This window comes from Flavobacterium sp. FG68 (genome assembly GCF_057808895.1).
Map to the genome: position 1 here is coordinate 173014 of NZ_JBMDIY010000002.1, position 57519 is coordinate 230532.

Genomic DNA, 57519 nt, shown 5'->3' on the forward strand with positions numbered 1-57519 from the left:
GTGGGCGGTTCATATCAGAAATAATAAAGTTGTTGGACTTCGTTCGAAACTGAATTTCAGCGAACTCAAAAAGGATAAAAACTTTGTTCAGATAAATTCCATTTTTTTTAAAGCCAGACAATCAAATTATAAAAATGGTGTTTATTATGAAGAAAACGATCTCCTTAAAATAGAATCCATTTCTGCCGATGATTTAAAAGAAATGGGAGAAGATTTAAGCGAAAATTCGGCGAAAGCCCCAAAAGAAATTATATTTTACGATTTAGACGAATTCAATTTAAAAAGTTATGAAAAGAATATTTTTGAGCAAGTTGTTTCTTGTTTCTAGTGCCACAATACTTTCGGTTTACGGAATACTATATGCCTGCGGCGGAGGTGACGATTGGGATTTTTTTGGATACAATTCTAATTTCACGCCCGAAACTTTTGCAGATAAATCATATTCACCCTTGTTTTTGGCCGGAGATATTTTTTATGGAGTTGGTTTTGATACCAAACACAATTCGCGTTTCAATGAAAATATAAAATCAGATTGGGGAACTTATCTAAAAGGTGTTGTTGATACTACAACGGTAAATTATTTTTTAATTGGAGATGATAAGCCAAGATATTATTCTGATGAAAAAAACACCATTAAAAACAAAGAAGAAATTACAGACCTTCATGTCTTCTATAAAAACAAAAAGCAAAATGCTTCCTCTGTAAAATGGGGCAAAAAGATGCCGTTGAAAGATGCAAAGGTGAAAAGCTTTGTAGAGTTTTTGTATCTGGCTCAAAAAATTGAAACGGTTTCAATTGGAGAAGATTATTGGAGTTACGATCCTGTTGTGGCAAAGACTTTTAATGATTTGCAAATGATTCAGTCTATCGAAAATGTTTACAACACGACTGCCGATCCATTTTTGAAAAACAGATATTGGTTTCTAACGATGAAAGCCCGTTTTTACAGTAACAGCAAACAAAAAGCAATTGACTTTTTTAATAAAACCGAAAGTTCTGTTCCTAAAAATGTATTGTATTATCGTGCACTTTCGTACGTTGCCGGAATCAATTATCAGCAGAAAAAATATGCAGTTTCTAATTATTTGTATGCACAGGTTTTTGACAAATGCCCGGAATTAAGAATTGTAACGGCGTATAGTTTTCATCCAAAAAATGAAGCGGACTGGACAAAATCGCTGGCAATGGCAAAAAATAATAAAGAGAAAGCGGCGCTTTGGGCCATTCACGGATTTTATAAAGATGAAAAACAAGCGATTGAAAAGATTTATGATTTAGATCCAAAAAGTGAACATTTAAATTATCTGGCAACGAGATTGGTAAACAAACAAGAACAGGCGCTTAATAATTCATTTCAGCAAAAAGCAGAAGAAAATCAGCCGGTGAAAAACCAGACAGTTGCCGAAAATAAAACCGAAAATCAATCTAAAATAGATAAAAGTGCTTTTGATTTAATTGCCAAAATTTCGGCAGCAGATAATACGGCAAGGCCTTATTTATGGGATTTATCTTTGGGTTATTTACAGACTTTAAAAGGTGAATATACAAATGCTGATAAAAGTTTTGATAAAGCAGTAAAAACACTTCCTAAAACAGAATTGGCGGGAATGCAGTTGCGTTTATTGCGCTTTGTAAATAATTTGAATAAAATTGATAAACTGACGGATAAAAACGAGAAAACAATTCTGTCAGATTTAAACTGGCTGTATTATGAACTTCCAAAAACATATAAAGAAGGAGAGTTTCGTTATCAAAATGCTTCTTCGTGGAGCAGAAGTTATTTGTCTGCACTTTATAAAGGAAAATCAGATCCGGTAATGTCGGAGATTTTTGGGGAATCTCGTTACAGTTACTGGAATGACGGAAATGCTTTTTATGACAATGAAAAAAATCTGCTGGATATAAAAACATTTTTAGCAAAGCCGAATAAAACCGAAATCGAGAAAATTGGTGCGGGAATTTATAGTTTGAAATTGAAAGATATCAGTAATTTTCAGGCGGTTCAGGCGACTTTTAAAAATAAAATTCCCGAAGCAATTGCTTTTATGAAGGAAACAGATTCTGTTCAATATTATAAATTTTTAGGGAATCCGTTTAACGGAAGTATTAAAGATTGTCACGATTGTGATCATACAGCGTATCAAAAAAAGAAATATACTTTTATTGATTTTCTAAATACGGTAAAAGAAATGCAGGATAAACTGGCTCAAAAAGAAGATGTTTACACGAATAGTTTGTTGCTTGGAAATGCATTTTACAATATTTCGCATTTTGGAAACGGAAGAACTTTTTATGAAATTAGTATTGTAGGTTACGGTTCAAGTCCGTATTCGTTTAGAGATTCGATGAAAAAAATGATCACCAATTGTGATGTTTCTAAAATCTATTATCAAAAAGCACTGCAGGCGGCAACAACAAAAGAGCAAAAAGCAAAATGTGTTTATTTGATTTCGAAATGTGAGCGAAACGAATATTATAATAATAAATACAATAATGTTACAAATTGGTGGAGTATTGAAGACGATAAAATTAATTTTATTGCCTGGAATGGTTTTAAAACTTTAAAAAAGGATTATTCAGACACTCAATATTATAAGGATGTAATTGCTGAATGCGGTTATTTTAATACTTACATTAATCAATAATAGAAAGTCATGGTTAATAAAATAGAACATATCGGAATCGCGGTAAAAAATATGGATGATGCAAATGTATTGTTCGAAAAAATGCTTGGCGTTCCCTCTTATAAAATGGAAGCGGTAGAAAGCGAAGGTGTTTTGACCTCGTTTTTTCAAACAGGAAATAACAAGATTGAGCTTTTAGTGGCGACAAATCCCGAAAGTCCAATTGCAAAGTTTCTGGAAAAGAAAGGAGAAGGAATTCATCACATCGCTTTTGATGTTGATGATATTCATGCCGAAATTTCCCGTTTAAAAAATGAAGGTTTTGTGCTGATAAATGAAGTTCCGAAGAAAGGTGCCGACAATAAATTGGTGGTTTTCCTGCATCCAAAGAACACAAATGGCGTTTTGGTTGAGCTTTGTCAGGAAATTAAATAAAAAATATCACTTTTTGTTTTTAAATAAGGTCTTGAAAATCAATCTTGTTTTGAATACTGGGACTTTGAATTGAAATTAAATGCAAATCATGTCTTAAAATATTTGGAGTGAACGAAAAATAGTAGTAATATTGCATCCTCTAAACCGGTCCTATAGCTCAGCTGGTTAGAGCACCTGACTCATAATCAGGTGGTCCCTGGTTCGAGCCCAGGTGGGACCACTTCTTTAGAAATAGAAAGCCTTTACAGAAATTGTAAAGGCTTTTTTGTTTTCTTACGACAAAGGATTTATATACATCTATTCCAATTCTTTAAAAGAGAAGCTTCTTCAAAATATCGATAATATCTGACAAAAGAATGTTTTAAAGGATATTTTTCTATCTTTGAAAATCAGATTTTTTAATTCGCTCGGGCTTATATTTAGGGCTTTAGAAAAATTAATATTCATTATGGAACAAAAAATACATTAGGGAAGAAACGTAAAACGTTTCAGAGAAATGCTTAATATAAAGCAAGAGGCATTGGCTTATGATTTGGGAGAAGACTGGAACCAAAAGAAAATTTCTCTACTGGAGCAGAAAGATGTAATTGAAGAAAATCTGCTGAAACAAATTTCTGCTGTATTAAAGATTCCTGTTGAAGCCTTTCAGAATTTTGATGAGGAGCAGGCAATTAATATCATTTCAAATATTTTTCACGATGAAGCATTTATCGGTAATTCTGGTGGTACTTATAATGTTAATCCATTACAAGAAATTTTAAAGCTTCACGAAGAAAAAATTAGTCTGTATGAGAGAATGCTAAAAGAGAAAGATGAAATGATGCAAAGGCTTGAAAAGCTAATCAATAAATAATTTAGGAATAAATCTTATTCAAAAAGCCTTTACAGAAATGTAAAGGCTTTTTTGTTTTTAGACTTGTTGGTTTTTAAGAAGTTGGATTGGTTTTTTGTACACCTTTAAAAGAAAAATAAAGTAACTTTATCTTTCAAAGACAATTTTAATCTTCACAAAACAATGGATAATTTAACTCCCGAACAACGGAGAAAAAATATGCAGGCTATAAAAAGCACGGCAACTACGCAGGAAGTCAGGCTTGCCAAAGCGTTGTGGGAATTAGGTTATCGCTATCGAAAGAACAATAAAAAGATATTTGGTAAACCGGATTTGACTTTTGCTAAATATAAAATCGCCATTTTTATTGACAGCGAATTTTTCCATGGCAAAGATTGGGAAACGCAGCAATTGCGAATCAAATCAAATCGTGACTATTGGATTCCTAAAATCGAACGAAATAGGAAACGTGATATTGAAGTCAACGCTTTTTTGATTGCTGAAAAATGGAAAGTGATTCGGTTTTGGAGTAAAGAAGTTCAAAAAGAATTAAATACTTGTGTGGCAAAAATTCAGCAAGAAATTGAATCCTCAAAAATAAAAACAGAAGAAAAAAAGAGTTGAAATTTTATACTTTTTCTTTCTTCTTTACTTTTGCTTCGACTTTTTCAATAACCTTAAAAATTTCTTCAGCCAGTCTTTGAATAACCGGCATGCTAACCGAATTCCCAGCTTGTTTATATAAGCTTGAATTTGAAATTGCAGGCAGTTTATAATCATCAGGAAAGCCCTGAAGTCTAAAACATTCTCTTGGAGTCAGTTTTCTAAAACCAAAATCGGTTGTAATGATCGGAACGTTGTGTCCGCCCGTTCCCATATTGGCAGTTAGAGTAGGGCATAAGCCAGATTTATTTTCTCTAACATATTGTCTTCTAAATTGATAGATGTGATTCTTGTTTACAATCGCTTCCTTCAATTTGTTGTACATATACTTCTCTTCGCCATAATAAAATTTATCAGAAACTTTTTCTGTAATAATTAAATCTTTAATAGACTTCGTTAATTGTTCCTTTTCGGGAAATTTAAACTTGAAACTTTTATTATTTAAGAAGTCTTTATCAAAAGCAATCATGAAAAGTCGTTCTCTGTTATGCGGAGTATTTCCAAAATCTTTGGTATTTAAAATAGAGCTGTCAAAAGTATAATTGCGTTTTTTTATTTCGCTTTTTATAACTTTTAATGTGTTCCCTTTATCGTGCCCTTTTAGATTTTTAACATTTTCAAGAAAAACCACTTTAGGCCTAATTTCATCTATAAAATCCAGAATTTTAAAAAAATGATTTCCTCTTCTGTCATCAAAACCTTTTCGGTGACCGGCAAGTGAAAAAGGCTGACAGGGAAAACCGCCAGTTAAAATGTCTACTTTTTCAATAGTTGTTACATCAAGATCCATGACGTCGCCTTCAATAAGATTATGTTTGAAATTGTTTCTGTAGGTAACGCAGGCTTTTTTGTCAAATTCATTGGCCCATTTCAAATTAAAACCCGCTTTTTCAAAACCTAAACATATACCGCCTACGCCTGCATACAAACTTCCAACTGTATATTTATTTTTCATTTATTAATAGCTGTTTTTGACTCAAAAAGATGTCTTAAGATCTTTTGTTATGAATTTATTGAATGCAAATATATTAATTCAGAAATATTGGATTGTTCTAAGAATTTGAAAAAGAAAGAATTTAATATTTTTTCAGCGTTTTAAACTACAGTTCTTTCTGACTTATTGAAATTAAGCCAATTTTTTTAAAAAAAATATCTGGCTGCGTTTTTTAAGAAATTTTAAAGTCTTGCTTAAACCCTCTTTTGATTTTAAAATTTGAGTTTTTGTACAATAAATATCTGAAATACAGAGTTTAATATATGTTTTGTGACTAAGGAAAATGAAAAAGATAAATAGATTTTTAGATGTTTTTTATCTGAATTTTGTTATTTTTAGAACTAAATCCTTGAGTATTACGTATATTATTTTTACATCACTTTATTGATTTTAAAGTTGTTTTTTTGTAAAAATCGTATACTTTTGCCAAAGAATTTCCGTGTAGATAACATTTTTGTGATGTATCTCTATAAAAATATTTGCCCCTAGTATTATTTATTGAATTTCAGCACGTTTAACCTATGAAGATAAGGAATATATTATTAGCACTTTTTTTAATTGTATCGAGTGTGTCGGTCACTTTAGCTGACAACACGCCGCCACCGCCGCCGCAAGCAGCTAAAACATCAGGGACGTCAGGAACAGCTGATGATGATGATATAACGCCTCCAGGTTTGCCAATTAATGATCATATACCGTATCTAATTGCAGCAGGATTCGTTTTAGGAATGACAATTATATACCGAAACAAAATAAAAAAAGCTTCAATTTAAATCGAAGCTTTTTTTATGCAGTAATTTTTCTTGATTATTTGTTAATCGCGTAGAGTCTTGAAATGTATTTTCCAACAACATCAAACTCTAAATTTATTTTAGTACCTACTTTGAAATCTTTAAAATTGGTATTTTCAAAAGTATAAGGGATTATCGAAACGCTAAATTCGTTTGTTTTAGAATTTACAACAGTTAAACTGACTCCGTTTACGGTAATCGATCCTTTTTCAATTGTAATATTATTTAAGGTTTGATCGTATTCAAAAGTATAATTCCAGCTTCCGTTTGCTTCTTCAATCTTGGTACATGTTCCCGTTTGGTCTACGTGGCCCTGAACAATATGTCCGTCAAGGCGGTCGCCAAGCTTCATTCCTCTTTCTAAATTTACAATATCATTAGCTTTCCAGTCGCCAATATTGGTTTTTAAAATTGTTTCTTCAATAGCAGTAACAGTATAGTGTGAATCTTTTATAGCAACAACCGTAAGGCATATTCCGTTATGCGAAACGCTTTGGTCAATTTTTAATTCGTTAGTGATCGAAGACTCAACAGTAACATGCAGATTGTTTTTGTCTTTTTGTATTTCGTGGATTCTTCCAAGGGTTTCAATAATTCCTGTAAACATTGTAGTTTTATTTTACTAAATTTGCACATCAAAATTAGTAATAAATAAGCTGAGCTCATGAATAAAAAAGCAGAAAATATAATTGTTGGAATTTCAGTTGGAGATTTAAACGGTATTGGAAGCGAAGTTATACTAAAAACATTCGAAGATTCCCGAATGTTAGAATTGTGTACACCTGTTATTTTTGCAAATGCTAAAATCCTTTCTTTCGTTAAAAAAAGTTTTACTTCGACCGTGCAGTTTCATGGTGTTGATAAATTAGATCAGGTAATTCCGGGGAAAGTAAATGTATTGAATCTTTGGAGAGAAGGAGTAGATATTAATTTAGGTACAAACAATGAAAAAATTGGCGAGTACGCAATAAAATCTTTTGTAGCAGCGACTAAAGCTTTAAAAGAAGGTTCTGTTGATGTTTTAGTTACAGCGCCAATTAATAAATATAATATTCAGTCAGAAGATTTTAAATTTCCTGGACACACAGATTATCTGGATCAGGAATTAGAAGGAAATGCATTGATGATGATGGTTCAGGATAATTTAAGAGTTGGTTTGTTGACAGATCATGTGCCGTTAAATGAAGTTTCATCTCATTTAACAGAAGAATTAATTACCAGAAAAATCGAAACAATCAGAAAATCTCTAATTCAGGATTTTAGTATAGTAAAACCAAAAATTGCAGTTTTAGGATTAAATCCGCATAGCGGCGACGGCGGAGTTATTGGAAAAGAAGAAGATTTGATTTTAAAACCAGTTTTGAAGAAAATATTTGACAGCGGTACTATGGTTTTTGGGCCATTTTCTGCCGATGGATTTTTTGGAAGCGGTCAATATGAAAAATATGATGCTATTGTAGCAACGTATCACGATCAGGGATTGATTCCTTTTAAGACGCTTTCATTTGGAAAAGGAGTTAATTATACTGCCGGACTAAATAAGGTTAGAACATCGCCAGATCACGGCACAGCATATGATATTGCTGGAAAAGACATGGCCGATTTTAATTCGTTTAAAGAAGCAGTTTACCTTGCGCTAGATATTTTTCGCTCGCGTAATCAGTATGAGGAGATTAGCGAAAAGCCTCTTAAAATAAAAGAAAAACAGTTATAAACAAAAAAAGGTGAATAAGATTATTAGATTTATAATAATTTTATATCTTTGCACCCCAATTCAGATATGTAGTTTTGTATTTGAATTAAACAAATTGATGTTGAAATGAGCAAATCAAAAGAATTTTTAATTCCTTTTATAGGGTTAAAGCTGGGAAAACACCATTTTGAGTATCAAATAAATAACACGTTCTTTAAGGACTTTGACTATGAAGAGTTTCAAAGTTCAGATATTAAAGTGAATTTGGTTTTCGATAAGAAAAGCAACATGTTAGAGTTAGAATTCAAACACAAAGGGACTGTAAATGTACCTTGTGATTTAACCGGCGAAGACTTTGATTTACCTATTAAGGGGAAAATGAAGTTAATTGTTCGTTTTGGAGATGAGTTCAATAATGATAATGAAGAATTGTTGATTTTGCCACATGGAGAACATGAATTAGATGTGTCACAATACATTTATGAAATGATTGCACTTTCAGTGCCTCAAAAAAGAATTCATCCTGGCGTTAAAGACGGAACATTACAAACCGAAGCTTTAACAAAATTGAATGAATTAAGTGTAAAAGAACAGAAGGAAGAGAGTAATAAAGAAGAAGATATTGACCCGCGTTGGGAAAAATTAAAGAAACTATTAACGGATAAATAATATAGTAAAATGGCACATCCTAAGAGAAAAACCTCGAAAACAAGAAGAGATAAGAGAAGAACACATTATAAAGCTACTGTAGCTCAAATCGCTACATGTCCTATTACAGGTGAGGCACATTTATACCACAGAGCTTACTGGCATGAAGGTAAAATGTACTACAGAGGGCAAGTTGTTATCGATAAATCTGAAGCGGTTGCTTAATACGTTTTTGTAAATTATACTGGAACTCTCACATAGTGAGAGTTTTTTTTGTTGGTTATAATTTTCGTTTTTTAAGAAAATACAGGCAAATTCGCTTCGTTTTTTTTTGTAATTTTCAAGTCTTTTAAAAATTTTTCAAATAATAATATTTGAAAGGAAATAATAGAATATAATGAATACAATCACAGCCGCAATTACCGCTGTTGGAGGCTACGTTCCAGACTTTGTACTTTCTAACAAAGTATTGGAAACAATGGTAGATACCAATGACGAATGGATTACCACTCGTACAGGAATTAAAGAAAGAAGAATTCTTAAAGATGCTGATAAAGGAACGTCGTACCTTGCCATACAAGCAGCAAAGGATTTAATAGCAAAAGCTAATATCGATCCTTTAGAAATTGATATGGTTATAATGGCAACTGCAACACCAGATATGATGGTGGCTTCTACAGGAGTTTATGTTGCAACACACATTGGAGCTACAAACGCATTCGCATACGATTTGCAGGCAGCTTGTTCAAGTTTCTTATACGGAATGTCTACTGCTGCGGCTTATGTACAATCTGGAAGATATAAAAAAGTATTATTAATTGGTGCCGATAAAATGTCGTCAATTGTAGATTATACAGACAGGGCAACTTGTATTATTTTTGGTGATGGAGCTGGAGCAGTATTGTTTGAACCAAATTATGAAGGTTTAGGTTTACAGGATGAATATTTAAGAAGTGATGGTGTAGGACGCGATTTTCTTAAAATTCCTGCCGGAGGTTCTTTGATTCCGCCAAGCGAAGAAACTGTAAAAAACAGACAGCACAATATTATGCAAGATGGAAAAACAGTTTTCAAATTTGCTGTTACTAATATGGCCGATGCAAGCGAATTGATTCTGCAAAGAAATAATTTAACAAATCAGGATGTTGATTGGTTAGTGCCGCATCAGGCTAACAAGCGTATTATTGATGCTACAGCCGGAAGATTAGAATTAGAAGAATCTAAAGTATTAGTTAATATCGAAAGATATGGAAATACTACTTCTGGAACTTTACCATTAGTATTAGCTGACTTTGAAGATAAGCTTAAAAAAGGAGATAATGTTATTTTTGCTGCATTTGGTGGTGGATTCACATGGGGATCTATTTACTTAAAATGGGCTTACGATAAAAAATAAATTAAAACTAAAAACGAATCATTATGGATTTAAAAGAAATTCAAAACCTAATCAAATTTGTAGCAAATTCGGGAGTTGCAGAAGTTAAGTTAGAAATGGATGATGTAAAAATCACTATTAGAACTACTTTAGAAGGAAATGTTACTGAGACTACTTATGTACAGCAATTACCAGCTCAGGCTGCATTGCCGCAAGCTACACCGCAAGTTACAGCTCCAATAGTTGTAAATACTGCTGCTGAAACTCAGGCGCCTGCTGCTGCAGATTCTAAATATGTTACTATAAAATCTCCAATCATTGGAACATTCTATAGAAAACCATCTCCAGATAAACCAGTTTTCACTGAAGTAGGAAGCACTATCGCAAAAGGAGATGTTCTTTGTGTAATTGAAGCAATGAAATTATTCAACGAAATCGAATCAGAAGTTTCAGGTAAAATTGTAAAAATTCTTGTTGACGATATGTCTCCAGTTGAATTTGATCAACCTTTATTCTTAGTAGATCCATCATAAATAAATTTAGATTTTAGATTTTAGATTTTAGAAGGATTCGAAAGAAAATTTTGTTAACCATCTAAAATTATCTAATTATCAAATTGTCTAATTATCTAATTAAAATAAGATGTTTAAAAAAATATTAATTGCGAATAGAGGAGAAATTGCACTTCGTGTAATTCGTACATGTAAAGAAATGGGAATCAAAACTGTAGCAGTTTACTCTACAGCCGATGCAGAAAGTCTACATGTTAAATTTGCTGACGAAGCGGTTTGTATTGGACCTCCTCCAAGTAACTTATCGTATTTAAAAATGTCAAATATTATTGCTGCTGCAGAAATTACAAATGCAGACGCAATACACCCAGGATACGGTTTCCTTTCTGAGAATGCTAAATTCTCAAAAATTTGTCAAGAGCACGGAATCAAATTTATTGGTGCGGCTCCTGAAATGATCGACAGAATGGGAGATAAAGCTTCTGCAAAAGCTACAATGAAAGCTGCAGGAGTTCCTTGTGTGCCAGGTTCAGACGGATTGTTAGAATCTTTTGAACATGCACAAAAAACAGCAGCTGAAATTGGTTACCCAGTTATGATGAAAGCTACTGCTGGTGGTGGTGGAAAAGGAATGCGTGCAATCTGGAAAGAAGATGAGCTTTTAAAAGCTTGGGAAAGCGCACGTCAGGAAGCTGCTGCCGCTTTTGGAAATGACGGAATGTACATGGAGAAACTTATTGAAGAACCGCGTCATATCGAAATTCAGGTTGTTGGAGATTCTTACGGAAAAGCGTGTCACCTTTCTGAAAGAGACTGTTCTGTTCAACGTCGTCACCAAAAACTTACTGAAGAAACACCTTCGCCTTTCATGACAGATGACTTACGTACAAGAATGGGAGAAGCTGCTGTAAAAGCTGCTGAATTCATTAAATACGAAGGAGCTGGAACTGTAGAATTTCTTGTAGACAAACACAGAAACTTCTATTTCATGGAAATGAATACTCGTATTCAGGTTGAGCACCCAATTACTGAACAAGTAATTGATTACGATTTAATTCGTGAGCAAATTATGGTTGCTGCCGGAATTCCAATTTCTGGAAAAAATTACTTACCAGAATTACACGCTATCGAATGTCGTATTAATGCTGAAGATCCTTATAACGATTTTCGTCCTTCACCAGGAAAAATTACTACGCTTCATATGCCAGGAGGACATGGAGTTCGTTTAGATACTCACGTTTACTCAGGATATAGCATTCCGCCAAATTATGATTCAATGATTGCTAAGTTAATTACAACAGCGCAGTCTCGTGAAGAAGCGATCAGCAAAATGCGCAGAGCTCTTGACGAATTTGTAATCGAAGGTGTGAAAACTACAATCCCTTTCCACAGACAATTAATGGACGATCCAAAATATATTGCAGGAGATTATACAACTGCATTTATGGATACTTTCAAAATGAAACCTATTGAGGAATAATAAATAAAAAAGCTGTCGATTTTTCGACAGCTTTTTTATAATCAAATTTCAACCCGACAGTTTTTTTAAACCTGTCGGGTTTGTTTTTTTTATATCCATACATTAAACCGGATTAAAATCCGCCAAACAATAATTCAAGCCGAAGGCTCACTAAAAGTTCCGAAGGAACAAATTATATTGTAGAGCTGGACTTCAGTCCAGTTTAAGCAAAAGGATGTTATTTGTTATTGCATAAGAATATTTGATTGGTAGAAAAAAAATATTAATGTATTTGCATTGTGTTTTTCAAAATGAATAGCCCGGAATAATTTAAAGGCCGTCAATCGATGGCCTTTTATTTTTAGAAATTTCATCTATTAAACCGGACTGAAGTCCGGCCCTACAATATAGTTCGAGCCGAAGGCTCTTCAAAGTTCCGAAGGAACAAATTATTTTGTAGAGCTGGACTTCAGTCCAGTTTAAACAAAAATATAAATGGCAAAGTATACACAAAAAGTGTATACTTTTTACACACTTCTGCCTCAAAGTATACACTTTTACACTATTTCAATTTTTGGCACATTTTAAGCAATTCCTTTATTTATAGGCTTTAAGCAGGTTTTAAGGTTGCTATTTGGTTTTCGGCACAATAGTTTCTTTATCTAAAGTGTAAACAAACTATTAACTATTTAAAATATACACATTATGAAAAATTTATTCTTATCAGCCGCGATCGTTTTAGGAGGTTTAACATCATTTGCTTCAACTTCTCCAATAACGAATTCTATTGTAAAAGTTGTTTCAGTTGCAGACGACTATGTTGAAATTAAATTAGAAGAATTACCAGCTCCAATTACTGAAGCTTTGAAAAAAGCTTATCCTGACGCAGTAATTACTAAAGCTTACAAAAATGAAAAGTCAGAATATAAATTGGATGTAACAGTAGGTGACAAAGTAGGAAATCTTTTTGCTAATGCTGACGGAACCTGGATTAAAAAATAATCCTGTGCACCGTGAAAATCCAAATTAAGAATACGAAAATTAAATTAAGAATATTAAAAAATAATTATCATGAAAAATTTATTTTTATCAGCCGCAATCGTTTTGGGAGGTTTAACATCATTTGCTTCAACTTCGCCAATTACAAATACTATCGTAGAAGCAGTATCGTTTCAAGATGATTATACTGAAGTGAAATTAACAGAAGTACCGGCAGCGGTAACAGATGCACTTAAAAAAGCTTATCCAGACGCAGTACTAAATAAAGCATACAAAAACAGTGCTTCTCAATACAAATTAGAAGTAACAGTTGGAGACAAAGTAGGTTCTCTTTATGCTAACGCCGATGGATCGTGGGTAAAAAAATAAAAAGCTAACCCTAAAAAACTATTATTATGAAAAAGCTAATATTATCGGCAGCGATCCTGTTAGGAGGACTGTCAATGCAAGCAGGAAATACTGTTTTAACCACCACAACAGTAAATACAATAAACTACCAGGATGATTATAAAGAAGTCGACGCTGTACCAGCTGCGATTAAAAAATCACTTGATGAAGCTTATCCAGGTGTAAAACTGGACAAAGCTTATGTGAATTCGAAAAAAGAATACAAAATTGAGGTTACAGTAAGAGGCGAAAAATCAATCGTTTATACTGATGCCGCAGGAACTATTCTTAAAAAATAATAACTCTAAATCTTAAAGCATTATGAAAAAGTTAATCTTATCAGCAGCGATTATTTTAGGAGGTTTGTCTCTTCAGGCAGCGACTCCATCAGAATCAAATTCAGTAGTTAAATCAGTAAACGTTCAGGATGAATATACTGAAGTTGCTCCAGATGCCGTACCGGCAGCTGTAAAATCTACAATTGAAAAATCGTTTGTAGGTTCTAAACTGGAAAAAGCATGGAAAAATGCTAAAGACGAGTACAAACTTGAAATTTCAAAAGAAGGTAAGAAATATACTTTTTTTACTGATGCTTCAGGAAATATCATTAAAAAATAATTAAACACAGAGCAATATGAAAAAGTTAGCCATCTCAGCAGCTATTCTTTTAGGATGCTTATCAATTCCTGCAATAGCAGAGATAACTCCAAATAAAGTAAAAACGACGGTTTCTGTACAAACAGAATACACTGAAATTAGCACAGATGTTGTTCCGGCAGCTGTAAAGACTGCTCTGCAAACCGCTTATCCAAATGCAAAACTGGAAAAAGCGTATGTTAATGATAAAAAAGAATACAAATTAGAAATATCGGTTGGTGACCAAAAGGCTACTGTGTATTCAGATGTCAATGGCAACTGGTTGAAGATATAATTAGGTGAAATTAGATTTATGTTTTTGGTGAAAAAGAGATTGCATTGTGCAATCTCTTTTTTTTTCGCATAATTTTAAGAAATTATAACTTTAATAGTATTATTTTAGCAAAAAAGTCCCTCCAGTCACATGTCAAAGATATTAGTAATAGAAGATGATATTTCATTTTGTAAATTATTAGAGAAATTTCTAGTAAAAAACCAATACGAAGTAAGCGTCGCGTTTTCTGCATCAGAAGCCAGATCGGCCATCAAAAACGAATCTTTCGATTTGATTTTGACAGATCTTCGCTTGCCTGATTCTGACGGAATTGTACTAATGTCAGAAATTAAAAATTCACATCCTGAAATTCCGGTGATCTTAATGACGGGATATTCTGATGTTAATACAGCTGTAAAAGCAATTAAAAACGGTGCGGCCGATTATATTTCGAAACCTTTCAATCCAGATGAAGTTTTATTGGTCATTACAAATGCATTGAAAACTTCTGAAATTGAAGAAGAAAATGAAGCTCCGGTTAAACAAAAAAAATCGGTAAAGAAACCAGTTTCTGCAGAAAATGAATTTGTACGCGGCATTTCTGTTGCATCCAAAAAACTTTTAGATCATATTCAATTGGTAAGCCCAACGGATATGTCGGTTTTAATCATCGGCGAAAGCGGAACAGGAAAAGAAATTATTGCTAAAAGTATCCATCAGGAAAGTAATAGAAAAAACAACAATTTTATTGCAGTCGACTGCGGAGCCATTCCAAAAGAATTGGCAGCAAGCGAATTTTTCGGACATTTAAAAGGATCTTTTACGGGAGCAATCAGCGACAAAATGGGATATTTTGAAGCAGCAAACGGCGGAACTCTTTTTCTGGACGAAATAGGAAATCTATCATACGAAAACCAAATTCAGTTATTGCGTGCACTTCAGGAAAGAAAAATTAAACCTGTTGGAAGCAATAAAGAAATAAACGTTGATATCCGCATAATTACAGCCACAAACGAAGATTTACGTGAGGCAGTAAAAAACGGCGATTTTAGAGAAGATTTATACCATAGAATCAACGAATTCTCTATTCAGTCTCCATCTTTAAAAGACCGAGACGAAGATTTAATGGTTTTTGCCGATTATTTCCTTGAAAAAGCAAATCAACAGTTAAATAAAGATATTATTGGATTTTCTCCGGAAGTAGTTTCTATTTTTCAAAATTACAACTGGCCGGGAAATTTACGGGAATTACAAAACTGTGTAAAACGTGCAACACTTTTAACGCAAGGCGATTTTATTGAAAGTGATGTTTTGCCAATTGAATTTTTTCAATCTCAGAAACAAGCAGGTTTTAGTGGCAGCTTTTCTTTATCAGATAATGAAAAAGAAGCCATAATTCAAGCTTTGAACAGAACACAAAATAATAAATCGGAAGCGGCTAAACTGCTTAAAATTACCAGAAAAACGCTTTATAATAAATTGAAGCACTACAATATCGATTAAACGATTTCTTGTTCTAAAACGGCAAAAAGTTTGTTTGTTTTTACTTTAAGCGCTTCAAAAATATCTTTCGAATCTGCAATTTCAAGATTATTTTGTTCCAGTGTTTTTAATAGAATGCTAATATCTCGCGATTCTATTTGTCTAAACATAGGTGCAATTCGATGTGCTATCGAATTTATTTCAGGAACATTTTTTTCATGAATCGCATTTTCCAGCAAATCTAAATTTTCATTACTGCTTATTATAAAAGCTTTCAATACATCGTTTAAAGCATTTTGGTCATTCCCTAAAAACTCTTTCAAAGTATCTAAAGTATATAATTGAGAAGAAACTGTTTCTTCAATTTCATTTATTGCAGCTTTTGGTAAAGTATCATGATCCAGAATATGCTGAATCGTTTCTAGTAATATTTTAGGTGAATACGGTTTATTTACAACCGTGGTAAAACCGGCTTCATCATAAACGGCAGCGTCTAAATCTGTTCTTCCGGTTAAGGCAATTACGGGCTGATTTTTATAAATACCTTTTTCAGAATTACGAAGACTTTTCAAAAACATAAATCCGTCCATTTCCGGCATTTGAATATCCGTAATCACAAAATCAAAATTAGTATTCTGGATAGCTTCTAATGCTTTTACAGCATTGCTAAAAGATAAAACCTGATGCCCTTCTTGTCTTAAAACGCCGCTCGTTAAATTCAGCAGATTAATATCATCGTCAATTACTACAAAAGTCTGTTTTGTCGTATTTCGTGCAATATTTCTTTTTATTTCTTCAACCGTAATTTCACTTTGATCCAGGATTAAAGGAATTTTTATTTCAAACGTACTTCCTTTCCCAAAAGTACTTTCTAACGAAATTCTTCCCCCCATAAACGAAATTATCTTTTGACAGATAGAAAGTCCTAAACCAGTTCCGCCATATTTTTTTTCGATATTTTCATTCGCCTGAGCAAACTCTTCAAAAACTAATTTTTGATTTCCTTTTTCAATTCCAATTCCGGTATCTTCGATTGTAATAATAAAGAAATTTTCATTTTCACTGACGTACGAACTGATTTTGATATGACCTTCTTCTGTAAATTTATAAGCGTTCCCAATAATATTGGTCAAAATTTGTTTCAAACGAAACGGATCTCCAACAACTCTTGTGTGCAGTTTATCATCTACATTAATAATCAAATCAATGTTTTTTTCTTTGTAAACTGTTTGAATATTTCTGGCTGTATCTTCAATAAGTTCAGGAAGATAAAACGGAACTTTTTCTATCGTAATTTTTCCGGCTTCGATTCTCGAAAAATCTAATAAATCCTGGACAAGCTGCGTAATATATTCAGATGAATTTTTGATGTTTTTAATGAAATACGACTGTTTTGTATTAACATCAGAATTTCCTAAAAGTTCAGAATAACCTACAATCGTACTCAGAGGTGTTTTTAAATCGTGACTTACTGTTGAGATTAACTGTTCGCGGCTTTTTAATAAATTCTTGGTTTTGAAATTCGCAATTTCAAGCTGTTTTTTATACAACTGAGATTTTGAATAATCACTCACAATTAAAACAGAAAAAAACAAAGTCAAAATTAAACCCGCAATAGCCGAAGCCGTTACAATCTCGTTGACTTTTTTAAGTGATTTTTCTTTTAAAGAATTGTTTTTTATCGAATTGATGATAATTTCCCTTTCGATAATTCGAAGTACTTTTCGAAGCTGTTCCGAAATAGCAATTTCATTTTTCAGCAATTTGTTTTCCTCAAAATTCAGCGTTTCTTTTTTCTTTTCTGCTTTCAGTTTTACATTACTAAGCAGTTTTTTAGAATTGGCCAAAATAGAATCAGATGCTTTTTTACTCAACGTATTCGTACTGTCATCCGGAATGTTTTGGTTTAAATAATCCACATATTTCTGCAATACATTTCGCTGATAGTTTCCTAATTCATTTGGGTTTTTCGTAAAATCCTGAAGTTCCAGTTTTCGGAGATTAAACTCCATTTTGGTAATTTCGTCAATAGCATTATTGACCGAAACTTCGTCCTCGGCTTTATTTTTTATCGTTTTTAATTGTCGGATATTTTCTGTTTTTTCAGATAATAAATACGTCACACTATCCAATAAAACTTTCTGATATTCTGTAGTAACAATTTGTTTTAAAGTATCAATTCTCGCTTTTAAAGAATCGGTTTCGACAAGGTAACTTTTAAAATCCGTTTCAGAATTGGTTTGAATTGTTTTTCTCGCTAAACTTTCTGTTTTATAAACATTCGAAAACAATTTACTGACGCGGAGAATTTTAGTTTTTTCCTGAGCAATTTTATCTTCCAGTTTATTGTAAACCACATTTTCAGAATACAGAAACCATCCCACAGTAACCACCAAAGCAAGTAATGCAACATAGCTGAATAAAACCTTAAGTGCTGTATAACTTTTTTTGCTTTCCATAGTGTTTATTTGGCGTTTACGAAGTTTACTAAAATTACAATTCCCCGCAATTTATTTAAAATTTCCATTTAAGAAAAGTAAATGCAAATCAAATATTTACATAATTCAAAGGTTTTAAAAATAAAATAACCGCAGATTATATAAATAATACTGCGGTTAAATTTATTTTAATTTTATGATTTAAAGCGTTTCGTTTAACCATTTAAAGAATTCTCCCTGCCAAACCTGAGCATTTTGTGGTTTTAAAACCCAGTGATTTTCATCTGGGAAATACACAAAACGGCTTTTGATTCCTCTTAACTGCGCTGCCTGGAAAGCTTCTTGTCCTTGTCCAATTGGCACACGGAAATCTTTTCCTCCCTGGAAAATCAAAATTGGTTTGTTCCAGTTTTGAACCAAAGTTGCAGGATTAAAAGTAGTGTAAGCTTTTTGAGCCACAACATTATCTTTTTCCCAGTAAGGCCCGCCAAAATCCCAGTTGTTAAAGAAAACTTCCTCAGTAGTTCCTAACATACTAACCGTATTGAAAACACCATCGTGAGCGATAAAAGTTTTAAAACGGTTTTTGTGAATTCCTGCTAAATAAAATACAGAATATCCTCCGTAACTTGCACCAACACATCCTAAACGGCTTTTGTCAACATAGCTTTCTTTAGCAACATCATCAATTGCAGAAAGATAATCGTCCATAACTTGTCCGCCCCAGTCTTTACTAATTTGCTCGTTCCACTCAACACCATGTCCCGGCATACCGCGACGGTTTGGCGCCACAACTACATAACCTTTTGCCGCCATTAAAGAGAAATTCCAACGGAAAGAATACGATTGTGTCAGCGCACTTTGAGGTCCGCCTTGACAGAATAACAAAGTTGGATATTTTTTAGAAGCATCAAAGTTTGGAGGTAAAATAACCCAAACCAACATTTTTTTACCGTCGGTTGTTGTAACGTAACGTTTTTCTGTTTTGCTTAATGCTAAAGTTTTGTACGTTTCAGTATTGATGTTTGATAATTGTTTCCAAGTGTTTTTCTTCAAATTAAAAGAAAAAATCTCACCAGCATGATTCATGTCTGTTCTCGTAACGATGATATCATCTCCAGAAAAACCAACTAAATCATTTACGTCAAAATCACCGTTTGTTAACTGACGAACTTGAATCGCGATTTTAGTTAAACCAGGAAAATTAACAGAGAAAAGTTGTTTTGTTCCGTCAATTGGCGCAACAAAAAATACCGTTTTTCCATCTTTACTCCAGATAAAATTATCTACAGTTCCATCCCAATTTGCTGTTAAGTTTGTTTTGATTCCTTTAAACTCAACAATAATATCATTTTTGTCCGACTCGTAACCGTCACGTTTCATTTGCAGCCAAGATAAATTTCCTGTTGGAGAAAATTGCGGCGCCGTGTCGTAACCTAAATTATCTTCGGTTTTATTGGTTGTTTTTTGAGTCTCTAAATTGTACTCATAAATATTGGTGTTTGTAGAAACTGCATAAGCCGTTCCTGCTTTTTTCTTGCACACATAAAAAATACTTTTGCTGTCTGGCGACCAGATATAATCTTCATCACCGCCAAAAGGCTTTTGCGGAGAATCAAAAGTTTCACCTTTCAGGATGTCGATTCCTTTTGCACCGTCTTTGTTTTCTTTATAAAAAACGTGATTAAATTTTCCTTCGTTCCAGGTATCCCAATGACGATAATCTAAACCATCATAAATTTGAGCATCTGATTTATCTAACTTCGGATAAAAATCTTTACCTAAAACATTGTCGATTTTCACTTCTTCATTATAAACTAAATATTTTCCGTCTGGCGAAACATTTTTGTCTGTTAAAACGTCTTTTGTATCTTTAATTTCAACTGCATTTCCTCCGTTTACCGGAATAGTGTAAAATTTAGAGTGCGATTTGTTTTCTTCTACAGAAGGTGTTGAAACCTTAAAAACTACATTTTTTGCATCTTTAGAAATTCCAAGCGGAGTAACTCTGCCTAATTTCCATAACAATTCCGGAGACATAACATTCTGCCCGATAGCGTTTAAACTCATCATTATTAAGGTTGTTAATAATACTTTTTTCATAATAAAAATTCTATTTTTTTGTGCGCTAAAAATACAACATTTAAATCCCAATCAGTTAAATTTCAAATTCCAATTTATTGTTAAAATTCCAATTATGAAATTCCAAATTCCAAAAACGTTGCCTTAAATTTTTATTCGCCACGAATTCACAAATTATTTTTTGATAATCTTTGAAAATAAAAATAAGCGACTATTAAAAAATCAATAACAAAGATTGGAATTTGGAATTTAAAAAATTTGTAATTTAACCCAAGATTGGAATTTGGAATTTAAATATTGGAATTTAATAAAGATATGGAACTAAGTTATTGGGAACTAAAAAACTGGTTCACAGATATTGATTATACAATTGTGGGCAGCGGTATCGTTGGCCTGCATAGTGCTTTACGCTTACGCGAAAAATTTCCTGCTGCGAAAATTTTGGTTCTCGAAAGAGGAATGCTTCCGCAAGGCGCGAGTACAAAAAATGCTGGTTTTGCCTGTTTCGGAAGTCTTTCGGAAATTTTAGATGATTTAAAAACGCATTCAGAAGAAGATGTTGTGGCGTTAATCGAAAAACGCTGGAAAGGTTTGCAGTTACTTCGAAAAAGATTAGGAGATCAGGCAATTGATTTTAAACCTCACGGCGGATATGAATTGTTTTTGAAAGAAGATGAATTTGGGTTTAATGAATGTATTTCGAAACTGCCTTTTATAAATGAAATTTTAAAACCGCTTTTTAAAGCCGATGTTTTTTCTAAAGAAACTGACCGTTTTGGATTTGGAAATATTCAGGATTATTTAATTTTTAATCCGTTTGAAGGGCAAATTGATACCGGAAATATGATGCAGGAATTATTGAAGCAAGCCGTATCTGCAGATATTTTAATCCTGAATCAGCAAACGGTAACTTCTTATGCTGATGCCGGAAATCATGTTGAAGTGGTGCTGAACGATTTTAGTTTTAAAACCAATAAATTACTTTTTGCTACAAATGGTTTTGCAAATACGTTGACAAATGGGGCAGTAAAACCGGCAAGAGCACAAGTTTTAATTACAGAACCCATTAAAAATCTGGATATAAAAGGGACTTTTCATTTGGACCGCGGTTATTATTATTTCAGAAATATTGGCGACCGAATTTTATTTGGCGGAGGCCGAAACCTAGATTTTGAAACAGAAACAACAACCGAATTTGGTCAGACAGAAATTGTTCAAAATAAATTGGAAGAGTTGCTGAAAAATGTAATTTTACCAAATCAGGATTTCCAGATTGCGCACCGTTGGAGCGGCATTATGGGAATTGGAAATAGTAAAAGTCCTGTTGTTTCTCAATTGTCTGAAAACGTGTTTTGTGGAGTACGTTTAGGCGGAATGGGAGTCGCAATAGGCAGTTTAGTAGGAACAGAATTAGCAGATTTAATATAATGGCAGCAGCGAAGAAACCAGCACCAAACAAAATAACAACCGCAAGTAAACCAAAACCAAAAACGTCTGGAAAGAAATCAAACCGTTCTTTTGGAGAAAAAGTAAAATGGTTTTTGATCAAAACTATGTTGTGGTTTTTCGGAATTTCGATAGGATCGGTTATCTTTTTTAAATACGTTCCCGTGCCTTTTACGCCTTTAATGCTTATTCGTGCCATCGAAAATAAAATGGACGGAAAAGAAGTTTATTTTGACCACGATTGGGAACCAATTGATAAAATTTCCATGAATTTGCAAAAAGCCGTAATTGCGAGTGAAGACGGAACTTTTTTAACGCACAACGGTTTTGATTTTAAAGCATTGCAAAAAGCGTATAAAAGCAACGAACGCGGACGCCGAATTCGAGGTGGAAGTACGATTTCGCAGCAAACGGCAAAAAATGTGTTTTTATGGCAGGGAAAAAGTTATTTCCGTAAAGGTCTTGAAGCTTATTTTACTGTTTTAATTGAAATTATTTGGGGTAAAGAACGTATTATGGAAGTTTACCTAAATAGTATCGAAATGGGCGACGGTGTTTACGGCGCGTATGCAGCGACAGAACATTGGTATCGTAGAGATGCTTCGAGTTTAACGCCAATGCAGGCTGCGGGAATTGCGGCAATCTTACCAAATCCGAGGAAATTTAAAGCTACAGGTTCGTCAAGTTATATTAACAGAAGAAAAGAAAGAATTGTTCGCGAGATGCGTTACGTAGGGAAAATCAATTATAGCGGGGATGGGAAATAAAAAAGCATTTTTTGCTTTTCTGATTTTGACTTCAACGTTAACTTTTGGACAAGGAAAAACTAAAGAAATAGGTTTTATAACCGACAATGATTTATACACTTCGTCTAAAAACGATATGTATTATACCAACGGTTTGGAGATTTTTTATCGGTTTTTATCTAAGAATGAAAATGAAAAAATCAATAAAAAAATAACCGAATTCAGGATTGGGCAATATATCTACAATCCGAGATTTATTAATAAAGAAGCCGTTGATGTAAACGACCGCCCTTTTACAGGTTATCTTTTTGCAGAAGCAGGAAGAAGTTTTTTCTACCAAAGTGAATCGGTTTTAAAAACTGATTTTCAGTTGGGATATATGGGACCGAATGCTTTTGGGGAAGAAACGCAGGAAGGTTTTCATAAACTTATTGGATATAAAACAGTTTACGGCTGGGAGAATCAGCTGCATAATGCTTTGGCGGTTCAGGCGCATGTTATGTATTCGAAGAAATTATTTCCATCGAAACATAACGATTTTATAGATCTTCATTTCCAGTCTGAAGCAAATTTGGGAACTATTTTTACAGGAGTTTCAACAGGATTTTTGACTAGAATTGGTTTTAAAAGACTAACTCCAATTTACGATTCAAATCTTCATGATGCTTCGGTAAATGCGAATGCGCAGCTGAATATCCGAGAATTTTATTTCTACGCAATGCCGAGCGTTAATTACCAGTTTTATGATGCGACAATCGAGGGAAGTATGTTTAACGATACAAGTCCGATAACTTTCGATTTGGTTCCGCTTCGTTTTAATGCCGAGTTTGGTTTGAAATACAGACACAATAACTTCAATATGTCGTATTCATTTATTTATCGCGGAAGGGAATTAGAAGGCGATGTTAATGATACGAATACGGGGTACTTTTTTGGGTCGATTCGAATGGGGTTTTTGTTGAGGTAATATTTGCAGTTTAAATAAATGAAAAGAAAGAATATTTTTATTGTTGCAGCTTTAATTTCTACCATATTTGTTCATGGTATGCGAATTGGTGAAAGCAACCTTCCATTCGAAAACAACGATATAACAGTTGGAAAATTAATGGCCGGAATGGTTGTTCTGTTTGTTTATTTTATACCAACAATAATTTGCTGGAAAAAGAGAAATAGTAAATATCTATTAATCTTAAATATACTTACTGCCTGGACAATATTGGGATGGTTCATTTGTTTTATTTGGGCTTTTAATATAAATCGTCAGCATGCAAAAATTGTTGCCGAAGAAAAAAGGAAAAGGAAAGAAGAAAAAAAGAAAATAAAGGAAGTAAAAAGAATTGAGGAATTTAATCCTGACAAAGCAGATGTCTAAACATCTCTCAAATTAATCTAAAATAATGAACCGATTCGTATATAAAATATTGTCCTTAATTTTTGCGCTTTTTTTTATTTATTGTATGATACAGTTTATTAGTACCAATGCCTTTGAAATTAGATATTTTAGAGGTTATGTAGATGTAAAACTTGTTGCAATAAGAATACTGATTCTTTCAGTCAGTTTATATGGAGCAACACTTTTTTTCTTTATTGATAGGCAAAAAAATAAATAATATTCTATTGCATTTAATTTGCACAATTCGTGCTATCAAAATCTATAAAGTCCCTACGGGACAAATGTTTGTTTGTGTGTGTAATGTTTTTTTCTACCGATATTTAACTCCTAACGGAGTTTTTTTGAACTGGATTTTGATAAAGAGAAAACACACAGAAATCATATACAAAATTCTATCAATATTTATTTCCCGATTTAATTTCTACGAATTCTATTAAATACTCCGTTAGGAGTTACAGGTCGGTAGATTATATATAAAACCCACCAAGAAAATATCCCGTAGGGATTACCCGAACACAAAGTAATTCCTTAATCAAAATCAAAAAAGCCACTTCTTTTCAGGAATGGCTTTTTTTATATTATTTAAAATAAAGAGAACTATTTCCCCTTAAATAATTTTTCTAAATATTCAACCTTATCTTTCTCAGCCTGAACCAAACGCTCATAAAGTTCCACAACTTTATCAAGAGGATTAAAATTGCAAATTGCACCACTTGCAAAATTTCCAAAGTTTCCGTGACTGTCTGTGAACGTATTAAAATAAGTGATCATATTTTCATCTGAAAAACTTTTTATTGCTTCTGCAGAAACACCAAGTGCTTTTGCAATTTCGACAAGTTTTTCTTCGTCAATCGTTTCGCTGTTTTCTATTGCAGATATTGATTGCTGGCTCATGCCTAAAGCTTGTGCCAAAGCTTCTTGCTTCATATCGCGAAGTTCACAAATACGACTTATTTTTCGCCCGATATGATTTGGTTTTGTTGCTGTGCTCATAATTCAAAGGTATTTAAAAAACATTTACAAAATCGATTTTCAGTAAAAAACAGACTTGTTTTGGTAAAATACGATTTATAGTTTGAAAGAAGTAAAAATACAACTTTTCATACAATTTTATTGTTTTAATATTTTGGATTATTTCGCCAGATAATCATAATCTGCTTTTGAAAGTTTGGTAGGAACGCGGAAAAAGAATTCTACATAATTTCCATATTCTTCCAAATTAAGATTTTCTTTATTGAAATAATTGGTAAGTTCTTCCAGACTGTGTTTGCTCCAATCAGTTTCCTTTTGAGCGTGTTTACCTCTGTCTTCGGTAGCATAAACCTGCGGAAAAGAAAATTCTTTTTTTACCGTTAAGGATTTTGCCGAAATACCAGCTTGCTCAAGATTAATCCAGGTATGAATATTTACATCGCCATTTACCTGAAATTCAAACGGTTTTCCGCCTAAACCTTTTCCGGTTGTAAATAAAACTTCTTCGACTGTTACATTTCCCATTACCTGCGAAAAAGTATTGGGTCTACTTGTATAATTTATGTCGAGGTTTTTAGTGTGAAGATTTCCGGTAATCAAAACTTCTTTTATTGATGCTGTTTTGCAGCTGACATTGCCTAAGATAACCGGAATAGAAAAAAGCGGAATATTTTCTTTTTCCTCTATAAATTTATAATAAACGCCCCAGCCCACATCATCATTCGGATTTAGCGCTTCTGTTGCAATATCACCTTCGTGAACACAGATAAATTGTTCGTCAAATTTATTTTTGTCTTTTGCTTTTTCGTATAATTTTTCTAATTGATTCCCGGCAGGAAGCACAACTTTGAGTTCTTTGTACGTATATAATTTTAAATTGTCCTTGTTAATCATCAATATAAAAGCTTTAAAAATTAATCCAAATTATCTAAATCCATTTCTTTCGCCATCTGATCCCATTTTTTATTGAGAAAATCTTTTGTCTGTTCTATAAACTTCGGATTTACATCTTTTAAAGTCTGCGCTTTCGGGCTCAATATCGCTTTTCCATCTTCAAAATAAATATAAACATGAACGGCATCATCTCCCCAAAAGAAAGGAAAAACAATCGCCTGGTTTTCTGTACTTTCAATCACGTATTTTTCCAAGCTTATGATGAAGGCAAACATTGGTATCATTTCTGTAAAATTCTGGCTGAAAAACATCATTCCCCAATGCCATTCTTCGTCAGCTTCATCATAATCTGAAAAAGCCATTGCTTCGGGATAATCGATCCAGCCGTCAATAACTTCTTCATTAATATCGTCGTTATAAGTACGCAGTAATTCTGGAGTCAATTCCATTTTTGAATACATTTTGCGGCTGTTCCACCAATCGATCCAGTTTTCATTTAATTCGGGTTCTTCAAGCGGGCTGTTTAAAAACTTTTCAAGCTGTGGTTTTGAGATTTTTACTTTACAATATAAAGAGCTTAATTCAGACATGATTTAGATTTTGGTTTTTTACTATTTTGATTAGAAAATTAAGAATAATGGTTTAATCCCATCGACTTAAATTTCCTTCGGCACGTTCAAAAAGTTCTTCCAGAACATCTTCTAAAGTTCTTTCCGGAATTCCAGAAACGAGCAATTCAAGTAATTGATTTGCGGTATCGTCAATACTATCCTGATGGCAATATATATTTGTGAAGTTTTCGTTTTTGTCGAAAATTATATATTCGCCGCTTTCATTAATATCTTCTTCTGACATTATCCAGCCAATACACGGAAAAGCTTCGTTTATTTTTTGAGTTTGTTCTTCGGTAAGAAATTCATATTCCTGAAATTCAGGTCGGTCATTTCCCCAAAAAGCAATAATCATATCGATAATTCCTGTAGAATTATTTGCAAGATCTGATCTTTCCTGAATTTGTTCAAAAAGATTTTCTGGAGAAAAAATGCTGAATATTTCATCAGACTCAATTCCGCCAACTGTTTTATAAAAAGCAATTAATTCTTCTGGTAAAGGCTGCGAAAAATAAGTGCTTAAGTTTTTTATTTCTTCGTTCGAAGCTGGAGACGATTCTTTTATTTCATCATATTCAAGTTCACAGGCAGCTATGCGGTTTTTAATTTCTTTCATTATATATATTATAATTTTTGTAGTTGGAATTTGGAATTTTTAGTTTTTAATGACGGTTATCGCATTGCAGATAAATTTCTTCGTTTGATTTATCGATAATTGAAATTCCCGGACATCCAAATGATTCATACAAAAAGCCGAAAACAACTTGCGGTTTATCTTTAAAAAGTTTTCCTGTCCATTGGTTTGCATCGGGACCATCTTCATAATTAAGCGGAGCAGGAGAGGTACCTTCACTTTGGCTGTAAAGTTTTTCGATAATAATATCTTGAGTTTTAGAATCGGCAACTAAAAGACGTCTGGCATAAATTATTTTATGACTATCGAGATAATCTTGTAGAAAATAATTATAACTATCTGTTTTAAATAAATAGGTATTGCCTGATACTGTGTTTTTTAATAAAGTGCGGTCTTCATTTTTCAATGTTTTAGACGGATAGTCTTTTTTAGCAATTTTTTTCCATGCAATTGGCTTTAAACGTTCTTTTGAAAACGGATTTTCTTTGCCAACATACACTATAGCGTCTCTATAATATTCGCTGAAACCGTTCAAATATTTTTTATTGATTTCGAAGCCAATCATATAATCATAGTTGTGATAGGGCCAATCTTCTCCAGAAGAATATCCGTTTAACAACGCGGCTGTTTTTAGATTTTTTACAGCAAAAGAAGCCAGTTTGTTTTTGGCATAATCTAATACAAAAACAGAATCGTTTTCGGAGATATTGGTCTTAGATAAAAATCTTTTTCTGTAAATTTTATCAAACGTAAAATACTCAGCATTGTCTTTTCCAATTTTTTCAAGATTAGGTAAAGCAAGCGTGTCTTTTTCGTCGCCAACTGGATATATGTCAGAAAGCGAAACAAAAGCAATATCGCTGCTGTCTTTTGGCATAATTGTAAATAAATTGATACTTTCTTTTCTGGGAGCAGAATCCTCCTGGATTGTGTCATTTTCTACCGCTGCTGTTTTGTCAACTGCTGGGGTTTCTTGTGTTTCTGTATTTTTTTTATCGTTACAAGCAAAAAATAAAAAGGCTGTCGCGGCGAGTAATGTTTGTAATTTAAGATTCATAAACGTGGTATTTAAATTTGCTTTTTAAGTTTATAATTGATTGTGATTACCGATTATAAATGTAAAAAAAGTTTTCACAAAACAAAAAGCATTCTTTTCTGATCTCAATAGAAAAAATACCTTTTTCTAGCTTACGGGTTTAAAATGAAGTTCAAAAAATAATGCTTAACATTTTGATAATATGGAGTGTAGTTTAAATTTTTACTTTTAATTAAAATTTAAGATTATGGAAATTAATTGGATTGTAATAGGAGTTGTAGCCGTTTTGATTGTTATTTTGGTTGTACTGACAATTAGAAAAAATCAAAAGGAAAAAAAGAAGCTTACCAATTTGCTGAATAATGATTTCAAAAAAGAAGAGGAAGTAGATATTAATGCTGAGGATTCGGCGAATGAAAAATAAATTATTTTGAGATATAGATGCAGTTTGTCATTTCGACGAAAGGAGAAATCGCACTAGAAACTCTACAAAGATTGGCGATTACTTTGCGGAAATACGAGTGCGATTTCTCCTTTCGTCGAAATGACAAGATTGTGCTGAAAATGCTGGGGGTTTACATTATAACTCTGAGGATTAAAATAAAAAACCTTGTAAAATTAAATTTACAAGGTTTTATTTTTCGTGGAGAATACCGGATTCGAACCGGTCACCCCTTGCCTGCCAGGCAAGTACTCTAGCCAAATGAGCTAATCCCCCAAAGCGTTAACAAATAAAGTCAAATATTTCTCAAAAAACAAATTTCAGAACCTATCAGATAAAATATTTTGCAAAAGCGTAACTTTACGTTTAAAAATATTTTTATGAGTTCAGAAAATACAAAAGGATCTTTAGAGACTTCTTTTCAAGATACAATTGCCACAGTGCAGTTTGGGCATCCTGCAAGTAATTCTTTTCCGCGTGAATTATTAAATCAACTGACAACAGAAATCAACGAATTGAGCCGAAATGAGAATGTTTCGGTTATCATTTTAAAAAGTCAGGGAACAAAAGCTTTTTGTTCCGGAGCTTCATTTGATGAACTTTTACAAGTTGAAAATGAAGAACAAGGGGCAGAATTTTTTTCTGGTTTTGCACATTTGCTAAATGCAATGCGTAATTGCAATAAATTAATTATTGGCCGCATTCAGGGAAAAGCAGTTGGCGGAGGCGTAGGGATTATTGCGGCTTGCGATTATACTTTTGCAACATTGTTAAGTGATGTGAAATTGTCTGAACTCGCTATCGGAATTGGACCTTTTGTAATCGAACCGGCAGTTTCCCGAAAAATAGGAAAAACTGCAATGACCGAAATGACATTGGCTGCCGAGCAATGGAAAACAGCTGAATGGGCTTTTCAAAAAGGTCTTTATTCTGTTTTATGTGATGCTTCTAATCTGGATAACGATGTTCAGCATTTTGCTAAAAAATTAAGTTCATACAATTCCGAAGCACTTCAGGAAATGAAAAAGATTATTTGGGAAGGTACAGAACAATGGGAATCATTACTAATCGAAAGAGCTTCAATTACAGGAAAATTGGTTTTGTCTGATTTTAGCAGAAATGCCTTGAGACAATTTAAAAAGTAATTTTTTCTACAGATTAAATGCTTTTTAATAATCCGATTAATCCTTTTAATCTGTGGCTAAATAAAAAATAACAACAAATATAAGTTCAAATGAAACTCATTTCATTATTTCAAAAAGTCGATGTTGCAGAGAAAATTAAAAACGCTCCAGACAGCGGTTATCAAATTGGAGTTTTGATTGGATCTTTTATTCCGTTCCTGTTTTTGATAGGAATTGCTTACTGGATGTATATCAGAGCCAAAAAAAGAGATAAAAACGGTTATTAATTTGTAAATTTGCAACCTTAAATTAAAAATCGATGAGTAATATCAGAATTACAAAACAATTTAGTTTCGAAACCGGACATGCATTGTACGGTTACGACGGAAAATGCAAGAACGTTCACGGGCACAGTTATAAATTGTCGGTAACCGTTATTGGCTCGCCAATTACTGACAGGTCTAATGTGAAATTCGGAATGGTGATTGACTTTTCTGATCTAAAGAAAATTGTAAAAGAAGAAATCGTCGATCAGTTCGATCATGCAACTGTTTTTAACCAAACAACGCCGCATGTCGAATTAGCAAATGAATTAAAAAACCGTGGACATCATGTAATTTTGGTTGATTATCAGCCAACAAGTGAAAACATGGTGGTAGATTTTGCAGAAAGAATTATCGCAAGACTTCCGTCTGGAATTTCTCTTTTCTCCCTTAAACTTCAGGAAACAGAATCTTCATTTGCAGAATGGTACGCATCTGATAATATTTAAATTTCAAAAAAAAGAAATTCCAAATTCCAAGTTTTTCACTTATAACTCATAATCCATAACTTCACGAATGAAAAAAGTATATTTTGCTTCAGATCAACATTTTGGTGCGCCAACTCCTGAGTTGAGCCTGCCGCGTGAGCAAAAATTTGTGGCTTGGCTTGATAAAGTTAAAGAAGATGCCGAAGCGATTTTTTTATTAGGTGATTTATTTGATTTTTGGTTCGAATACAAAACTGTTGTTCCAAAAGGTTTTGTTCGTGTTTTAGGAAAATTGGCTGAAATTCGTGACAGCGGCATTCCAATTTATTTTTTCGTTGGAAATCATGATTTATGGATGAATGATTATTTTCAAACCGAATTAAATATTCCGGTTTACCACGACAATAAAGAATTTACTTTTAACGGAAAAACCTTTTTAATTGGTCACGGCGACGGAAAAGGTCCTGGCGATAAAGGTTATAAACGAATGAAAAAGGTATTTACAAATCCGTTTTCAAAATGGCTGTTTCGCTGGCTTCACCCAGATGTTGGTGTAAGTTTAGCACAATATTTATCAGTTAAAAACAAACTAATTTCTGGTGATGAAGATGTAAAATTTTTAGGTGAAGAAAACGAATGGCTGGTTTTATACGCCAAACGTAAATTAGAAACCAAACATTACAATTATTTCATTTTCGGACATCGTCATTTACCCATGATAATTCCAGTAGGTGAGGATTCAAACTATGTAAATCTGGGCGACTGGATTGGATATTTTACTTATGGTGTTTTTGACGGCGAAACTTTCGAGCTTCAAAAATTTGAATCGTAATTACTTTTTTTCCATTGGATAAATACCGATTTTATGTGTTCTCAGAATATATTCTGAAAGTTGTTTACTGTTTGAAAGCTGAAATTTAATTGCTCCTGATGTTTTTTTCGGCATATGACATTCTACACAATTATTAGCCATTAATTTCTCAGGCATTATTTTTAGTGTTTTTTCATTGTGCTTTAAACCTTGATGACAAGTCATACAAATTTTAGAATACGATGCCATATTCTTTGAAGCATTTTCATGCGGATTATGACATGTAATACAATCCATTTTTTCGCTGTTTATAAAACACTTGCTTTGCGCCATTAAACGAAACTGATTTCCGTGAACGTCAAAATTGGCTGTATCGTTAATACTTCTGGTTTCACGATAAAACTCAGATAAATTATCTCCGGGTTTAAATTCAAAACGTGATTTCATTTTCATTCCGTCATTTCCGGCGTGGCAAAGCGCGCACGCATCCAGTTTTTGCTGTCTGTTTAAAGTTTTAAAACTGGTAATGCTGTTTGCAACTTTTACATTTGGATTTTTTAAATGAAAATCAACGTGTTTTTTTGCAGGTCCGTGGCAGCGCTCGCAATCAATTCCGTAAACGATGGTTTTTTTATCGATAATATCTTCAACATCCATCGATAGAAAATTTTTCTCTTCAGAATTTTGATTCACGCTTCTGCTGCTGGCATTTGATGCGTGGCACGAATAACAATCCTTAACCACCATTCGGTCAAAATAAGGTTTATCAGCAGGAAATCCCGGACTTGTTGCCCAATTATGTATAGAATTATAATAGGAAACAGGTAATTCGTATGTGTTATTATTACGCCAGTAAACAGAAGTCTGCGCGTGTTTTACTCCAAAAACAATATCAAATGGATACGCTTCGACTTCTTTTCCGTTTTTATATAAAACCTGATAAAGACTATCGTTGCGTTTTTCCATGACTAATTTGGTGTTTTTGTCATAAATAAAAGTATGATTGGCTTTGTCAAAATCGCCTAAAACATTTTCTGAAATTGCGGGAGCAGTTGCTTTAAAGTGAGAACTTTGTAAAGCCATGTTGTATTGAACCTGATGACATTGAATACAGCTTTCAGAACCGGCATAATCAGTTCCGCGCGGATCAATATATTCATCAGATTTGTTGCTGCAGTTCGTAAATAAAACTGATAAAACAACAAGGGTAAAAAGAATGCCAATTTTTTTCATTGTTGTAAATATACTTTATTTTGAATACAATCAAAATATATTTGAATAATGAAAAAATGCTGTTAAAATATTTAGAATGTTTCTAGTTTAGACCGGCTCCGTAAACATATTCGTCTAATTCAATTTTAAATAAAGAGCCTTCAACTAAATCTTTAATCGATTTCAATTCCGTCATAGAAACAGCAAGGTCTATTGAATTGCAAGGTGTTTTTAATAAAAATTTATGGCAGGAATATTTCATTTCGCAAGCCTCGCAGCAAGTATTTTCCATCATACTGTCTTCAATTAAATCACAAAACTGATTCAATTCTGATAGACTAAAATAAAAGCCTGTTTCTTTAAAAACCAATTGTACTTTGTCCAGAATGGTTTGATTATTTTGTTTCCAGTAAAAGGCTATTCCAAAATTGTTATGATATATCTTCTCTATTTCTCTCATCGTAAATCCTTTTATTTCAACAAATATAAATATTATTTATATTAATTCTAAATAAAAAAATCATAAAAATGAAAAAATATTGAACCATATAAGTGATATAAGTTCATTTAATAAAGATTAAACGTAAACTTAAATTACCTTATATCACTTATATGGTTAAAAAAACTATTTAAGCCATTTCTTTATATTGGAAAGAAATTCAACTTGTTGATCAACAAATAAATAATGAGAGCAATTATCTAAGAAAGCAAAATGATTTTTGCCAACAATCCCTTTAATTGAAGTAATTTGCGCGGAAGAGAAAATGCCATCATCTTTTCCGTAAATAGCGTAAATTGGAACTCCTTTGGCTTTAATTTTCTTTAAAAAAGGCCTGCTGTCGATATTATTTTGCTTTTCGTTTTGATAAAAAAGCAAAGGCGCATTTTTGTTCCGAATGTTGGTTTTAAAAAATTCTCCAGCTTCGTAATCGGCATATAATTTTTTAGATGCTGTAGTTGGATTTGGCATTTTAAAATAATTTTCATCGCTTGCCAAGTCAAAACAATGTTTCCTATATCCAGCGGAATTTTTGTCGAGTTTTTCTATATAGGCTATTTTATTCAGCGTTTTAGAATCGCCGTCGTGGATTTTCTTTATAGAATTTAAAATATGGTCGTAAGTTTTCTGTTGAGAAAATAATGCTCCAGCCAAAACCAAAGCGCTTACATTTTGAGGATATTTATTGGTATAAAGTGTTGCAACCAAACCGCCAAAACTATGACTAAGTAAAATTGCTTTCTTTAAATGATATTTTTTATAGATTGAATTTAAATCCTGAAAAGCTTCTTCATAAGTAAATTTCGCTTCAGGATCTGCAGATCTTCCTTCACCTCTTCGGTCGTATGCAATAACATAAAAACCTTGATCAGCCAGATTTTGAGCTGTTGTTCCTTCAAATAAAGTTGCGTTGCCGCTTGGACCTCCGTGGATGAAAATTAAAGGTTTATTCTTTTCGTTTCCGTATGTTTTGATATAAAGATTTTGACCGCTTGCGAAAAAAGATATTACAAAAAGAAAAGTAAAGAGTATTTGTTTCATTTTTGAATTCGAATCAATTTGAATTTTTATTTCAATAAAGTATATATAGTAGTGTCTTTTGCAAAATAGTGATGATCTTTTTCGTCATAATACTTTAAAATGAGATCCATTTTTAAAGTGTCAGTTTTAATTTTAATATCTTCTTTTCTAAAATATAGATTCCTTTCAAATTGAAATTCAGATAATTTCTTTTCAAATAAATAATATTTTTCTTGAGTTACTTTATAAGTACAACATTCTTCCAATCCTCGAAACTCCTTTTTAATTTGAATTTTTTCATTTTCAAATCTTATATCATTTTGGGTGCAAAAGCAAAAAATAAAAATTGATGCTAAAGTAGTTCCCAAAGTTTTATTGATCAACCAGCTGAAAAAAATGAAAACTGGAGAGAAGATATAAATTGAAAAGTATAAAGCCCTTTTTTTAAATGGCTTCACATAATAAAAGAACAAGATGCAAGCTGAAACATAAAGTAGAATTTTAAGAACTAAACGGATATTGGCAATTAAGCTAATTTCGAAAACAACATTAATTATTAAATTAATTAAAAGTATAATTAATGTTGCAAGATGTATTCTTAAAATTATATTTTTAATTTTCGCCATTACTCCTGATTATGATGATCATCCATATCTTTTTTAAGATCTAGATTTCTAAAGGTAGGTGATATAAAACCAAAACCTAAAACCGTCAAAAGTGTGATGCTTCCTCCAAAAATAACCGATGTAACTGTTCCCATCAATTTAGCAGTTGCACCACTTTCAAAAGCACCTAATTCATTAGAAGATCCAACAAAAATTGAATTTACGGCACCAACACGTCCGCGCATGTGATCAGGAGTTTTAAGCTGTAAAATGGTTTGACGAATTACTACAGAAATTCCGTCGGCAAGTCCGCTTAAAAATAAAGCAAAAACCGAAAGCCAGAGCGACGTAGAAAGACCAAATAAGATGATTGATAATCCGAAAACAAATATGGCGACTAAAAGTTTCTTTCCTGCATTTTTGTATAAAGGCACATAAGCAGAAACGAGCATTGTAATAAAAGATCCAACTGCAGGCGCGGCTCTTAATATACCAAATCCTTCAGGGCCGACTTTTAAAATATCCTGCGCAAAAACGGGTAATAATGCAACTGCACCTCCAAAAAGTACAGCAATCATATCAAGCGATAAAGCACCTAAAACAATTTGATTTTTAAAAACAAAAGTTAAACCTTCTGTAAGACTGTCTTTTATCGATTCTCCAATCTTCGGATTTATGATTGGTTTTGTGCTGATTTGTGATAAAGCAACTAGTGAAAGAAGAGAAAATCCGAAAACCAGACACATTGACCAGTGAACGCCAATCCAGTTAATGGAAAATCCAGCCAGTGCCGGACCCATCACGGCCCCGATTTGCCAAACCGAACTACTCCACGTTGCAGCATTTGGATATGCTTTTTTAGGAATAATTAATGATAAAAGAGAGAAAATAGTTGGGCCAAGAAAAGCTCTAACTAATCCGCCTAAAAAGACTAAAGTATAAATGGAATATAAAATAACAGTTGGAGACCAATCGCCCACAACTTTTGGCCAGGTCAGTAAAAACAATCCAAAACTAATTACCGAAAATCCGAGAATACATTTTACCAGCAATCCTTTCTTTTCTTTTTGATCTACAATATGTCCAGCAAATAATGCCATCGAAACAGCTGGAATAACCTCCATTAAACCAATAATTCCCAGTGAAAGCGGGTTTTTAGTTAAACTGTAAACTTCCCATTCTATCACGATAAACTGCATCGCCCAGGCAAAAACCATGCAGAAACGAAGTAATAAAAACACATTGAATTCTCTGTAGCGAAGTGCCTGATACGGATCTGGCTTGTTTGATTTAGTTGTCATTTGTTCTAATGTCTTTCAGCATAAGCTGTGTTGAAATAGTTCCGTTCCATTCATTTTCGGCAATTGTATAAGCCAATTGAAACAGATTTTGATTTTGTGCTATATTGAGTTTTTTTCCGAGTCCGAAGCCAATGGCAGCAATTCCGTCGGAATTAGATTGTTTAACGAAAAGTCTTAAATGCTCTTCTTCTGCGCCCAACGTTTTAGCATAACCCGTATCTTTTATATCCGAAGTCATAAAAACCGGCGTCATATTCTGCGGACCAAATGGCTCAAATTGTTTTAAAATCCGGATGAGTTTTGGTGTAATATCTGAGAAATTTATTTCAGCATCAATTTCGATTTCCGGAGTTCGCATTTCAGGTAAAATAGTTTCCTGTACACATTTCTCAAAAGCTTCTTTAAAAAGCTGATAATTTTCTGCTTTTAAAGTCATTCCCGCGGCATACATATGACCTCCAAATTGTTCCAAATGTTGGGAACAAGCATCGAGTGCATTATAAACATCAAATCCTTTTACAGATCGGGCAGAAGCCGCATATTTGTCTCCGCTTTTAGTAAAAACCAAAGTCGGACGATAATAGGTTTCAATTAATCTCGAAGCCACAATCCCAATCACGCCTTTGTGCCAGTCTTCATGAAAAACAACTGTAGAAAAACGTTCTTCTTCTTTATTTTCCAGAATTTGCTGAAATGCTTCTTTGGTGATTTTTTTATCTAAATCTTTTCGGTCTGCGTTGTATTGTTCAATTTCTGAGGCGAATTGCTGTGCTTGCTCAAAATCAAATTCGGTTAATAATTCAACCGCATGATTTCCATGTTTTATTCTTCCTGCCGCATTAATTCGGGGAGAAATAATAAAAACCACATCGGTAATATCTAAAACTTTCTTTTTTACCTGATGAACCAGAGCTTTAATTCCAGGTCTTGGTTCGCTATTAATTACTTTCAAACCGAAATAAGCGAGAACACGATTTTCGCCAGTTATCGGAACAATATCTGCCGCAATTGCCGTAGCAACTAAATCCAGATAAGGAACCAAATCTTCGATAGTTTCATTTCTGTTTAGACCTAAAGCCTGAATCAATTTAAAACCAACGCCGCAACCGCATAATTCGTCGTAAGGATAGGAACAGTCTTCTCTTTTTGGATCTAAAATTGCAACCGCATCCGGAAGAAATTCCCCGGGTCTGTGGTGATCGCAAATAATAAAATCTATATTTTTTGCTTTCGCATAAGCGATATGATCGATTGATTTTATTCCGCAGTCGAGCGCAATGATTAAAGAAATCCCATTATCGTCTGCATAGTCAATTCCTTTGTAGGAAATGCCATATCCTTCGTCATAGCGATCTGGAATGTAAGTGGCAATATGGGAATAATGTGATTTTAAATAGGAGGAAACTAAAGAAACAGCTGTTGTTCCGTCAACATCGTAATCGCCAAAAACTAATATGTTTTCCTGATTTTCGATTGCCTTTTCTATTCTTGCAACGGCTTTGTCCATATCCTTCATCAAGTATGGATCGTGAAGATGTTCTAAAGACGGACGAAAGAAATTCTTGGCATCTTCAAAAGTATCAATGCCACGCTGAATCAAAAGTGTTGCTACAAAATCTTCTACATTTAGGGCTTGCGCCAAATGTTTGATTTTATCTTCAGAAGGTTTTGGTTTTATGGTCCAACGCATTTTTTAATTGTAGATTTTAGACTTCAGATTTTAGATTCTCAAAACTAGCGTTTATTAAAACTATTAAATCTTCAGGATTTTTATTTTGACTTTTGAAATTGTAAAATTCATTGTTCATTGATATGTCTAACGCTTTTCCATTGCTAATTTTAATTATATATGGAAATCCTTTTCGTTTAGAAACGTTTAGTAACATATGTGAAAGATATTCCCGGTTATCTTCATTTCTAATTCGTTTACCTTCAAGAAAAATCGGTTCAATGTCATTAGTGAGATTTGGAATAATATTTTTTTCGATATAATGATGATTGTTTTTGCGATTGTTGTAACAAAAGAATTTTTTTCCTTCGATCGATATTAAATAATTGCTATATCTTTTTTTGAATCCTTTTTTTTGAAAAAATTCAAATATCAAATAAACCAGAATTACAGGAAAGAATAATATACACAAAGGAATGCCAATTATAAGCAGAAATATTATAATTGGGATTTCTTTTAATCTTTCCTTCATTTTAAAAAGGTATTAGTATTTATTTCAGTTCCAAGGCATTTCCTTCAAACTTAATTCCGTCCCAGCCCAAGTTGATGAAATTTCTAATGTTTTGGTGATTGGTTCCGTTTGGATCTCCTAAAACTTCTTCAAAATAGAAAGCTCCAAAACAAGCTAAAGTTTCTTCTTTGTTTAAGTTTTGCAGTTTTGCAAAAGAAAATAATTTACAAGAACCTGAATTTTCTCCGGCAGCGTTGTGCTGTGTTCCGTTTTGAAAAGCAGTTGGTGTAAAGTTGTAATTTTCTTCGATTACTACAATAGTTTCAGGAAATGTTATTTGGGTTGGAGTTTGTTTTACTTTTTCTAAAAAGGCTTGTATGCTCATATTGGTGGTTGTTTTTTTGCCACAGATTAAAATGATTATAATGATTTTTTATTTTTTTGCCACGAATTTCACGAATTTCCACTAATTTAATTCGTGCTAATTCGTGAAATTGCTTCGCCTGTCGCTATCGCTCGAGTCGTGGCAAAAAATAATCCTTTTAAATCTTTTTAATCTGTGGCATGAATAAATTATTCTTCTTCGTCTTTTGAAAATTTACTTTTCTTAGCTTCTTTTATTATTGTTTTTCCGGCAACGACAACGACGATTTCGCCGCGCGGTGCTGTTTTTTCAAAATGTGCCAGAACTTCTTTTACGGTTCCGCGTACATTTTCTTCGTGTAATTTTGATAATTCCCTTGAAACGCAGACTTGTCGGTCTTCTCCAAAATACTGAATAAATTCAGCTAATGTTTTAACAAGTTTATGTGGAGAAACATATAAAATCATGGTTCTGGTTTCTTCGGCTAAAGCTAAAAAACGAGTCTGACGCCCTTTTTTATCAGGAAGAAAACCTTCAAAAATAAATTTATCATTTGGGAGTCCGCTGTTTACAAGTGCTGGAACAAAAGCGGTTGCGCCCGGAAGACACTCTACTTCAATTTTATTTTCAACACAAGCACGAGTTAACAAAAATCCCGGATCTGAAATTGCCGGAGTTCCTGCGTCTGAAATTAAAGCGATGGTTTCGCCGGCTTTTAAACGTGCAATTAAATTTTCGGTTGTTTTGTGTTCGTTGTGCATATGATGGCTGTGCATGTGCGTACCAATTTCAAAATGCTTTAGCAGTTTTCCGCTTGTTCTGGTGTCCTCAGCCAAAATCAAATCGACTTCTTTCAAAACCCGAATGGCTCTAAAAGTCATGTCTTCAAGATTGCCAATTGGCGTTGGAACTATATATAATTTTGACATATTTTATTTTAATGTTTAAACACGAATTTCACGAATTGACACAAATTATAAGTGCTTTTAAAAAATTTCACAAAGAAAAAATTCGTGCTAATTCGTGTAATTTGTGTTCTATTTCTAAGCGAATTTTTTCTCAATAATTCCAAGAAAACGTTCTGCATAATCGTCTTTTCCTTCCCAATTATTATAATCCGGTTTTACCATGTTTTCGATAAAATCCTTTGCTTCTGCATAAGAATCAAAAGTTAGTAATTGGTTTAAAACGCGACTGTAATCTTCTGTACTGTTTCCGAAAAGATTTTTTGTAAAAGCGATTCTATCGTTCAAATCAATATGAAAACCTTTTGCTAATTTTTCGTTTAAAGAAATTGATTTTGGTTCTTTCGGAGTTTCTAAAACTGGGATTTCAATATTCTTTTTCTCTTTTAAATCATTGTTTGAAGAAGAAACAGGCTCAAAACTGTCCACTTTTACAAATTGTGCATCAGCATAATTGATCCCGAAATCCTCAAATGCAATTGGAATAGGTGTTCCTTTTGATTCTGTTTTAGGTTCTTCTTTAATTTCCTCTTTTATTTCTTCTGTATCTAACTCAAAAGCAGGTTTAAAATCTGGAATTGGTTTTAAATTATTTACAGTCGTAAACGAAAGTTCTTCGATATTATTTTTTGAATCTTCTGTCTTTTCAATTTCTTCTGTAACTTCTGGCTGCGGAATTTCTGCACCAATTGGTTCTTCTGTTTTTTCTTCAACAGGTATTTCAGATGCTTCTTGAACAGCTTCGGGAGTTGTTTCTTCAGGAATTTCTGCTGTTATTTCTTCGATAATCGCAGGTTCAGGAGTTTCTTCTTCTTTAACTTCATCAACAACTGGAACTTCAGAAGTTTCTTCAGCTTTAATTTCTTCAACAATAGCTGGAGCAGTAGCAGTTTCTGTCTGAATTTCTTCTTTTTCAAAAATAGCTTCAATTTCAGAACTAATTTCGCTGTGGCTGATTGTTGGTTTAACTTCGTCAAAATTTTCATCGACAAATTTTAAAATCGCTAATTTCTCGTATAATTTCTGAGTTTCAAGATATAATTGATTGATATCGGATTTATTTTTAAGTTTTAAAATTCGATGTGCAATGCTGATTAAATCGGCTTCCAATTTTTTTTTCATAACTGTTGAAATTATAGTGAATAAGGTATTTTAGTGTATTTGATGCTTGAATGTCTTTATTCTTAAGGAAAACGGACAGATATTTTAAAGATATTTTTTATTTCTGTTAATAAGCGTCTGCCAATCCCTGATTTGATAAAAATTTTCTACTTTTGAAAAAATGTAAAACAGCACATTTTTACGTCGATTTATTACCAGTACAAAGTAATAAAAACTATTCATTTTTAAAGGCAGAAAAATACAAAATGTTTCTCGAAAATACAGTAAATCACAAAGAACAATTTGGTTGGATTGAAGTTATTTGTGGATCAATGTTTTCGGGTAAAACCGAGGAATTAATCCGCAGATTAAAACGCGCCCAGTTTGCCAAACAAAGAGTCGAAATTTTTAAACCTGCTATTGATACCCGTTATCATGACGAATTGGTGGTATCTCACGATGCCAACGAAATTCGTTCTACGCCAGTTCCGGCTGCAGCCAATATTGCTATTTTAGCACAAGGCTGTGACGTTATTGGTATTGACGAAGCTCAGTTTTTTGATGATGAAATTGTTACAGTTTGTAATGATCTTGCTAATCAGGGAATTCGTGTGATAGTTGCAGGTCTTGATATGGATTTTAAAGGAAACCCTTTTGGACCAATGCCGGCACTTATGGCTACTGCCGAATATGTAACGAAAGTTCACGCTGTTTGCACCAGAACCGGAAATCTTGCGAATTACAGTTTCCGTAAAACGGATAATGATAAATTGGTAATGCTTGGTGAAACCGAAGAGTATGAGCCGTTGAGCCGTGCGGCCTATTTTAAAGCGATGAAAAAAAACCAGGAAAAATAAATCCAAATTCTATTTAATTTTAATAACCAATACAAGAAAAGCAAAGTATGAGAAAACAGAATATCTTACTATTAGTTTTGATTGGAATTGCGGTGGCTTTAGCTGTTTTTTTTCAATTTTTTCTTTCTGAAAAAGCAGATGAGGTAAGCACTGAAATAACAGAATTAGTTGAAAAATATAATAAAAGTTGTCCGCTAAAAATTCAGGAAGGCATTCGTTTAGATAGTGTTAGTTTACATGAAGAAAGAGTTGTTCAATACAATTTGACATTGCTAAATGTAGAAAAAGACGTCGCTGAGGTTAATGTTATACAAGACGAAATTGAGAAAAGTCTTTTAAGTACAGCAAAAGCAAATCCGGGACTTCAGGTTTTTAGAGATAATGATTATACTTTGATTTATAGTTATAGTGACAAAAAGAAAGGATTTTTGTTTACGGTGAAAATATTACCGGATCAATATAAATAATTTGAACTTTTACAAATTGGTAAACCCGACAGGTTTTTAAAACCTGTCGGGTTTGTTGTTTTTTAGAAGTCATTCCATTCCATACATTCCATAGGAATGTTTTATCGGTAGAAAAATATTGGATTTGTGAGGTATACGTTCCGTAGAAACGTTTGATTAATATAACAGACATCGTTTTAATATAAAAAACCAAGTGTCCCGAAGGGACACAATGCCAAACGCTATTTTTTTTTCTACCAACCAGATATTCCTACGGAATAACAAATAATATCAATTAATATAAACTGGACAGAAGTCCAGTTCTACAAAATAATTCGTTCCTTCGGAACTAAGAAAGAGCCAGAGGCTCGATCCATATTGTAGGGCTGGACTTCAGTCCAGTTTAAGATGTAATGATGAGTAAAAGCACAACCCGATTTTTTAAAAACCTATCGGATTTGTTGTTTTTAAAAGGAAATATTCATTTCGTAGGAATGTTTCATTGGTAGAAAAATATTTGTTTGTGAGGTATACGTTCCGTAGGAACGTTTGATTAAATCGAATGATGAATAATCTCAATTAATGTAAACTGGACTGAAGTCCAGCTCTACAAAATAATTCGTTCCTTCGGAACTAAGAAAGAGCCAAGAGGCTCGATCCATATTGTAGGGCTGGACTTCAGTCCAGTTTATAAAAAATATGGTTTGGAAAGCAAAAAATAAAAAGCCCGATAGGTTTAAAATCTATCGGGCTTTAATTATTTTAAATGAACTTATATTTCTTATATGGTTTAAAAAATCAAACCTAAATTTTCTTTCTCATTCTTGCAACCGGAATATCAAGTTGTTCACGATATTTTGCAATAGTTCTTCTTGCAATTGGATAACCTTTTTCTTTTAAGATTTCGGCCAATTGATCGTCCGGAAGCGGTTTCTTTTTGTCTTCTTCTTCAATTGTATTCTTAAGGATTTTTTTGATTTCTAAAGTCGAAACATCTTCACCTTGGTCATTTTTCATGGCTTCAGAGAAGAATTCCTTAATCAGTTTTGTTCCGTATGGCGTTTCCACATATTTACTGTTAGCAACACGCGAAATCGTCGAAATATCCAAACCAACCATATCTGCAATATCTTTTAAGATCATTGGTTTTAGTTTGGTTTCGTCGCCGTCCAGGAAAAATTCTTCCTGATAATGCATAATCGCATTCATCGTTACAAAAAGTGTTTCCTGACGTTGTCTAATCGCATCGATAAACCATTTAGCCGAATCCAGTTTTTGTTTGATAAACTGAACTGCATCTTTCTGTGCCGTCGATTTATCACGAGAATCTTTATACGTCTGCATCATTTCTTGATAATCTTTAGAAACGTGCAGGGAAGGAGCATTTCGCCCGTTTAGAGTTAGTTCCAATTCGCCATCCACAATTCTGATAGCAAAATCCGGAACCACATTTTCAGTTACTTTATTATTCCCTGTAAAAGAGCCGCCCGGTTTTGGGTTTAGTCTTTCAATTTCGTGAATCGCTTTTTTAAGCTGTTCGTTCGAAACGCTGTATTTCTGTAATAATTTGTCGTAATGTTTCTTTGTAAAAGCATCAAACTGATTTTCAATAATATCGATTGCCAAGTCAACATATTCAGTTGGCGTTTTATGCTTTAATTGTAACAATAAACATTCCTGTAAATCACGCGCTCCAACTCCCGAAGGTTCAAGTTCATGAATGACATGCAGCATTTTTTCGACCATTGCTTCATCAGTATAAATTCCCTGAGTAAAAGCCATATCGTCTACAATATCCGGAACACTTCTGCGGATATAACCCATATCATCAATACTTCCAACAAGAAACTCCGCGATTTCGCGTTCTTCATCGTTTAAAATAAAAGTATTCAGCTGATTGATTAAATCCTGATGAAAACTAATTGGCGAAGCAAAAGGCGTTTCGCGTTCTTCATCATCACTATAATTGTTAACCTGAGTTTTGTAATCTGGAGTATCGTCGTCGCTTAAGTATTCGTCAATATTAATGTCGTCTGCTTCGATTCTGTCAGATTCTGCATCATCATAATCGTCGTAGTCTTCATTTGCGAATTCATCCGCTTCGTATTCTTCTTCTTTTCCTGCTTCAAGAGCCGGATTTTCGTTCATTTCTTCTAATAAACGTTGTTCAAAAGCTTGCGTAGGCAATTGAATTAACTTCATCAGCTGAATTTGCTGTGGAGATAATTTTTGGGATAATTTTAAATTTAAAAATTGCTTTAGCATGATAAGGCACTACTTTTTTTAGCCACTAAGACGCGAAGGCGCAAAGTTTTTTATTTGTTTTTTGTTTCTTGCCACAAAGGCATTAAGCCACAAAGTTTTTTTTTGCTTTCTTATATTTCTATGAAAACTTAAAATACTCTTTTTGTATTTATAAATCTTCTGATGCCACTCTTTATTAATGGAACATTGAAGTTAATTAAAAATCCTAAATCTTTATTTAGCAATTTTAATTGACTTATAATTTGTGCTTCCCAAACCGGATTTATTTGCTCAACCGCTTTTATTTCTATAATTATAGAATCTTCAATCAGTAAATCTAATCTTAATCCTTCGCTAAATTCAATTCCATCATAAAAAATTGGAATATCAACCTGACGTTTTACATCAAGACCAGCTTTTGTGATTTCATGGGCTAGACAAACTTCATAAACTCTCTCTAATAATCCAGGTCCAAGTTGTTTATGAACCTTAAATGCCGAGTTTACAATTATTTTTCCAATTTCTTCCGTTCTTTCAGAGAGCATATTTTTTTTGGGTTTTGCCACGAAGGCGCAAAGGCACAAAGTTTTATTTTGAAAGTTTTTAAATCTTCATTAAACAATAAAATAATACTTGTGAATTTGTGTTTTCGTGGTATTATTTTAAAATTTTTAGAGTCTTTAATCAATTAAAAATAAACTTAGCGTCTTTGTGCCTTCGTGGCAAAACTTTTTAGAATTCCGCGCTACCAGGAGTTCTTGGGAAAGGAATTACGTCTCTAATGTTTGTCATTCCTGTTACAAACAATACCAAACGCTCAAATCCTAAACCGAAACCTGCGTGAGTTGCAGAACCAAATCTTCTGGTGTCTAAATACCAGTATAATTCTTCTTCGTCGATTTCCAGAGCTTTCATTTTTTCAACCAAAACATCATAACGCTCTTCTCTTTCAGAACCTCCAACAATTTCTCCAATTCCAGGGAAAAGGATATCCATTGCACGAACTGTTTCTCTTCCTGCTTCTGTGTTATCGTTCAAACGCATGTAAAACGCTTTAATGTTTGCTGGGTAATCGTATAAAATTACCGGACATTTAAAGTGTTTTTCAACTAAATAACGTTCGTGTTCAGATTGTAAATCAGCTCCCCATTCTTCAATGATATATTGGAACTTTTTCTTTTTATTTGGAGTTGAATCTCTTAAAATATCAATAGCTTCCGTATAAGAAACACGTTTGAAATTGTTCTCCAATACGAAGTTCAATTTCTCTAACAAAGCCATTTCGCTTCTTTCCGCTTGTGGTTTTGATTTTTCTTCTTCAAGAAGTCTTCCTTCTAAGAATTTCAAATCATCTTTACAGTTGTCTAAAGCATATTTAATTACATACTGAATAAAATCTTCAGCCAAATCCATGTTGTCATCAAGGTCGTTGAAAGCAACTTCTGGCTCGATCATCCAAAACTCTGCCAAGTGACGAGAAGTGTTAGAGTTTTCAGCTCTAAAAGTTGGTCCAAAAGTATAAATCTGACCCAAAGCCATAGCAAAAGTTTCACCTTCTAATTGTCCAGAAACCGTCAAGTTCGTATGTTTTCCGAAGAAATCTTTTTTGAAATCAATATTTCCTTCTTCATTTTTTGGAAGATTGTCAAGTGGTAAAGATGTTACCTGAAACATCTCTCCAGCACCTTCAGCATCAGCTCCAGTAATAATTGGTGTGTTTACGTAAACAAAACCTTTATCTTGAAAATATTTATGAACTGCATAAGACAATACCGAACGAACACGCATAATTGCTCCAAACGCATTTGTACGTACACGTAAATGTGCTTTTTCTCTTAAAAATTCTAAAGTATGTTTTTTAGGCTGCATTGGGAATTTTTCAGGATCAGAATCTCCAAGAATTTCCAATTTAGTAACCTGAATTTCGTATTTCTGACCCGCACCTTTACTTTCAACCAAAGTTCCAAATACAGAAACCGCAGCTCCGGTCGTGATTCTTTTTAAAGTCTCTTCCGGTGTATTTTCAAAATCAACAACACATTGTATATTATTAATGGTAGAACCGTCATTAAGCGCGATGAACTGATTATTTCTAAAAGTTCTCACCCATCCTTTTGCATTCACTTCCTGTAGCGTCGTCGTACTGTTTAATAAGTCTTTAACCTTTGTGTGTTTCATTTTAATTTTAGATTTTTTAGATTTCTGATTTTAGCTTAAAACAAAATCAGTGTTTTTTATATCGAATTGCAAATATAAACGATAATAATTAATTTTTGAAGCTGTTTCCTGCTATCCGCTATATCTTTTTCTTGCTAAAGGAGCAAGAAAAAGGATGTCGCTTCTATCAGGGCTAGGGCATTCGGTTTCATGAGAACCATTTTAGATGCAGTTTTCATTCCGAGGAACGAGGAATCGCACTAGTAATTCCGTAAAGCAAGTCACTAATAGTTGTCGAGCTTCGAGTGAGATTTCTCCTTTATCGAAATGATAGACTATTTAGAGATTAGGTATTATTCCATAAGTAATATATAAAATCGACTTCAAAAAATACTGCAAACAAAATTGCTATTAATAATGAAATAGAAAATGCTTTACGAGTTTGATTTTTTACTAAAAGATTAGATTTTTGTAAAATGAATTTTATTATAATTCCTCCAATCATTGTGTAAATAAAAATAGACAAACAAAGAAATATAAAGTGGATAAACGTTATAAATCGTGCTAGTCCATATTGTCCTTCAGCTAAACAATTGATACTATATAAAAAAAGTAATGCAATTGCTGTAATTCTTTTCTTTACCATTTTAATTCGTGCTAATTCGTGACTCGAGCGATAGCGAACAGGCGAAGCAAATTCGTGGCAAAAAATAAAAACCTTACTTCTCCAAATTCTCCAATTCCTCTTTCTTAGTTTTCTTCTTCTCAAAGGTCAAAACCAACGAAGGCAAAACAACCAAATTCGCAAACATTGCAAAAGCCAAAGTACAAGAAATTAATCCTCCAAGCGCAATAGTTCCGCTAAAGCTTGATAATGTAAAAGTTGCAAAACCTAAAATCAAAACAACCGATGTATAGAAAGTACTGATTCCAGTCTCTCTTAAAGCACTGAAAACAGATTTCTTCACTTTTCCGCCGCTTTGAAGCAAGTCATGTCTGTATTTCGCCATAAACTGAATCGCATTATCAACCGAGATTCCAAAGGCGATACTAAATACCAAAATCGTCGAAGGTTTTAACGGAATTCCAAAATAACCCATTAATCCTGATGTAATACAAAGCGGTAAAACATTTGTAATTACAGATGCCATTACCATTTTGAAAGAACGGAATAAATATAAAATCAGGATTGCAATCGTTAAAATAGCGAATATTAATGACTCAATTAAGTTTTCAACCAAATACGAAGTTCCTTTCTGGAAAACCAATGCTTTTCCGGTAACGGTAACTTCAAAACGATCTTTTGGGAAAATTTCATCGATTTTGCTGTGAAGTTTTTTCTCCACTTTAGCCATTTCATCCGTTCCAATATCTTTCATGAAAGTCGTGATTCGGGCATATTGTCCAGTTGAATCAACATAAGCTTTCATTAAATTTTCTTTGCTGTTTTTGGTCGCATTTTTAGCATAACTCAAAATAAAAGTCTGCTCCTGCGAAGTTGGCAATTGATAATATTCCGGATTTCCGTTATAGAAAGCCTGTTTAGAATATTTAACCAAATTCACAATGGAAACCGGTTTTGCCAATTCTGGAATTTCAGCAATTGTATTTTGCAGTTCATCCATTTTACGAATCGTTGAAGCCTTCATAACACCTTTTTTCTTTTTGGTGTCAATCATGATTTCAAGCGGCATAACTCCGTTAAACTCTTTTTCGTAAAATAAAATATCTTTAAAGAAAGAAGAGCTTTTTGGCATTTCACCAATCAAACTTCCTGAAACTTTCATTTGTGAAACTCCAATTACGCTGAAAACCAAAAATAAACCGTAAACAATATAAACGTATCGACGTTTTGTTTTAACTACATCTTCGACCACATTTAATAAAGTCGAAATGTAAGTTTTAGTCAAATGATATAAATGTTTTTCTTTTGGCAATGGCATAAAACTGTATACAATTGGCACAATGAAAAGTGTCAGTAAATAAACAGAAATCACGTTGATTGAAGTTACCAGACCAAATTCAAAAAGAAGATCATTTCCGGTAATCATAAACGTAGCAAAACCAATTGCGGTAGTTAAATTGGTCATTAAAGTCGAAACCCCAATTTTTGAAATTACACGCTGCAGCGCCTTAGCCTGATTATTATGTAATTTAATTTCCTGCTGATATTTATTGATCAGGAAAATACAGTTTGTAATTCCGATAACGATAATCAACGGTGGAATAATTGCTGTTAAAATCGTGATTTTATAACCAAATAATCCAAGTGTTCCAAACGACCAGATTACACCAACAATTAAAATACAAATCGAAATAAAAGTTGCTCTGAAAGAACGAAAAAAGAAAAAGAAAATCAACGAAACAGTCAATAAAGCCGCACCAATAAAAAGACCAATTTCGCCTTTCATATCAGCCGCATTGATCGTTCTTATGTATGGCATTCCAGAAACTTTAAGATCAATTCCGGTTGTTTTTTCGAATTTATCGATTTTCGGAACCAGATTTTCAAGAATAAAAGTTTTTCTTTCAGCAGTATTTACCAGTTTTTTATTGATGTAAATTGCAGAACGAACGCTTCCGCTTTCTTTATTGAATAACAATCCTTCGTAAAAAGGTAAATTATGGAATAAATCATACTGAACGCTTTTTAAATAGGCTGGGTCTAAAACTTTACTTTGATCGATAAATGGCGTTAAAACGAATTTTTCATTAACGGTATCTTTCTCCAGTTTTTTTAAATCGTTTAGTGAAACAACTAAATCTACTTCTTTAGATTTTTTTAAACCCGTCATTAATTCATTCCACGCAGCATAATTCTTTGGAGTAAAAAAGTTTTTATCCTGAAAACCAATTACAACCAGATTTCCTTCTTCACCAAACTTGTCTAAGAATTTTTGATATTCTTTGTTTGCGATATGATCTTTTGGAAGCAGGTTTGCTTCAGTATAAGTCATAGAAAGGTTTTTCCATTGGTAACCAAGGAAAATAGTTAAAGCAGAAAGGATGACCAGAATTGTGATTCTGTTTTTAAGTATGATTCGGGCTAATTTTTCCCAGAACCCAACTTTAATAGCGTTTTTCATAAAATCTTTAAAAATGGTTGCAAATGTAGTGAAAACTGCTCAAAATCATAAACAATCGATTGTATTTTACTTAATGTTAACACAAATCGGCACCTGAATATTTTGTGATAAATTTCCTGCTTTTTGCTGTTTAGTCGCTAGCTTTTCTCATATTTGCAGTTAATTTAAAAATGAAAAGAAAATGAATTGGATTTTATTGATTATTGCCGGACTTTTTGAAGTTGGATTTGCATCATGTCTAGGAAAAGCAAAAGAAACATCAGGAATTACATCAACTTATTGGATGGTTGGTTTTTTTGTATGTCTTTCAATCAGTATGATTTTATTGTATAAAGCAACACAAACTTTACCAATTGGTACTGCTTATGCCGTTTGGACAGGAATAGGCGCAGTTGGAACTGTTTTGGTTGGGATTTTTATTTTTAAAGAACCGGCAACCTTTTGGAGAATATTTTTCCTTACAACATTAATTGCTTCAATTATTGGGTTGAAATTCGTTTCAAGTCACTAAAAATATATGCCACAGATTTCACAGATTTAAAGGATTTTTCATCAAAATAATTATTTTTAATCTGTGAGAATCTGTGTAATCTGTGGCAAAAAACTTTAATTATCCTTAAACAATGCAGGAAAACAATACCACAACTTTTATATTTCTAGCCATTCTTTTACTGTTAATTATCATAATTTGTTTTATGATATATCAATTAACGCAGGCAAAAAAGGCAAAAGATAACGCCGAAAAAAGTTTTTATGCGCTCGAAGCAAAAGTAAACGACTTGCAGTTAGAGAATTTAGAGTCAAAACTAAATCCGCATTTGTTTAAGAATATTTTGAATTCAATTCAGTCGCACGCATATCAAACTTATTTTGCTCTGGATAAACTGGCCAATGTTCTGGATTATATTTTATACGAAAGCAAAAAGAAATTCGTAACCGCAAAAGAAGAAATAAACTTTGCACTGAATTTAATCGAAATCAATAAAATCAAAATCAGTCCGCTTTTTGAACTGAAGATCAAAACCAATATCAACGAAGATGATAAATTGTACGATCAGCCTTTGCTGGCGCCTTTGATTTCGATTGATTTAATTGAAAATGCCTTTAAACATGCCGATCTTCAAAGTGCCGATGCTTTTATTTCGGTAGTTTTTGAATTTCGTGATAACGCTTTTTCTATGACCGTTTCAAATAAGATTTCAGATAAAAAAGTATTGAAAAAGGAGCGAAGCGGTTTTGGTCACGCCACTTTAGAACATCGTCTGCGCATTATTTACAAGAATAATTTTAAACTTGATAAATTTGTAGAAAACGATGTTTATATTGCCCATCTAAAAATAGATTTACTTGAATACAAAACTGAAATGCTTGCTTCTGGACGATGAGATTCCGGGATTAACGTACTTGAAAATGCTTTGCGAACAAATTCCTGAACTGGAAATCATAAAGACATTCAATAATCCGCAGAAACTTTTGTCTGATATTCCCGAACTCGAATTTGATTTGCTAATTTCAGATATCGAAATGCCGGGAATGGACGGACTTCATCTGGCTGAAATGGTTGGTAATAAATTAGTGATTTTTTGTACCGCCTATAAAGAATATGCCGCCGATGCTTTTAATATCGATGCGGTAGATTACATCACAAAACCGGTAAAACTGGAACGTTTGCAAAAAGCAGTCTCAAAAGCTTTAGAACGTTTTGAAAAGCCGGATGCATCTAAAAAATTTATTCAGTTAAATACCGATAAAGGAAAAACACTGCTTTATTTTAATCAGATTCAATACATCAAAACCGCTGCAAGTGACAGTCGGGACAAAACGGTTTTACTTGCGGACGGAAGTTTTTTAAATTTGAAAAATGTAAAATTTGATACACTTTTAAAAGAATTACCTGAAACCGATTTCTGCCGAATTAACAAAAAAGAAATCATTGCCGTAAAAGCGATAAAATTCTTCAACCACAACGAAATTGTACTGCATTATGTTGAAGAAAACAATAAAAACACTACTTTAATTTTAAGCGAAACTTACCGTTCTGATTTTTTGAAAAAGGTAAAATTATAAGCTCTTCGACTTCGCTCAGAGTGACAACACAGAACGTTTAAGAATAAAGTTTTAGCTATAATTTGAATTTGAAATTTCAGGATTTGGAATTTTATTTTACTGTCAGGCTGAGCGAAGTCGAAGCCCTTTTTAGTTCCATAGGCCTTCGACTTCGCTCAGGATGACAATGCTTTTTCGATGTTGCTTTTAACTTATTACAAAGTTTTTCCGACTTGTTACATACATTGAAAATTAGGTGTAAATTTACTTTTCCACTTGAAGCCCACTTCTGATATTTGCGGCAATAATTAAAAGAACGAGTTATGAATAACATTAAGAACTCCTTATTCTACGTAACCATTATTGGAGGTTTTACCGCTCTGATATATTGGGTAATTTCAAAAGGCGCTGCATTAGAAGTAGGCCGTAATATCATTAAGAAAAAAATCGAAAGTAATCATTGGAATGATTTTCTTCATTCAATGGTTGAAAATTTACAGCATCCATTAGCTATTTTACTGGCACAGATCGTGACTATTATTTTAGTGGCACGTTTGTTTGGGTGGTTTTTTAGAAAAATTGGACAACCGTCTGTAATTGGTGAAATGATCGCCGGAATTGTTCTTGGGCCGTCTTTAGTTGGGATGTATTTCCCTGAATTTTCTGCAGCGTTGTTTCCAAAAGAATCCTTAGGGAACTTACAATTTTTAAGTCAGATTGGTTTAATTCTTTTCATGTTCGTTATTGGAATGGAACTGGATTTAAAAGTGCTAAAAAACAAAGCACACGATGCCGTTGTTATTAGTCACGCCAGTATTGTAATTCCGTTTGCATTAGGATTAAGCTTAGCATATTATATATATCATACTTTTGCGCCGGTTGGTGTGGAGTTTGCTTCTTTCGGATTGTTTATGGGAATTGCGATGAGTATTACTGCATTTCCGGTTTTGGCCAGAATTGTGCAGGAAAGAGGTATGCAGAAAACCAAACTCGGAACCATTGCCATAACGTGTGCCGCTGCAGATGATATCACGGCTTGGTGTATCCTGGCTGTTGTAATTGCTATTGTAAAAGCAGGTTCTTTCACGAGCGCGTTGTATGTAATTGGTTTAGCAATTTTGTATGTAATTATAATGTTGAAAATCGTTCGTCCGTTTCTAAAACGTGTTGGAGATTTAAATTCAACAAGAGAAAGTTTAAACAAACCAGTTGTTGCGATTTTCTTCATTACACTTTTAATTTCGGCATACGCTGCTGAATTAATCGGAATTCATGCTTTATTCGGAGCTTTTTTAGCGGGAGCAATCATGCCGGAAAACAATAAATTCAGAAATATATTTATTGAGAAAGTAGAAGATGTTGCGATAATTGTATTACTGCCATTATTCTTCGTATTTACAGGTTTACGTACACAAATAGGTTTGCTTAATGATCCCGGATTATGGAAAATTACCGGATTAATTATAGCGGTTGCCGTGGCCGGAAAATTCTTTGGAAGCGCATTAGCAGCAAAATTTGTGGGGCAAAACTGGAAAGATAGTCTGGCGATTGGAGCCTTAATGAATACGAGAGGTTTAATGGAACTGGTTGTTTTAAATATTGGATATGACCTTGGTGTTTTATCTACAGAGATTTTTACCATGATGGTTATTATGGCATTGGTAACCACTTTTATGACAGGTCCGGCCTTAGACTTCATTGGGTTTATTTTTAAAGATAAAATCACCGCTATTCCGCAGGAAATTGGAAATAAAAGTAAATACAAAATACTGCTTTCATTTGGAACTCCTGAAAGAGGAAAAAAACTGTTGCAAATTGCCAATAGTTTAGTTAAGAAGCAGCAGGATAATTCGATCGTAACAGCGATGCATTTGTCTTTAAGTACAGAAATACATTCGTTTGATATAAAAGAACATGAACGTAAAATGTTAGTTCCGGTTATTGACGAATCGCACAAACTGAATCAAAATATGGTCAGTCTGTTTAAAGTTTCTAATGATATTGATACCGATATCATTGACGCAGCGAACCAAGGAGAATATGATTTACTATTGGTTGGTTTAGGACAGTCTATTTTTGATGGAACTTTACTTGGAAAAATTCTTGGTTTTACAACCCGAATCGTAAATCCGGATCGTTTAATCGACAAGTTTACCGGAAAAGAAGGTTTATTTGAAAATAATCCTTTTGATGAAAGAACGCGTCATATTCTTGCAAAAACCAAAATGCCGGTTGGTATTTTTATTGATAAAGATCTTGAAGAAGTAAATCAGGTATTCATGCCGATTTTTAGCCGTGAAGATGCTTTTTTAATTGATTTTGCTAAAAAATTAATCAATAATAATGGTTCGCAAATTACAGTTCTGGATGCCAGCGGAGAAGTAAAAAACACACGCGATATTCAGGAAACGATTCGTTCTATCGAGCAAATTGCACCAAATCATATTATGATTATGCACGACAGAACAATCAAAAAAGATTTTCTGGATAGTCAGAACTTAATGATTATAAGTTTAGACAGCTGGAAAAAGTTGATTGAATCTCAAAGTACATGGCTGAATAATACGCCTTCGGTGCTGATTTTGAAGCCATAGGTAGTTTTAAAATTTCAATATTTAAATTCCAAATTCCAATTTTTATGATTGGGTTTTGGGATTTTTTTTTGTGAGCTCTTTTGTCATTTCGAGGAACGAGAAATCGCACTCGAGAATCGACAAAGATTGGCGACATACTGTGTAGAGTTACGAGTGCGATTTCTCGTTCCTCGAAATGACAAAATTTGTCTGTAATTGTATTTGAGATTAAACTTTGTGAAGTTACGAGACGATCCTTCGACTTCGCTCAGGAAGACAAAAATATGAGAACTGCTTTGTGCTCTCATCAAAACATGTTTTCTTAATAAACTTTGCAAACTTTGCGAAAAAAAACTTTGTGACCTTTGCGGTTAAACTCGCTCTAATTGGAATTTGGAATTTTAAGATTTGGAATTTAAAATTTATAATCCCAAATCAAGAACATAAGAAATCTTAACCGCAATATTATCATCAAATTCAGGTAATTGATTCGGACCATAACGATAGAATCCGCCGAGACCAAAACCTTTGTAGATTTTATTTAATTCAATTCCTGATTCGAAGAAACCTTTATCTAATGTTTTATAAGTCGGGCCAACATGCTGTTCTGGTTTTTCCATATTTCCCCACGCCATTCTGGTAACTAAAACCAATGAAGGACGTACTTTTTTCATGATTTTAATTCTATCAAAACCATGTTTGATTTGGAAAAACACATATTGACTGGAGAAAAATTCATTAAAAAACATAGTTTCAAAACTGTTTCTTCCGGCAAAAGTTATACGCTGAATAATAGTTTCCTTAGTAAGGTTATTCGGCATGGTATTATATAAATGCGTAATCGGAACATCACCTATTGCATGACCTCCCTGTAAAAGCAGACTTGTTTTTTGACCGTTTAGATATTTCTTTTCGTACTCCGTTTTGAAATCTATTTTTCCGAAACTAAAATCATTATCTAAAACATTTGGCAGCGATTGTGTATACTGAAAAGTAAATCGAGGGAATCTTTTATCAGATTCAGTTCTTCCTGTTGGAGTCTGCATAAAGTCGCTGAAAGGCGCCCAAACAATAGAAACCATTGCGGTTGTCATAATAAAACTTGAATACAGCTGACCGTTGTAATTAAAAAGATAATCGAATTTAGGCTCAACATACGTTCGGGATAGTTCCAGAACGGCTTCTGTCTTCGGAATAATTTTCGTTTGCACATTTGCTTTCCAACTAGTGTATTTGTAGAAAGTACTAATGTTAATTGGTCTAGGGTCATAAATTTTAAATACACGTTTGTCAACAGCAAAAACGGTACTCGCAATTTCCCGAACATCATCTGTATATGATCCGTTTAACCAAGTGTTCGTATTTTGGTCTAATAAAACACCAGCTCCTAAATTGTATTTAACAACACCGTCTTTTGTACCGTATGCCGTATAGCCTTCAATTCTAAAATCTTTAGAAAATTTATCATTTGTAATGCCTCCAAGACCTAACCGAAAACCTTCGTAATTGTTGTAACTAATAATTTTCTTTAAATCTAAATCAACAGGGCCAATTGGAATATAGCCATTAATGATTTTTCGACCTAATCCTAAACGTTTTTCAATTCTTTTATTAACGGATAAACTATCTAATAATTGATACGTTTTCTGGCTTTTTTGGTCTAAAGCTTCTTTACGGTACTGATTCCAGAATTCTTCCGGTTTTTTGCTTGCATCGTCTTTAATTTCAATATAAAGAGATGGGTTTTTTATTGGAGTTTCGGTATTGTAATGAATATCAAAATTATTACTTTCAGAAAGTAAATAGGTGAAATCGGAAGCGGCTTTTTTTCTAGGTTCAAAATCTTCGGCAACATCTCCGTCAAACTGAATCGTTCCGCCCAGAATTTTAATATCATCGTCATTTTTACCTTTTACAATTTTAAAAGTCGTATTACTTTGAAACCATACTTTTTCATTTGGTACATAATCAAATTCGTGAATACCGCTGATGTCCAAAACGCCTTTTATGCGCATTACAGCTTTTGCAATAGCAAAATTTTGCGAGTCGATATACAACACACCTTCTAAGCCTGATGTTCTTCGTTTGTGTTTATTTTTAAAGTAAATCATAAAGGTTTCACGTCCTTTTATGTTTACGGTATCCAGTAATTTGTAATTGTAGGTTCCAGGAGCTGTGTTTGAAATAGGATTTTCGTATTTAGTTTCGAAAAGCTCATATTTGTTATCGTAAATCGAAATAGACTGTAAATTGAAAGCGATAACTTCATAAATAGGATTTTTAAAACCGGCTATTTTGGTTCCCAGAACCGTTTCTTTAAGTTTATTATTTCCGAATTGATATTGTGAAACTTTTTCGGTTTGAAATAAATGCTGTTTGCTTATTATTTCTTTGAATTTATAATCAGAGGAATCGATGTTGATTTTCTTTTTATTAAAGTCTTTATAAACGGCAGAAGAATCTATTCTCCCGTCAATTGAATCCGGATTGGCAGTAACAATAAGTTTATTATAGGTTTTATACTCAAAACTGCTTAATTTTTTCTGCGGATTATTATTGTTTTTATTGGCAATAACTTTTTTGATAATCGTTAAAGCCGGATTTTCATTAGAAACAATAACTTCTTTTAAATCATCTGTTTTTTGAGATAATGAAACAGAATAAAACTTTTTGTTTTCTACTATAGCAATAGTTTTAGTTTGAAAACCAATATAGGAAACAATAAAATTTTCGGATTGTGTAAAAGTTTTAAAAGTAAATTTCCCGTCAACATCCGTAATTGTGTTGCTATTATCAAAAGTTTTAATAGTCGCAAAGGGAAGTGGCTTGTTGTTTGAATCTGTTACAATTCCGCTTATTTGAAATTGCGCCTGAATACTAAGCGTGAATAATAAAGTCAAAAAACAAAATAGCCTCATAGAGAATTATATAGATTCAAAAACGGAAAGAATTCAATTTTGGTATGCAAAAATAAGAATAAAAAAATCCGTCTGATAATTTTACCAGACGGATTTTTGAATTTCAGTATCAAATACTTAAACCTTCATGATTTCAGCTTCTTTTGCAGCTAATAATTCATCAATTTTTTTAATATAAGTGTTTGTTAAGTTTTGAACTTCTTCTTCTGCAGATTTACAGATATCTTCTGAAGTTCCTTCTTTTTCTAATTTTTTAATGTCAGTATTTGCGTCTTTACGAGAGTTACGAATACCAATTTTTGCATCTTCAGCTTCAGATTTAGCTTGTTTTGCTAAATCACGACGACGCTCTTCTGTTAAAGGCGGAACGCTGATAATGATAACGTCTCCGTTATTCATTGGGTTAAAACCAATATTCGCAATTAAAATTGCTTTTTCAATGGCTTGTAACATGTTTTTTTCGAAAGGCTGCAAAGTAATTGTTCTTGCATCAGGAACACTGATTTTCGACACTTGAGAAAGTGGCGTTGCAGATCCGTAATAATCAACAAAAACACCTCCAAGCATAGCCGGAGAAGCTTTTCCTGCACGAATGTTTAGAAATTCTTTCTCTAAATGTGCAATAGAACCGTTCATAGATTCTTCAGTACTTTCTAATATAAAATCGATTTCTTCAGTCATTTTTTTTAGTTTTCAGTTTCTCAGTCTCAGTTTTCAGTTTAAGCCGTTGCGACTGTAAACTGTTACTGGGACTTATATAT

Annotated in this window: 59 protein-coding genes and 2 tRNA genes (2 of these 61 cut by a window edge); 34 read left to right on the forward strand and 27 right to left on the reverse strand. The window is 33.2% G+C overall.

Annotation, left to right across the window (positions count from 1 at the left end):
- From ACODSB_RS02100 to ACODSB_RS02125, 6 genes are all read left to right on the forward strand, one after another.
- On the forward strand, positions 1-328 hold the final stretch of the coding sequence (locus tag ACODSB_RS02100) for a hypothetical protein (RefSeq protein WP_488935824.1). 677 nt of this gene lie to the left of the window's left edge; 328 of the gene's 1005 nt are visible here — the last part of the coding sequence; the start codon falls outside the window, past its left edge; it ends in the stop codon at positions 326-328.
- Positions 288-2645: a hypothetical protein gene (locus tag ACODSB_RS02105; RefSeq protein ID WP_488935825.1), complete on the forward strand. Its 2358-nt coding sequence runs from the start codon at positions 288-290 to the stop codon at positions 2643-2645. The genes ACODSB_RS02100 and ACODSB_RS02105 overlap by 41 nt, the downstream gene beginning before the upstream one ends.
- Positions 2646-2654: 9 nt before the next feature.
- Positions 2655-3059, forward strand: a complete 405-nt coding sequence (mce, locus tag ACODSB_RS02110) for a methylmalonyl-CoA epimerase (RefSeq protein ID WP_256636270.1) — start codon at positions 2655-2657, stop codon at positions 3057-3059.
- Between the two features lie 146 nt (positions 3060-3205).
- Positions 3206-3279, forward strand: a tRNA-Ile gene (locus tag ACODSB_RS02115).
- 276 nt (positions 3280-3555) lie between these two features.
- Positions 3556-3912, forward strand: a complete 357-nt coding sequence (locus ACODSB_RS02120; protein ID WP_488935826.1) for an XRE family transcriptional regulator — start codon at positions 3556-3558, stop codon at positions 3910-3912.
- A gap of 162 nt (positions 3913-4074) precedes the next feature.
- Positions 4075-4515: a very short patch repair endonuclease gene (locus tag ACODSB_RS02125; RefSeq protein WP_488935827.1), complete on the forward strand. Its 441-nt coding sequence runs from the start codon at positions 4075-4077 to the stop codon at positions 4513-4515.
- A 4-nt stretch (positions 4516-4519) separates the two neighbouring features.
- Here ACODSB_RS02125 and dcm read toward each other — a convergent pair whose 3' ends face one another.
- Positions 4520-5509 (reverse strand): DNA (cytosine-5-)-methyltransferase, encoded by a 990-nt coding sequence (gene dcm / locus ACODSB_RS02130; protein WP_488935828.1) that lies wholly within the window; start codon positions 5507-5509, stop codon positions 4520-4522.
- Positions 5510-6117: 608 nt separating this feature from the next.
- Here dcm and ACODSB_RS02135 point away from each other — a divergent pair.
- Entirely contained in the window at positions 6118-6321 is a 204-nt protein-coding gene (locus tag ACODSB_RS02135; RefSeq protein ID WP_488935829.1) for a hypothetical protein, read from the forward strand.
- Positions 6322-6355: 34 nt separating this feature from the next.
- On the opposite strand, the gene ACODSB_RS02140 is transcribed toward ACODSB_RS02135, so the two are convergent.
- Positions 6356-6946 (reverse strand): riboflavin synthase, encoded by a 591-nt coding sequence (locus ACODSB_RS02140; protein ID WP_256636249.1) that lies wholly within the window; start codon positions 6944-6946, stop codon positions 6356-6358.
- Positions 6947-7003: 57 nt separating this feature from the next.
- Between ACODSB_RS02140 and pdxA the strand changes: the two genes are divergently transcribed.
- From pdxA to ACODSB_RS02200, 12 genes are all read left to right on the forward strand, one after another.
- Entirely contained in the window at positions 7004-8053 is a 1050-nt protein-coding gene (pdxA, locus tag ACODSB_RS02145; RefSeq protein ID WP_488935830.1) for a 4-hydroxythreonine-4-phosphate dehydrogenase PdxA, read from the forward strand.
- 105 nt (positions 8054-8158) lie between these two features.
- A complete protein-coding gene (locus ACODSB_RS02150; RefSeq protein ID WP_053473306.1) occupies positions 8159-8701 on the forward strand; it encodes a YceD family protein in 543 nt (180 codons plus the stop codon).
- A gap of 9 nt (positions 8702-8710) precedes the next feature.
- A complete protein-coding gene (rpmF, locus tag ACODSB_RS02155; protein ID WP_008465217.1) occupies positions 8711-8905 on the forward strand; it encodes a 50S ribosomal protein L32 in 195 nt (64 codons plus the stop codon).
- 172 nt (positions 8906-9077) lie between these two features.
- The gene (locus ACODSB_RS02160) at positions 9078-10076 is read left to right on the forward strand and encodes a beta-ketoacyl-ACP synthase III (RefSeq protein ID WP_053473305.1); all 999 of its coding nucleotides are present in this window, start codon (positions 9078-9080) and stop codon (positions 10074-10076) included.
- A 23-nt stretch (positions 10077-10099) separates the two neighbouring features.
- Entirely contained in the window at positions 10100-10588 is a 489-nt protein-coding gene (accB, locus tag ACODSB_RS02165) for an acetyl-CoA carboxylase biotin carboxyl carrier protein (RefSeq protein ID WP_053473304.1), read from the forward strand.
- Positions 10589-10697: 109 nt separating this feature from the next.
- Positions 10698-12047, forward strand: coding sequence for an acetyl-CoA carboxylase biotin carboxylase subunit (gene accC / locus ACODSB_RS02170; RefSeq protein ID WP_053473303.1), 1350 nt, complete (start codon positions 10698-10700; stop codon positions 12045-12047).
- Positions 12048-12731: 684 nt separating this feature from the next.
- Positions 12732-13028, forward strand: coding sequence for a hypothetical protein (locus ACODSB_RS02175; RefSeq protein WP_180856913.1), 297 nt, complete (start codon positions 12732-12734; stop codon positions 13026-13028).
- A 69-nt stretch (positions 13029-13097) separates the two neighbouring features.
- Positions 13098-13394 carry a hypothetical protein gene (locus ACODSB_RS02180; protein ID WP_053473301.1) on the forward strand — a complete coding sequence of 99 codons (297 nt, stop codon included), beginning with the start codon at positions 13098-13100 and terminating at the stop codon, positions 13392-13394.
- 26 nt (positions 13395-13420) lie between these two features.
- Positions 13421-13711, forward strand: coding sequence for a hypothetical protein (locus ACODSB_RS02185; protein WP_053473300.1), 291 nt, complete (start codon positions 13421-13423; stop codon positions 13709-13711).
- Between the two features lie 22 nt (positions 13712-13733).
- On the forward strand, positions 13734-14030 hold the full coding sequence (locus ACODSB_RS02190) for a hypothetical protein (RefSeq protein ID WP_488935831.1): 297 nt from the start codon (positions 13734-13736) through the stop codon (positions 14028-14030).
- Between the two features lie 16 nt (positions 14031-14046).
- A complete protein-coding gene (locus ACODSB_RS02195; RefSeq protein ID WP_053473298.1) occupies positions 14047-14343 on the forward strand; it encodes a PepSY-like domain-containing protein in 297 nt (98 codons plus the stop codon).
- A 129-nt stretch (positions 14344-14472) separates the two neighbouring features.
- Positions 14473-15825: a sigma-54-dependent transcriptional regulator gene (locus ACODSB_RS02200; RefSeq protein WP_488935832.1), complete on the forward strand. Its 1353-nt coding sequence runs from the start codon at positions 14473-14475 to the stop codon at positions 15823-15825.
- On the opposite strand, the gene ACODSB_RS02205 is transcribed toward ACODSB_RS02200, so the two are convergent.
- Both ACODSB_RS02205 and ACODSB_RS02210 read right to left on the reverse strand, forming a co-directional pair.
- Positions 15822-18263: an ATP-binding response regulator gene (locus ACODSB_RS02205; RefSeq protein ID WP_488935833.1), complete on the reverse strand. Its 2442-nt coding sequence runs from the start codon at positions 18261-18263 to the stop codon at positions 15822-15824. The genes ACODSB_RS02200 and ACODSB_RS02205 overlap by 4 nt on opposite strands.
- Before the next feature lie 180 nt (positions 18264-18443).
- Positions 18444-20345 carry a S9 family peptidase gene (locus ACODSB_RS02210; RefSeq protein WP_488935834.1) on the reverse strand — a complete coding sequence of 634 codons (1902 nt, stop codon included), beginning with the start codon at positions 20343-20345 and terminating at the stop codon, positions 18444-18446.
- Positions 20346-20639: 294 nt separating this feature from the next.
- Here ACODSB_RS02210 and ACODSB_RS02215 point away from each other — a divergent pair, with 294 nt between their 5' ends.
- From ACODSB_RS02215 to ACODSB_RS02230, 4 genes are read left to right on the forward strand one after another with little or no spacing between them, the layout of a single operon-like run.
- Positions 20640-21752 carry an NAD(P)/FAD-dependent oxidoreductase gene (locus ACODSB_RS02215; RefSeq protein WP_488935835.1) on the forward strand — a complete coding sequence of 371 codons (1113 nt, stop codon included), beginning with the start codon at positions 20640-20642 and terminating at the stop codon, positions 21750-21752.
- Positions 21752-22537, forward strand: a complete 786-nt coding sequence (gene mtgA / locus ACODSB_RS02220) for a monofunctional biosynthetic peptidoglycan transglycosylase (protein ID WP_488935836.1) — start codon at positions 21752-21754, stop codon at positions 22535-22537. The genes ACODSB_RS02215 and mtgA overlap by 1 nt, the downstream gene beginning before the upstream one ends.
- Positions 22527-23483 carry a lipid A deacylase LpxR family protein gene (locus tag ACODSB_RS02225; RefSeq protein WP_488935837.1) on the forward strand — a complete coding sequence of 319 codons (957 nt, stop codon included), beginning with the start codon at positions 22527-22529 and terminating at the stop codon, positions 23481-23483. The genes mtgA and ACODSB_RS02225 overlap by 11 nt, the downstream gene beginning before the upstream one ends.
- A gap of 18 nt (positions 23484-23501) precedes the next feature.
- A complete protein-coding gene (locus ACODSB_RS02230; protein ID WP_488935838.1) occupies positions 23502-23888 on the forward strand; it encodes a superinfection immunity protein in 387 nt (128 codons plus the stop codon).
- Positions 23889-24506: 618 nt separating this feature from the next.
- On the opposite strand, the gene ACODSB_RS02235 is transcribed toward ACODSB_RS02230, so the two are convergent.
- From ACODSB_RS02235 to ACODSB_RS02255, 5 genes are all read right to left on the reverse strand, one after another.
- Positions 24507-24902 carry a helix-turn-helix domain-containing protein gene (locus ACODSB_RS02235; RefSeq protein WP_488935839.1) on the reverse strand — a complete coding sequence of 132 codons (396 nt, stop codon included), beginning with the start codon at positions 24900-24902 and terminating at the stop codon, positions 24507-24509.
- Between the two features lie 138 nt (positions 24903-25040).
- The gene (locus ACODSB_RS02240) at positions 25041-25775 is read right to left on the reverse strand and encodes a hypothetical protein (protein ID WP_488935840.1); all 735 of its coding nucleotides are present in this window, start codon (positions 25773-25775) and stop codon (positions 25041-25043) included.
- A gap of 20 nt (positions 25776-25795) precedes the next feature.
- Positions 25796-26365 carry a hypothetical protein gene (locus tag ACODSB_RS02245; RefSeq protein WP_488935841.1) on the reverse strand — a complete coding sequence of 190 codons (570 nt, stop codon included), beginning with the start codon at positions 26363-26365 and terminating at the stop codon, positions 25796-25798.
- 52 nt (positions 26366-26417) lie between these two features.
- The gene (locus ACODSB_RS02250) at positions 26418-27002 is read right to left on the reverse strand and encodes an SMI1/KNR4 family protein (RefSeq protein ID WP_488935842.1); all 585 of its coding nucleotides are present in this window, start codon (positions 27000-27002) and stop codon (positions 26418-26420) included.
- A 46-nt stretch (positions 27003-27048) separates the two neighbouring features.
- Entirely contained in the window at positions 27049-28077 is a 1029-nt protein-coding gene (locus ACODSB_RS02255) for an oxidoreductase (RefSeq protein WP_488935843.1), read from the reverse strand.
- A 226-nt stretch (positions 28078-28303) separates the two neighbouring features.
- Between ACODSB_RS02255 and ACODSB_RS02260 the strand changes: the two genes are divergently transcribed.
- Positions 28304-28480, forward strand: coding sequence for a hypothetical protein (locus tag ACODSB_RS02260; protein ID WP_488935844.1), 177 nt, complete (start codon positions 28304-28306; stop codon positions 28478-28480).
- Positions 28481-28700: 220 nt separating this feature from the next.
- Here the strand turns inward: ACODSB_RS02260 and ACODSB_RS02265 are convergent.
- A tRNA-Ala gene (locus ACODSB_RS02265) sits at positions 28701-28774 on the reverse strand.
- A gap of 104 nt (positions 28775-28878) precedes the next feature.
- Between ACODSB_RS02265 and ACODSB_RS02270 the strand changes: the two genes are divergently transcribed.
- From ACODSB_RS02270 to ACODSB_RS02285, 4 genes are all read left to right on the forward strand, one after another.
- On the forward strand, positions 28879-29643 hold the full coding sequence (locus ACODSB_RS02270; RefSeq protein WP_488935845.1) for an enoyl-CoA hydratase/isomerase family protein: 765 nt from the start codon (positions 28879-28881) through the stop codon (positions 29641-29643).
- 89 nt (positions 29644-29732) lie between these two features.
- Entirely contained in the window at positions 29733-29909 is a 177-nt protein-coding gene (locus ACODSB_RS02275) for a hypothetical protein (protein WP_165590700.1), read from the forward strand.
- Between the two features lie 32 nt (positions 29910-29941).
- Positions 29942-30394, forward strand: coding sequence for a 6-pyruvoyl trahydropterin synthase family protein (locus ACODSB_RS02280; RefSeq protein WP_256636233.1), 453 nt, complete (start codon positions 29942-29944; stop codon positions 30392-30394).
- 67 nt (positions 30395-30461) lie between these two features.
- A complete protein-coding gene (locus ACODSB_RS02285) occupies positions 30462-31205 on the forward strand; it encodes a UDP-2,3-diacylglucosamine diphosphatase (protein ID WP_180856905.1) in 744 nt (247 codons plus the stop codon).
- Here the strand turns inward: ACODSB_RS02285 and ACODSB_RS02290 are convergent, their stop codons facing one another.
- From ACODSB_RS02290 to ACODSB_RS02335, 10 genes are all read right to left on the reverse strand, one after another.
- Complete coding sequence (locus ACODSB_RS02290; protein WP_488935846.1) at positions 31206-32417, reverse strand: cytochrome c3 family protein; 1212 nt, start codon at positions 32415-32417, stop codon at positions 31206-31208.
- Between the two features lie 82 nt (positions 32418-32499).
- Positions 32500-32856: a hypothetical protein gene (locus tag ACODSB_RS02295; protein WP_053473280.1), complete on the reverse strand. Its 357-nt coding sequence runs from the start codon at positions 32854-32856 to the stop codon at positions 32500-32502.
- Positions 32857-33021: 165 nt separating this feature from the next.
- Positions 33022-33936 (reverse strand): alpha/beta fold hydrolase, encoded by a 915-nt coding sequence (locus ACODSB_RS02300; protein ID WP_488935847.1) that lies wholly within the window; start codon positions 33934-33936, stop codon positions 33022-33024.
- Between the two features lie 26 nt (positions 33937-33962).
- On the reverse strand, positions 33963-34541 hold the full coding sequence (locus tag ACODSB_RS02305) for a hypothetical protein (RefSeq protein WP_180856901.1): 579 nt from the start codon (positions 34539-34541) through the stop codon (positions 33963-33965).
- Entirely contained in the window at positions 34541-35821 is a 1281-nt protein-coding gene (locus ACODSB_RS02310; protein ID WP_488935848.1) for an MFS transporter, read from the reverse strand. Before ACODSB_RS02310 ends, ACODSB_RS02305 begins: the two co-directional genes overlap by 1 nt.
- Positions 35811-37511: a single-stranded-DNA-specific exonuclease RecJ gene (gene recJ / locus ACODSB_RS02315; protein WP_488935849.1), complete on the reverse strand. Its 1701-nt coding sequence runs from the start codon at positions 37509-37511 to the stop codon at positions 35811-35813. Before recJ ends, ACODSB_RS02310 begins: the two co-directional genes overlap by 11 nt.
- Before the next feature lie 16 nt (positions 37512-37527).
- Positions 37528-38022, reverse strand: coding sequence for a hypothetical protein (locus tag ACODSB_RS02320; RefSeq protein ID WP_488935850.1), 495 nt, complete (start codon positions 38020-38022; stop codon positions 37528-37530).
- A gap of 19 nt (positions 38023-38041) precedes the next feature.
- Entirely contained in the window at positions 38042-38386 is a 345-nt protein-coding gene (locus tag ACODSB_RS02325; protein WP_488935851.1) for a HopJ type III effector protein, read from the reverse strand.
- Positions 38387-38574: 188 nt separating this feature from the next.
- Positions 38575-39294 carry a 16S rRNA (cytidine(1402)-2'-O)-methyltransferase gene (rsmI, locus tag ACODSB_RS02330; protein ID WP_488935852.1) on the reverse strand — a complete coding sequence of 240 codons (720 nt, stop codon included), beginning with the start codon at positions 39292-39294 and terminating at the stop codon, positions 38575-38577.
- A 114-nt stretch (positions 39295-39408) separates the two neighbouring features.
- The gene (locus tag ACODSB_RS02335) at positions 39409-40452 is read right to left on the reverse strand and encodes a DUF8457 domain-containing protein (RefSeq protein WP_488935853.1); all 1044 of its coding nucleotides are present in this window, start codon (positions 40450-40452) and stop codon (positions 39409-39411) included.
- Positions 40453-40697: 245 nt separating this feature from the next.
- Between ACODSB_RS02335 and ACODSB_RS02340 the strand changes: the two genes are divergently transcribed.
- Positions 40698-41288 carry a thymidine kinase gene (locus ACODSB_RS02340; RefSeq protein WP_053473446.1) on the forward strand — a complete coding sequence of 197 codons (591 nt, stop codon included), beginning with the start codon at positions 40698-40700 and terminating at the stop codon, positions 41286-41288.
- 47 nt (positions 41289-41335) lie between these two features.
- On the forward strand, positions 41336-41755 hold the full coding sequence (locus tag ACODSB_RS02345) for a hypothetical protein (RefSeq protein WP_488935854.1): 420 nt from the start codon (positions 41336-41338) through the stop codon (positions 41753-41755).
- Positions 41756-42538: 783 nt separating this feature from the next.
- Here the strand turns inward: ACODSB_RS02345 and rpoN are convergent.
- The 4 genes from rpoN to ACODSB_RS02365 form a co-directional block, all read right to left on the reverse strand.
- Entirely contained in the window at positions 42539-43999 is a 1461-nt protein-coding gene (rpoN, locus tag ACODSB_RS02350) for an RNA polymerase factor sigma-54 (protein ID WP_053473445.1), read from the reverse strand.
- A gap of 128 nt (positions 44000-44127) precedes the next feature.
- A complete protein-coding gene (locus ACODSB_RS02355; RefSeq protein WP_053473444.1) occupies positions 44128-44523 on the reverse strand; it encodes a GxxExxY protein in 396 nt (131 codons plus the stop codon).
- 187 nt (positions 44524-44710) lie between these two features.
- Entirely contained in the window at positions 44711-46156 is a 1446-nt protein-coding gene (gene asnS, locus ACODSB_RS02360) for an asparagine--tRNA ligase (protein WP_488935855.1), read from the reverse strand.
- A gap of 698 nt (positions 46157-46854) precedes the next feature.
- A complete protein-coding gene (locus ACODSB_RS02365) occupies positions 46855-49221 on the reverse strand; it encodes an efflux RND transporter permease subunit (RefSeq protein ID WP_488935856.1) in 2367 nt (788 codons plus the stop codon).
- A gap of 181 nt (positions 49222-49402) precedes the next feature.
- On the opposite strand from ACODSB_RS02365, the gene ACODSB_RS02370 reads away from it, so the two are divergent.
- The 4 genes from ACODSB_RS02370 (at position 49403) to ACODSB_RS02385 (ending at position 53861) form a co-directional block, all read left to right on the forward strand.
- A complete protein-coding gene (locus tag ACODSB_RS02370) occupies positions 49403-49732 on the forward strand; it encodes a DMT family transporter (protein ID WP_488935857.1) in 330 nt (109 codons plus the stop codon).
- 112 nt (positions 49733-49844) lie between these two features.
- Positions 49845-50606, forward strand: coding sequence for a sensor histidine kinase (locus ACODSB_RS02375; RefSeq protein WP_053473268.1), 762 nt, complete (start codon positions 49845-49847; stop codon positions 50604-50606).
- Complete coding sequence (locus tag ACODSB_RS02380; RefSeq protein ID WP_488935858.1) at positions 50569-51288, forward strand: LytR/AlgR family response regulator transcription factor; 720 nt, start codon at positions 50569-50571, stop codon at positions 51286-51288. Before ACODSB_RS02375 ends, ACODSB_RS02380 begins: the two co-directional genes overlap by 38 nt.
- 302 nt (positions 51289-51590) lie before the next feature.
- On the forward strand, positions 51591-53861 hold the full coding sequence (locus ACODSB_RS02385; RefSeq protein ID WP_488935859.1) for a cation:proton antiporter: 2271 nt from the start codon (positions 51591-51593) through the stop codon (positions 53859-53861).
- 401 nt (positions 53862-54262) lie between these two features.
- On the opposite strand, the gene ACODSB_RS02390 is transcribed toward ACODSB_RS02385, so the two are convergent.
- The 3 genes from ACODSB_RS02390 to pyrH form a co-directional block, all read right to left on the reverse strand.
- Positions 54263-56758 carry a DUF5686 family protein gene (locus ACODSB_RS02390; RefSeq protein ID WP_488935860.1) on the reverse strand — a complete coding sequence of 832 codons (2496 nt, stop codon included), beginning with the start codon at positions 56756-56758 and terminating at the stop codon, positions 54263-54265.
- Positions 56759-56875: 117 nt separating this feature from the next.
- Positions 56876-57439 (reverse strand): ribosome recycling factor, encoded by a 564-nt coding sequence (gene frr / locus ACODSB_RS02395; RefSeq protein ID WP_053472458.1) that lies wholly within the window; start codon positions 57437-57439, stop codon positions 56876-56878.
- Between the two features lie 72 nt (positions 57440-57511).
- Positions 57512-57519, reverse strand: partial view of a UMP kinase gene (gene pyrH, locus ACODSB_RS02400; RefSeq protein ID WP_488935885.1) — the final stretch only. It continues 700 nt past the right edge of the window; 8 of the gene's 708 nt are visible here — the last part of the coding sequence; its start codon lies off the right edge, out of view; it ends in the stop codon at positions 57512-57514.

What these genes read in the sequence shown, in the direction of transcription:
- ACODSB_RS02230 (WP_488935838.1), top strand. Translation starts at nt 23,502, where the DNA reads ATGAAAAGAAAGAATATTTTTATTGTTGCAGCTTTAATTTCTACCATA.
- ACODSB_RS02120 (WP_488935826.1), top strand. Translation starts at nt 3,556, where the DNA reads ATGCTTAATATAAAGCAAGAGGCATTGGCTTATGATTTGGGAGAAGAC.
- ACODSB_RS02355 (WP_053473444.1), bottom strand. Translation starts at nt 44,523, where the DNA reads ATGCTCTCTGAAAGAACGGAAGAAATTGGAAAAATAATTGTAAACTCG.
- ACODSB_RS02390 (WP_488935860.1), bottom strand. Translation starts at nt 56,758, where the DNA reads ATGAGGCTATTTTGTTTTTTGACTTTATTATTCACGCTTAGTATTCAG.
- ACODSB_RS02140 (WP_256636249.1), bottom strand. Translation starts at nt 6,946, where the DNA reads ATGTTTACAGGAATTATTGAAACCCTTGGAAGAATCCACGAAATACAA.
- ACODSB_RS02375 (WP_053473268.1), top strand. Translation starts at nt 49,845, where the DNA reads ATGCAGGAAAACAATACCACAACTTTTATATTTCTAGCCATTCTTTTA.
- ACODSB_RS02200 (WP_488935832.1), top strand. Translation starts at nt 14,473, where the DNA reads ATGTCAAAGATATTAGTAATAGAAGATGATATTTCATTTTGTAAATTA.
- asnS (WP_488935855.1), bottom strand. Translation starts at nt 46,156, where the DNA reads ATGAAACACACAAAGGTTAAAGACTTATTAAACAGTACGACGACGCTA.
- ACODSB_RS02275 (WP_165590700.1), top strand. Translation starts at nt 29,733, where the DNA reads ATGAAACTCATTTCATTATTTCAAAAAGTCGATGTTGCAGAGAAAATT.
- ACODSB_RS02300 (WP_488935847.1), bottom strand. Translation starts at nt 33,936, where the DNA reads ATGAAACAAATACTCTTTACTTTTCTTTTTGTAATATCTTTTTTCGCA.
- recJ (WP_488935849.1), bottom strand. Translation starts at nt 37,511, where the DNA reads ATGCGTTGGACCATAAAACCAAAACCTTCTGAAGATAAAATCAAACAT.
- ACODSB_RS02250 (WP_488935842.1), bottom strand. Translation starts at nt 27,002, where the DNA reads ATGAAAGAAATTAAAAACCGCATAGCTGCCTGTGAACTTGAATATGAT.
- rpmF (WP_008465217.1), top strand. Translation starts at nt 8,711, where the DNA reads ATGGCACATCCTAAGAGAAAAACCTCGAAAACAAGAAGAGATAAGAGA.
- frr (WP_053472458.1), bottom strand. Translation starts at nt 57,439, where the DNA reads ATGACTGAAGAAATCGATTTTATATTAGAAAGTACTGAAGAATCTATG.
- ACODSB_RS02325 (WP_488935851.1), bottom strand. Translation starts at nt 38,386, where the DNA reads ATGAGCATACAAGCCTTTTTAGAAAAAGTAAAACAAACTCCAACCCAA.
- ACODSB_RS02310 (WP_488935848.1), bottom strand. Translation starts at nt 35,821, where the DNA reads ATGACAACTAAATCAAACAAGCCAGATCCGTATCAGGCACTTCGCTAC.
- ACODSB_RS02195 (WP_053473298.1), top strand. Translation starts at nt 14,047, where the DNA reads ATGAAAAAGTTAGCCATCTCAGCAGCTATTCTTTTAGGATGCTTATCA.
- ACODSB_RS02290 (WP_488935846.1), bottom strand. Translation starts at nt 32,417, where the DNA reads ATGAAAAAAATTGGCATTCTTTTTACCCTTGTTGTTTTATCAGTTTTA.
- ACODSB_RS02105 (WP_488935825.1), top strand. Translation starts at nt 288, where the DNA reads ATGAAAAGAATATTTTTGAGCAAGTTGTTTCTTGTTTCTAGTGCCACA.
- rsmI (WP_488935852.1), bottom strand. Translation starts at nt 39,294, where the DNA reads ATGTCAAAATTATATATAGTTCCAACGCCAATTGGCAATCTTGAAGAC.
- ACODSB_RS02225 (WP_488935837.1), top strand. Translation starts at nt 22,527, where the DNA reads ATGGGAAATAAAAAAGCATTTTTTGCTTTTCTGATTTTGACTTCAACG.
- ACODSB_RS02240 (WP_488935840.1), bottom strand. Translation starts at nt 25,775, where the DNA reads ATGATTAACAAGGACAATTTAAAATTATATACGTACAAAGAACTCAAA.
- ACODSB_RS02280 (WP_256636233.1), top strand. Translation starts at nt 29,942, where the DNA reads ATGAGTAATATCAGAATTACAAAACAATTTAGTTTCGAAACCGGACAT.
- ACODSB_RS02295 (WP_053473280.1), bottom strand. Translation starts at nt 32,856, where the DNA reads ATGAGAGAAATAGAGAAGATATATCATAACAATTTTGGAATAGCCTTT.
- ACODSB_RS02185 (WP_053473300.1), top strand. Translation starts at nt 13,421, where the DNA reads ATGAAAAAGCTAATATTATCGGCAGCGATCCTGTTAGGAGGACTGTCA.
- ACODSB_RS02305 (WP_180856901.1), bottom strand. Translation starts at nt 34,541, where the DNA reads ATGGCGAAAATTAAAAATATAATTTTAAGAATACATCTTGCAACATTA.
- ACODSB_RS02345 (WP_488935854.1), top strand. Translation starts at nt 41,336, where the DNA reads ATGAGAAAACAGAATATCTTACTATTAGTTTTGATTGGAATTGCGGTG.
- ACODSB_RS02160 (WP_053473305.1), top strand. Translation starts at nt 9,078, where the DNA reads ATGAATACAATCACAGCCGCAATTACCGCTGTTGGAGGCTACGTTCCA.
- ACODSB_RS02215 (WP_488935835.1), top strand. Translation starts at nt 20,640, where the DNA reads ATGGAACTAAGTTATTGGGAACTAAAAAACTGGTTCACAGATATTGAT.
- ACODSB_RS02175 (WP_180856913.1), top strand. Translation starts at nt 12,732, where the DNA reads ATGAAAAATTTATTCTTATCAGCCGCGATCGTTTTAGGAGGTTTAACA.
- ACODSB_RS02370 (WP_488935857.1), top strand. Translation starts at nt 49,403, where the DNA reads ATGAATTGGATTTTATTGATTATTGCCGGACTTTTTGAAGTTGGATTT.
- ACODSB_RS02150 (WP_053473306.1), top strand. Translation starts at nt 8,159, where the DNA reads ATGAGCAAATCAAAAGAATTTTTAATTCCTTTTATAGGGTTAAAGCTG.
- ACODSB_RS02385 (WP_488935859.1), top strand. Translation starts at nt 51,591, where the DNA reads ATGAATAACATTAAGAACTCCTTATTCTACGTAACCATTATTGGAGGT.
- ACODSB_RS02125 (WP_488935827.1), top strand. Translation starts at nt 4,075, where the DNA reads ATGGATAATTTAACTCCCGAACAACGGAGAAAAAATATGCAGGCTATA.
- ACODSB_RS02255 (WP_488935843.1), bottom strand. Translation starts at nt 28,077, where the DNA reads ATGAATCTTAAATTACAAACATTACTCGCCGCGACAGCCTTTTTATTT.
- rpoN (WP_053473445.1), bottom strand. Translation starts at nt 43,999, where the DNA reads ATGCTAAAGCAATTTTTAAATTTAAAATTATCCCAAAAATTATCTCCA.
- ACODSB_RS02320 (WP_488935850.1), bottom strand. Translation starts at nt 38,022, where the DNA reads ATGAAGGAAAGATTAAAAGAAATCCCAATTATAATATTTCTGCTTATA.
- ACODSB_RS02180 (WP_053473301.1), top strand. Translation starts at nt 13,098, where the DNA reads ATGAAAAATTTATTTTTATCAGCCGCAATCGTTTTGGGAGGTTTAACA.
- accB (WP_053473304.1), top strand. Translation starts at nt 10,100, where the DNA reads ATGGATTTAAAAGAAATTCAAAACCTAATCAAATTTGTAGCAAATTCG.
- ACODSB_RS02285 (WP_180856905.1), top strand. Translation starts at nt 30,462, where the DNA reads ATGAAAAAAGTATATTTTGCTTCAGATCAACATTTTGGTGCGCCAACT.
- dcm (WP_488935828.1), bottom strand. Translation starts at nt 5,509, where the DNA reads ATGAAAAATAAATATACAGTTGGAAGTTTGTATGCAGGCGTAGGCGGT.
- ACODSB_RS02270 (WP_488935845.1), top strand. Translation starts at nt 28,879, where the DNA reads ATGAGTTCAGAAAATACAAAAGGATCTTTAGAGACTTCTTTTCAAGAT.
- ACODSB_RS02210 (WP_488935834.1), bottom strand. Translation starts at nt 20,345, where the DNA reads ATGAAAAAAGTATTATTAACAACCTTAATAATGATGAGTTTAAACGCT.
- pdxA (WP_488935830.1), top strand. Translation starts at nt 7,004, where the DNA reads ATGAATAAAAAAGCAGAAAATATAATTGTTGGAATTTCAGTTGGAGAT.
- ACODSB_RS02205 (WP_488935833.1), bottom strand. Translation starts at nt 18,263, where the DNA reads ATGGAAAGCAAAAAAAGTTATACAGCACTTAAGGTTTTATTCAGCTAT.
- ACODSB_RS02340 (WP_053473446.1), top strand. Translation starts at nt 40,698, where the DNA reads ATGTTTCTCGAAAATACAGTAAATCACAAAGAACAATTTGGTTGGATT.
- ACODSB_RS02235 (WP_488935839.1), bottom strand. Translation starts at nt 24,902, where the DNA reads ATGAGCACAGCAACAAAACCAAATCATATCGGGCGAAAAATAAGTCGT.
- mtgA (WP_488935836.1), top strand. Translation starts at nt 21,752, where the DNA reads ATGGCAGCAGCGAAGAAACCAGCACCAAACAAAATAACAACCGCAAGT.
- ACODSB_RS02260 (WP_488935844.1), top strand. Translation starts at nt 28,304, where the DNA reads ATGGAAATTAATTGGATTGTAATAGGAGTTGTAGCCGTTTTGATTGTT.
- accC (WP_053473303.1), top strand. Translation starts at nt 10,698, where the DNA reads ATGTTTAAAAAAATATTAATTGCGAATAGAGGAGAAATTGCACTTCGT.
- ACODSB_RS02190 (WP_488935831.1), top strand. Translation starts at nt 13,734, where the DNA reads ATGAAAAAGTTAATCTTATCAGCAGCGATTATTTTAGGAGGTTTGTCT.
- mce (WP_256636270.1), top strand. Translation starts at nt 2,655, where the DNA reads ATGGTTAATAAAATAGAACATATCGGAATCGCGGTAAAAAATATGGAT.
- ACODSB_RS02335 (WP_488935853.1), bottom strand. Translation starts at nt 40,452, where the DNA reads ATGAAAAAAAAATTGGAAGCCGATTTAATCAGCATTGCACATCGAATT.
- ACODSB_RS02245 (WP_488935841.1), bottom strand. Translation starts at nt 26,365, where the DNA reads ATGTCTGAATTAAGCTCTTTATATTGTAAAGTAAAAATCTCAAAACCA.
- ACODSB_RS02365 (WP_488935856.1), bottom strand. Translation starts at nt 49,221, where the DNA reads ATGAAAAACGCTATTAAAGTTGGGTTCTGGGAAAAATTAGCCCGAATC.